Here is a 56,715-nt window from a genome sequence, read left to right on the forward strand (position 1 = left end):
ACCGATGGTCAGTACCACACGCTTCCAGCCAACCATGGTGCCCAGGCCCAAGGCCAGTGCGACGGCGAGGATCACCCAGAACGGGGCGTACTCGGTGGTGGCGGTCAGGTCTTTGCGCAGCTTATCCAGGTCGGCCTTGTCACGCGCTGAAAGGTTCGGCAATTTGCTGACTTTCTTCGCCGTGTCGTCCAGGCACAGCAGGTAGCGGCGTACTTCAATGCGATGGTCAGACGTCAGCGAGTGATAGTCCGAGACACCTTTCAAGGTGCCCAGCAGGGCCTCGATGGTCGGCTCGGTCTGCTGCGGGTTGCACTGGAACTTGCCCGGCAGATCATTCTTCACGCTTTTACCCAGGGCCAGGAACTCACCGAGGGTCTCGTGGTTACGCTGGTAGAACTGGTTCAGGTGCAGGGTCGCGTCGCGGGTACGTTCGATCTGGTAGGTCGTGCTGCCCAAGTCGAGTACGAACTGCGCCGGAACGATGCCGATCAGCACCAGCATGATCAGGCCGATGCCTTTCTGGCCGTCGTTGGAACCGTGCACGAAGCTCACGGCCATCGCGGAGATCACCAGTACCAGGCGGTTCCAGAACGGCGGGTGCTTCTTGTCGTCAAGCTTGCGGCGCTGGTCCGGGGTCTTGTGCATCTTCGACAGCGGGCGCCACCATTTCAGGGCGATCAGCACCAAGGCTGCCACCAGGAAACCGGCCATTGGCGAGAACACCAGGGAGGCACCGATATCAATCGCCTTCTGCCAGTTCACACCGTCAGCCAGGGGGATATCGTTGATCAGGGCGTTGGCCAGGCCAACACCGAGGATCGAGCCGATCAGGGTGTGGGAGCTGGAGGCCGGGATACCGAAGTACCAGGTGCCCAGGTTCCAGGTGATTGCCGCTGCCAATAGCGAGAAGACCATGGCCAGGCCGTGGCCGGTGTTCACATTGATCAGCAACTCCACCGGCAGCAAATGCACGATGGCGTAGGCGACACCCACACCGCCGAGCAACACGCCGAGGAAGTTGAACACCCCGGAGAAGAACACGGCCAGGTGCGGCGGCATGGCTTTGGTATAGATGACTGTGGCCACCGCGTTAGCGGTGTCATGAAAGCCATTGATGAACTCGAAGGCGAGGACAAAGGCCAGGGCGAGCAACAGGCTCACTAGAACCCAAGCATCCAGTCCGCTGAATAAATCGATCATGAAGGTTTTCTGACCCGGTCGTAAGGGGGCGCGATTATGCCAGAAAACCTCGGTAATCGATGCACTAGCTGCTCATCGGTCACAATCTTCACTGAAAAGATCACTGGGAAAGGGGCGCATCCCAGGGTTTTCGGGGGTTTGGCAAGTCTTTGATTTATAACGCGCAGGGCCAATCGGGCAGGGGATTGTCACTAAAACGTCATATCTGAAACATTTGTATGAAATTTCACTGGCTTGAGTGGGATGCAAGGTTGCCGGCCGATGGCGGTGTGCCATCAGCCAAGGCCAAACCTTGAGGTTCAAACCGGGTCGCTTAGGGCTCCTCGGTTTTGAGTTCCTGTTCGATCTTTTGGATTTCCTGGGCAAAGGCCTGGTCGAGCAAGCTGGCTCGCTTGCGCCATGGTTTGCGTTCAGGTTCAGGCTGGGCGGCGTAAGTGGTGACTTCTCCGCCGTAAACATCCTTGTAACGTTGCTCCTGGCGCTCAAGTTCCGCGCGCAGTTCATCTTTCGTCACATTGTTACCTAATTAAGTTGAGTGTCGTTACGTTGCAGCGTTATGCCTGAATGCCGCCCTCGGGCTGTTTAAAGTTGAACCGATGAAGCGTTCAAGTTTGAACTTGGCACGAGAGGCCAGGTGTTATTGCAATCATTCAAGGCAGATAGTTGCGACCGCTCATGCACTGCCTGTGCATGACTTGGCGAGCTCTGCTCCCGATACTGAAACCGGGCTGACCTCCGCACAGGGTGCATTATAGCGGCGCATTTGAATAACACTATCAGCATAAAGTTAAAAAGCGTCAACTTTGTGTGAGTCTTTTGTTACGCGCAGACGTCAGTATTTGCTGAAATTCTGGCGCCATAAAGGCTGCACAAACGCAGGCGATATTAAGCCATCGCTTAATGCCGCAAGAGGGGCCGTGGTGTGCTGAGGCAAATTGCGATTATCGGATGGGCGTCCGATAATCGCCCAATGTTGTGGGTGATGCCTTGTGCATCCCGGCCCACGCAGCCTGTAATAGCGAGCACAGCTCCCTTGCGGTCCACAATAAGAGAAAGGAACCCGACATGAACGATCAATTGCGCAACTCCTTCGCGTCGGTGGCGCCGCCGATCGTTGCCTCCGCGGCCAAGCGCATCCAGGCGTTTACCGGTGATCCGGACTTCATGACCTCCCTGGCCCGTGGCCTCGCCGTGGTGCAGGCGTTCCAGGAGCGCAAGCGTCACCTCACCATCGCCCAGATCAGCCACCGCACTGAAATTCCCCGCGCCGCCGTGCGCCGTTGCCTGCACACCCTGATCAAGTTGGGCTACGCCACCACCGATGGGCGCACCTATTCGCTGTTACCCAAAGTATTGACCCTGGGCCATGCCTACTTGTCGTCCACGCCGCTGGCCGTGTCGGCCCAACCCTACCTGGACCGCATGAGCGAGCAACTGCACGAGGCCTGCAACATGGCCACCCTCGAAGGTGATGACATCCTCTACATCGCACGTTCGGCCACCACCCAACGCCTGATTTCCGTGGACCTGTCGGTGGGCGGGCGTTTACCCGCGTACTGCACCTCCATGGGCCGCATCCTGCTGGCAGCGCTGGACGACGCCTCGCTGCAGGACTACCTCGACCACGCCGACTTGCAGGTCAAGACCAGTCGCACTCTGAGCACTCCCGAGGCGTTGCTTGAGTGCCTGCAGAAAGTCCGCCAGCAAGGCTGGTGCATCGTCGACCAGGAGTTGGAACAGGGCCTGCGTTCTATCGCCGTGCCGGTGTATGACGCTTCGGGCCAGGTGCTGGCGGCGCTCAACGTCAGTACCCATGCCGGGCGGGTCAGCCGCGCCGAGTTGGAGCAGCGGTTTTTGCCAAGCATGCTCAGCGCCAGCCGCGAGTTGAGTGCGCAGTTATTCACTTAAGCTGTTCGGTGACCGCACAGATCCCGGCCTGGTCAATTGACGCTGTTTCCCCTGGCTTATTAATGTGCGGCAGCGCTATCAGCACTGCGCACAATAATAATGGCGACCCCAGGTCGTCCGCCCGCCATCGGTGTGGAAATAACAATAATGAATCAGCCATCTGTCGGTACTACCCTGGACGTACAGTCCTTTATCAATGCCCAGCCACTGTCGCGTTATCAGTGGCGCGTGGTGATCCTGTGTTTTCTGATCGTCTTCCTCGATGGCCTCGACACCGCCGCCATGGGCTTTATCGCGCCAGCGTTGTCCCAGGACTGGGGCATCGACCGCGCCAGCCTCGGCCCGGTGATGAGCGCCGCGTTGATCGGCATGGTCTTCGGCGCACTGGGCTCCGGCCCGCTGGCCGATCGCTTCGGTCGCAAGGTCGTGCTGGTGGGCGCGGTGCTGCTGTTCGGCGCCTTCAGCCTGGCATCGGCCTACAGCACCAACGTTGATCAACTGCTGGTGCTGCGCTTTCTCACCGGGCTGGGCCTGGGCGCGGGGATGCCGAATGCAACGACGTTGCTGTCCGAATACACCCCCGAACGTCACAAGTCGCTGCTGGTGACCAGTATGTTCTGCGGCTTCAACCTGGGCATGGCTGGCGGTGGGTTTATCTCGGCCAAGCTGATCCCGGCCTTCGGCTGGCATGCCTTGTTGATGATCGGCGGCATCCTGCCATTGATCCTGGCAGTGGTCTTGGTGGTGTGGCTGCCGGAGTCGGCGCGCTACCTGGTGGTGCGCAATCGCGGCACCGACAAAGTGCGCCAGACCCTGTCGCCCATCGAGCCTCGCATCGTCGCCCAAGCCAGCGCGTTCAGCGTGCCCGAACAAAAAACCGTCAAGGCGCGCAACGTGTTCGCGGTGATTTTCTCTGGCACCTACAGCGCCGGCACCTTGTTGCTGTGGCTCACCTACTTCATGGGCCTGGTGATTGTTTACCTGCTCACCAGTTGGCTGCCCACCCTGATGCGCGATAGCGGCGCCAGCATGGAACAGGCGGCCTTTATCGGCGCTTTGTTCCAGTTTGGCGGTGTATTGAGTGCCGTGGGGGTTGGTTGGGCGATGGACCGGTTCAATCCCCACAAAGTCATCGGCACGTTCTACCTGCTGGCTGGGGTGTTTGCCTACGCGGTGGGCCAGAGCCTGGGCAATATCACGGTACTGGCGACCTTGGTGCTGATCGCGGGCATGTGCGTCAACGGTGCGCAGTCGGCAATGCCGTCGCTGGCGGCGCGTTTTTACCCGACTCAGGGGCGTGCCACGGGTGTGTCGTGGATGCTGGGTATCGGCCGCTTTGGCGCAATCCTGGGTGCCTGGATGGGCGCCACGTTGCTGGGGTTGGGCTGGAATTTCGAGCAAGTGCTGACGGCGTTGGTGATTCCGGCCGCGCTGGCCACGGCTGCCGTGGTGATTAAGGGCATGGTCAGCCACGCTGATGCCACTTGAGGCTCGCCACGATTAAAAATGTGGGAGCGGGCTTGCTCGCGAAGGCGCAGTGTCAGTCGGTGCATTCATTGACTGACACACTGCTTTCGCGAGCAAGTCGAATCGTCGCACCGCCGCTCCCACATGAATAGTGCTCGACTTAACAATAGCTGGACAACAATCCGTTCGATAACCGAACACTGCGTCGATTATCGGATTGTCTGCCCCAGGGCCGCGTCTTAACCTTCAGCCACCCGACGCTCTCTCAGCGTCTTTTCCGATCCGTATGGCGGCGGCCCATGGCCAAACCGCGGGAGAAACCTGATGCGTGATGTCTTTATCTGTGACGCTATTCGTACCCCCATTGGCCGTTTCGGTGGTGGCCTCTCCACCGTGCGCGCTGATGATCTGGCGGCACTGCCGCTCAAGGCCCTGATTGAACGCAACCCTTCGGTGGACTGGGCCGCAGTGGACGAGGTGTTCTTCGGTTGCGCCAACCAGGCCGGCGAAGACAACCGCAACGTTGCCCGCATGGCATTGCTGCTGGCGGGTCTGCCGGAGAGTATTCCCGGCGTGACCCTCAACCGTCTGTGCGCTTCCGGGATGGACGCGATTGGTACGGCCTTCCGCGCCATTGCCAGCGGCGAGATGGAGCTGGCGATTGCCGGTGGCGTCGAGTCGATGTCCCGCGCGCCATTTGTGATGGGCAAGGCCGACGCCGCGTTCTCGCGCAATATGAAGCTGGAAGACACCACCATCGGCTGGCGTTTTATCAACCCGCTGATGAAGGCCCAATACGGCGTGGATGCGATGCCGCAGACCGCCGACAACGTCGCCGACGACTACAAGGTATCCCGCGCCGACCAGGACGCCTTTGCGCTGCGCAGCCAGCAACGCACCGCTGCCGCCCAGGCCGCCGGTTTCTTCGCCGAGGAAATCGTGCCGGTGCGGGTCGCCCACAAAAAAGGCGAGACCGTGGTCGAGCACGATGAACACCCACGGGCCGACACCACGCTGGAAGCCCTGACCAAACTCAAGCCGGTCAACGGCCCGGACAAAACCGTCACCGCCGGCAATGCCTCGGGCGTGAATGACGGTGCGGCGGCGCTGATCCTGGCCTCCGCCGAGGCGGTCAAAAAACATGGCCTCACCGCCCGCGCCCGCGTCCTGGGTATGGCCAGCGCCGGTGTTGCACCGCGTGTGATGGGCATCGGCCCGGTGCCGGCGGTGCGCAAACTGGTGGAGCGCCTGGGTCTGGCGGTGACTGACTTCGACGTGATCGAACTCAATGAAGCCTTCGCCAGCCAAGGCCTGGCCGTGCTGCGTGAACTGGGGATTGCCGACGACGCGCCCCAGGTCAACCCGAACGGCGGCGCCATTGCCCTTGGCCATCCCTTGGGCATGAGCGGTGCGCGGCTGGTACTGACGGCCCTGCATCAACTCGAAAAAACCGGCGGCAGCAAAGGCCTGGCGACCATGTGCGTGGGCGTTGGCCAAGGTTTGGCCCTGGCGATTGAACGCATCTAATAAGAGAGGACTGCACCATGAGTGACAAGCCTGGATACCGGCGCCCGCAAGCGGGCACTCAACCTGATTACCTGCACCCGGCCTACCAGTCGACGAACCTGCGTTCGCCGTCCCAGCCGTTGGTGTTCCTGCCCCATTCCTTGTCGGAAATCACCGGCCCGACTATCGGCGCCGAGCGGGTTAACGAGAAGGACAATGACCTCACGGCCCAGCATGAAGGCGAGCCCCAGGGCGAACGCATTATCGTGCATGGCCGCGTCCTCGACGAAAACGGCCTGCCGGTGCCGGGCATTCTGGTGGAGATCTGGCAGGCCAACGCCGCCGGTCGCTACAACCACAAGCGCGACCTGCACGACGCACCGCTGGACCCGAATTTCACCGGCACCGGCCGTACCGTCACCGATGCCGAGGGCTGGTACCAGTTCCAGACCATCAAGCCCGGCGCCTACCCATGGGGCAACCACCACAATGCGTGGCGCCCGGCGCATATCCACTTTTCGCTGTTCGGCCCCAGTGTGCTGACGCGGCTGGTGACGCAGATGTACTTCCCCGGTGACCCGCTGTTGCAGTACGACCCGATCTACAACTGCGTGCCCGATACGAGCGCCAAAGAACGTTTGATCGCCAGCTTCGACCTGGAAAAAACCATTCCTTCCTATGCCCTCGGCTACCGCTGGGACATCGTCCTGCGCGGCCGCGACGCCACGCCGATGGAGAAATGAGATGAGCCTTAACGCGACCACGTCCCACACCGTCGGGCCGTATTACCACATTGGCCTGACCTGGCTGAACCGCGAAGACCTGACCACCGCCGCCACCCTCGGCGAGCGCGTGGCCATCAGCGGGCAAGTGGTGGATGGCAGCGGTGATGTCGTCAACGACGCTATGCTGGAAGTCTGGCAGGCTAACGCCGCCGGCAAATATGACCACCCCGAAGATGATCAGGACAAAGCCCTGGACCCAAGCTTCGAAGGCTTCGGCCGGGTGCCGGTGGATGGGGAAGGGCGGTTTCGCTTTACCACTATCAAACCGGGTGCGGTTCCGGGCTTGAAGGGCACGACCCAGGCGCCGCACCTGGTGGTGCTGGTGTTTGCACGGGGCTTGGTGAAACACCTGCTGACGCGGATTTATTTCGATGGCGAGGCGCTGAATGGGGATGATCCGTTGTTGGCGTGTGTGCCGGCGGAGCGTCGTAGCACGTTGATTGCCAAGCCGGATGCGCAGGGTGTGCATCAGTGGAATGTGGTTTTGCAGGGGACAGATAGAGAAACCGTGTTCTTTGACTACTGAGTTGGCTTGAGATTATTCGCGAGCAAGCCCGCTCCCACAGTTGACTGCATTTCAAAGTTGGAACTCGGTCAAATGTGGGAGCGGGCTTGCTCGCGAAGAGGCCGCTCCAGACCCCACACATCCAAAGGTCGTGTTGCGGAACGAGCTTGTTGCAAAGTATGTCTAGGCTATAACCGTTCCCACTGAGTAAAAAACCATGACAACAACAACCAGTCATTACACCGGAGAAGAACGCAGCAAACGGATTTTTGCGATTGTCGGTGCATCCTCCGGCAACCTCGTCGAATGGTTCGACTTCTACGTCTACGCCTTCTGCGCCATCTACTTTGCCCCGGCGTTTTTCCCGTCGGACAACCCCACCGTTCAACTGGTTAATACCGCCGGTGTATTCGCCGCCGGGTTCCTGATGCGCCCCATTGGTGGCTGGCTGTTCGGCCGCGTGGCCGACAAGCACGGGCGTAAAAACTCGATGATGATCTCGGTGCTGATGATGTGCGCCGGCTCCCTGGTCATCGCGTTTTTGCCCACCTACAACGACATCGGCGTGTGGGCGCCGATTCTGCTGCTGATCGCGCGGCTGTTCCAGGGCCTGTCGGTGGGTGGCGAGTACGGCACCACTGCCACCTACATGAGTGAGGTGGCCCTCAAGGGCCAGCGCGGGTTCTTCGCCTCGTTCCAGTATGTGACGCTGATCGGCGGGCAGCTGCTGGCAGTGCTGGTGGTAGTGATCCTGCAACAGGTCCTCAGCGAAGAAGAGCTGCGTGCCTGGGGCTGGCGCATCCCGTTTGTGATCGGCGCCATTGCGGCGGTGATCTCGCTGTTGCTGCGTCGTACCCTGAAAGAAACCACCAGCAAGGAAATGCGTGAAGACAAGGACGCCGGCAGCATTGCCGCGCTGTTCCGTGACCACAAGGCGGCGTTTATCACGGTGCTGGGCTACACCGCCGGCGGCTCGCTGATTTTCTACACCTTCACCACCTACATGCAGAAGTATCTGGTGAACACCGTGGGTATGCACGCCAAGACCTCCAGCTACATCATGACCGGCGCGCTGTTCCTGTACATGTGCATGCAGCCGGTGTTTGGCATGCTGGCGGACAAGATCGGCCGTCGTAACTCGATGCTGTGGTTTGCCGGCCTGGGCACGCTGTTCACGGTGCCGATCCTGCTCACCCTGAAAACCGTCAGCAGCCCGTTCCTGGCCTTTGTGCTGATCACCCTGGCGTTGGCGATTGTGAGTTTCTACACCTCCATCAGCGGCCTGGTGAAAGCCGAAATGTTCCCGCCCCAGGTGCGTGCCTTAGGTGTGGGCCTGGCGTATGCGGTGGCTAACGCGATCTTTGGCGGCTCGGCGGAATTCGTCGCGCTGAGCCTTAAATCCATTGGTATGGAAAACAGTTTCTACTGGTACGTCACGGCGATGATGGCGATCGCTTTCCTGTTCAGCTTGCGCCTGCCCAAACAAGCGGCGTACTTGCACCACGATCTGTAAGGGACGGTTATGACGCTGCGCACGAGCAACCAATTGTTCGACGCTTACTTCACCGCGGGCAGCATGGCCGAGGTGTTCTGCGACCAAGGGCGCCTGCAGGGCATGCTGGATTTCGAAGCGGGACTGGCCCGTGCCGAGGCCCAGGTGGGGTTGATCCCGCAAGCCGCCGTAGCGCCGATTGCCCAGGCCTGCCTGGCTTCGCTGTACGACGTGGATGCCCTCGGCGCGGCGATTGCCACGGCGGGGAATTCGGCGATTCCATTGGTCAAAGCCCTGGGCAAGTTGATCGCCAGCGAAGATGCCGGGGCTGAACGTTACGTGCATTTGGGCGCGACCAGCCAGGATGTGATGGACACCGGTTTGGTGCTGCAAGTGCGGCGCGCGGTGGAGTTGATCGAGACGGACCTGGCGCGCCTGGGTGACATCCTCGCCGCTCAGGCTCAGCGGTATGCCGCTGTGCCGTTGGCCGGGCGCACCTGGTTGCAACATGCGACGCCGGTCACCTTGGGGATGAAGATCGCCGGTTGGCTCGGGGCAGTGACCCGCAGCCGTCAGCGGCTTGCGGAGCTGAAGCCACGCTTGCTGGTGCTGCAATTCGGCGGCGCCTCCGGCACCTTGGCCGCGCTGGGTGAACAGGCGATGCCAGTAGCCGAAGCGTTGGCGGCGGAGTTGCAACTGGCCTTGCCCGAACAACCCTGGCACACCCAACGAGATCGCCTGGTGGAGTTCGCCAGCGTCCTCGGTTTGATCGCCGGCAGCCTCGGCAAGCTGGGGCGCGATATCAGCTTGTTGATGCAGACCGAAGCGGCCGAGGTTTTCGAACCGTCGGCACCGGGCAAGGGCGGTTCGTCCACCATGCCCCATAAACGCAACCCGGTGGGCGCCGCCGTGCTGATCAGCGCGGCGACCCGTGTGCCCGGCCTGGTGGCGACGATGTTCAGCGCCATGCCCCAGGAACACGAGCGCAGCCTGGGCTTGTGGCATGCCGAGTGGGAAACCCTGCCCGAGATTTGCCGACTGGTGTCCGGCGCGCTGCAACAGGCCTTGCTGGTGAGCGAAGGGTTGGAAGTGGACGCCGAACGCATGGGCCAGAACCTCGACCTGACCCAAGGCCTGGTGCTGGCCGAAGCCGTGAGCATCGTGCTGGCCCAGCGCCTGGGCCGTGAAACGGCGCATCACTTGCTGGAACACTGCTGCAAACGCGCCGTCGCCGAGGGTCGGCACCTGCGTGCGGTATTGGCGGACGAGCCGCAAGTCACCGCCGAGCTGTCCGCCACCGAACTTGATCGCCTGCTCGACCCGGCCCATTACCTGGGCCAGGCCCAAACCTGGGTCATCCGCGCTGTAGCCGAACACTTTGCTTAAGGAGTCCCCCGTGGCCTTTGTACAACTTGCCGATGGCGAACTGCATTACCAACTGGACGGGCCGGTCGACGCACCGGTGCTGGTGCTGTCCAACTCGCTAGGCACCGACCTGCATATGTGGGACATCCAGATCCCGGCCTTCACCGAGCATTTTCGCGTGCTGCGCTTTGATACCCGTGGCCATGGCAAATCCCTGGTCACCAAGGGCCCGTATAGCATCGAGCAACTGGGCCGTGACGTGATCGCGCTGCTGGACGCGCTGGATATCCCGCGTGCGCATTTTTGCGGGTTGTCCATGGGCGGCTTGATCGGCCAATGGCTGGGCATCAACGCAGGCACGCGCCTGCATCGCCTGGTGGTGTGCAACACCGCTGCCAAGATCGGCACGCCAGACATCTGGAACCCGCGTATCGAGATGGTCCTGCGCGACGGCAAGGCAGCGATGGTCGCGCTGCGCGATGCGTCGATTGCGCGCTGGTTTACTGCCGATTTCGCGGCGGCCAACCCGCATCAGGCCCGGCAGATTACCGACATGCTCGCGGCCACCTCGCCCGAAGGCTACGCCGCCAACTGCGCCGCCGTGCGCGATGCCGATTTTCGAGCGCAACTGGCCCTGATCAAAGTGCCGACCCTGGCCATTGCCGGTACCGAAGACGCGGTCACGCCGCCAGAAGGCAGCCACTTCATCCAGAACCATGTACAAGGTGCCGAATACGCTGAGTTCTATGCCGCGCACCTGTCCAATGTGCAGGCCGGTGCAGCGTTCAGCGACTGCGTTATCGAATTTTTGCTGGCCCGCTGAGGAGCTATTTGTGGACGAGAAACAACGTTATGCCGAAGGCCTGCAAGTGCGCCGCGAAGTGCTGGGCGACGCCCACGTCGATCGCAGCCTCAATGCCCTGACCGAGTTCAACAGCGAGTTCCAGGAAATGATCACCCGCCACGCCTGGGGTGACATCTGGACCCGCCCGGGCCTGCCTCGGCACACCCGCAGCCTGATCACCATTGCCATGTTGATTGGCATGAACCGCACGGATGAGCTGAAGCTGCACCTGCGCGCCGCCGCCAGCAATGGGGTGACCCGCGCCGAGATCAAAGAGGTGCTGATGCAGAGCGCGATCTACTGCGGGATTCCGGCGGCGAATGCGACGTTTCACTTGGCCGAATCGGTGTGGGATGAGCTGGGCGTCGAGTCAAGGGTTTAGACCCTTGACCCATCGATGGCGGATTGCCTTTCAACACACTGACGAGGTGGTTCATCAGTGGGCTATCGTTTTTAACGAAGTTACTCTAAGTAAGACTCCCTTAATGGAACGTCCATTTCTTTGCGCAGTGCGTTCTCATTAAAGGGGTCCGGGTTGGTATTGACCGGCGGTGTTGCCGGGTCGTCGTCAAAGTCAAAGGGGGCAGCGCTCGTCGGTAAACCGACTGCTTGGAGCTCGACGTTGGGCTCCATGCCTTTTTTTCCAGAAAAAACCGTACCTGTTTTAAAGTTGTAAGCGTGTGCCAGCTCATGGAATAGGTACGTCAGGGGCAGGGCGTTTTCACTGAAGTAATGGGGGTTGTAAACCAGGGTGCCTATGGGCATGGGGTCACCCCGCGTGTTCGCTACGATAGTTCCAAGTTTTGGATCGTTAGCGATGTCTGGATTTTCCCCATTTTCGAGTTGTTGATTAAAATAGGCGCTGTTGGGCATGTAGAAACTATTATTTTCGGATTCCCCCTCAATCACTTTGATGGGTGAGTCACTACGCTTCGCCAATGCGTCCAGTTCGGCCAACATTTTTTGGCCGGTTGGAGAGCTTCTCAGCATTTCCAAATCGTCGTTGAATCGTTGTTTGAAATCGGCTGAACCTTCTACAGAGAATGCGAAAGAGCCCGCAGTAGTGGGGGTGGTCCAATTGCGCTCTGTGGTAGCGGTTCTTAATATCGCGTCGGTTTTTTTAGCAAAAATCCTATTCTCTTCACCCGTCGCCATAATTCTGTTTTGGCCACTACCGGAATAGAAGGTCGTACGGCCATTTCCTTGCAGAACATTATTGCCTGCGCCACTGTTGATGACCGTCCGACTAGACCCAGCACGTATATAGTCATTATCGTTGCCGCCATCCAGATAAGCATCGCCGGCTCCTGGCCCCAAGTATCCATAGACGCGGTCTCTACCATTGTTGCCGTAGACCACGCACTTCCCGGGGCCTGCATAGATCACATCGTTATCATCATTACCTTCGGCGTAACCAAGACCGCTGCCGAGCCTGATGAAATCGTTTCCCTTGCCGCCAAACACTCGGACAATGCCACTACCCAGCGCGTTAATGACATCATCATCGTCGCCGCCTTCGACGGTCACGTCCCAATCAACAGCGGGGTCAATGGTAACGTCGTCATTGCCTCCCCTGGTTTTTATAACGAGAACTTGGCCCGGTTCGAGTGTCAAGTTGTAGGGCTTACCATTGACTGTCAAATTGCCGTTTGCAGTGTTTTTTATATGGACGGTGTCTGCTGTATTGCTCGTTGTAATAATCAGCTGGTCGATAAGCTGCTGTGCTTGCCCCTCGCTGTCATCCTCGTCATAGCTGACGGAGCAGGCTCGAGTGACCTCGATAGTGTCGTCTTTGAAGATCGGGTGATATTCGATCTGCCTAATTTGTTTTGGTTGCTGGTCGGTAGTGAACCTAGATTTTCCAGCCAGCTCGAGGGGGATCGGATCTTCGCCATTATTGATTAAGGACTTGTTGAAACTTTTCAACCCAAGTAGTGACATGTTGGTAAAGCGACTTCCATCTATTTCCAGGGGGGGCTCAGGTTGTTTCTGAGCAGGTAGGGCGGAGGAATGATGGAGGGCGTGTGTTGATAGGGGTGGGGTTTTGGACAGGCTCATGACTCATCTCCTTTCAGCGAGCGTTAGCATCTAAATGCGTCAGGGCAACTGAGTGGCGAGAGGCTTGGATGCGTTCCGAAAAAAGACCCGTCTATCGATTGATGATTCACTCAGTGGGAATCGGCATCCCACACCCAGTTCCACACCCCCGGCAAGTGCACCGGCTCGCTCACATCCTTGACTGACCTGGCCAACGCCGCCCGCTCCAGCGCGTCACGGTCGGTGTAAAACGGCTGAGCCGCCGTCTTCATTCCCGTGACCTGCGCGCTATCGAGCAATATCTGCAAGTACTCCTGCATATGCCGCGCGGTATAGCGGTTGATGTCATGGAAGGTCACCACCACGGGAATCACCCCGTCCACCGTCGGTAACTCTCCCAAGGCAATGCGTTCACGTACCACTGATAGTTGGCGGTTCAGGTTGGCGCGGCGACGGGGGCTGCCGTTGAACCCCCAGATCTTGCCGTCGTTGGCGCTCAAATCGGTCAGCAGCACGTGCATGCCGTGGCGCTGGTAAGCGGCAAAGGTACGCCGGTCATAGTTCCAGAACGGTGGGCGTACCAGCCGCGGCGGGGCGCCGGTGATCGCAGCAATGTCGGCTGCGCCTTGGGTGAGGGTGCTTTCCAGCTCGGCGTTGTTCAGCCAGCGGTGGTTGGTATGAAAACCGGTGGCGGTATGAAAGGCCAGGATATGCCCGCCTGCGTACTCACGCTCCATGGTCTTGCGCCCCCGTGAGCTGCCGCCCGAGCGGGCAGCTTCGGTTTGCAGGAAGAACACGGCCTTGATCCCCGGCAGGATCGGGTTGCTCGCCAGGTCGGCCACCACCGAACGGCTCGGGTTGTTGTAGCCCGAGGCGCTGGGGCCGTCATCAAAAGTCAGCAGGAAGCGAATCGGCGCCTGGGTTTGCAGGCGCTGTTCGGTTTGCGGCGTCAGGGCGATGGGCGCGCCGATGCAACCGCCCAGGCTCAGGACCAGGGCAAGCAGCAGGGACGCAGGGGCGAAGGATTTCATGGTGTGGGCCGGGCTCGTCTGGAGGCCGCCGCTGATTCAGCTCAGCAGCGGCAGGCGCGCACCATACAGTAAGGTCGATGACGGTTTACAGCAGACTGATCGGGTAACTGACGATCAGCCGGTTTTCATCGAATTCATTGTTGCTGTAATCCCGGCGCATGCTGGAGTTGCGCAGGCGCACCGTGAGGTTTTTCGCCACACCGCCTTGCACCGTGTAGCCCACTTCGCTTTCGCGGCCCCATTCCTTGCCGTCGGTGATAGTGCCTGTGTGCACGTTGCTGCCGCTGATGTAGCGGTTCATCAAGGTCAGGCCCGGCACGCCGAGGGCGGCGAAGTTGTAGTCATGGCGCACTTGCCAGGATTTCTCCTGGGCGTTGTCGTAGCTGGAGTTATAGCTATCGTTGGCCAGGGTGCCGCCGCTGGTGCCATTGACGCGCATCCAGGCGTTGTTGCCGTTAAGTTTTTGCAGGCCGACGTAGAAGGTGTTGCCGCCGTACTTGGCCGAGAACAGGCCGGACCAAGTTTTGTTGTCCAGGCTGCCGGCGCGGGCGCTGCCGTCGTCCTTGCCGTAGAAGAACCCGAGGTTGGCGCCCAGGGTCCAGTCGCCCATGGGCTGGCTGTGGATCAGGTTGACGAACTGCTGGCGGTAGATGTCCTTGAGCTGGGCGTTCCACAGGCCGACCTGGGTGCGCTTGTCGTTGAACGTATATTCACCGCCCTGGAAGTTGAAGCGGTCGGAGGTGAACGCGGTTTTACCGACCATCGACATGTCGGTCATGCTGCTGTCGTCCCGCGGGCTGTTGGCGCGGAACTGGCCGCCGTAGAGGGTCAGGCCGTCGATCTCCTTGGAGGTGATCTGCCCGCCACGCAGGGTTTGCGGCAGCGAGCGGCCATCGTCCGCGCGCAGGATCGGCAGCACCGGCATCCATTCGCCGACCTTCAGTTCGGTCTTGGAAATCTTCGCCTTGAACGCCACGCCCAAGCGCCCGAACTCATCCGCCGGCCGGCCGTCGTGGTCCAGCGGCAACAGTTGGGTACCGCCGCTGCCGCGTCCGCCATCGAGTTTTACCGAATACATGCCCAGCACATCCACGCCAAAACCCACCGTGCCTTGGGTAAAGCCGGACTTGGTGTCGAAGATGAAACTTTGAGTCCACTCTTGTGCGCCGCCCTGGGTCTTGGTGGGGTTGGTGTAATTGCGGTTGAAGAAGAAGTTGCGCAGGTTGAGGTTGGCGCTGGCGTCTTCGACAAAGCCGTGTTCTTCGGCGACGACGGGCAGGGCGAGTGTGGCGACAGCGGTTGCCAGCAACAGCTGGCGCGGGTGCAAAGTGTTCATGGCGTTAGGACCTGTTGTTATTGGGGTTATGCAGGTGCGGCCATGGTGCTCGGCGGTGCGGGGGCGGTGAAAGTGGGGGGCGGCGGATTTTGGGCGATGATCGAACGAAATTGTTATTTGGCATGATAGGTAAGAAAGCAGCGATAACGGTAAAGTGATTATGTTTTGATAAACCGATCAACTGAAAACGCCGATAGAGAAAAGCTGGGTTTTTGACTGACAGCCATATCAGCTAATGCGTCGCCGATAGCCGGGGCAAATTTATATCCATGTCCTGAGCAAGCAGAAGCAAAATAGGCAGCCTTTAATATTTTTGATTGACCTATTAAAAACGACTCGTCGAGGCTCATTGTATAGAAGCAGCTTTTTGCTTTTATAGGTGAGTGATCAAGTTGTGGGAAAAGGGATTTAACGGTTTCGGATATTTCAGTTATGTATTTCTGCTGAATGGAGAAGTTTTTCCAGTCAGGAGATACCACGTCTTGCTGTCTGTTGTGAAAGCCGATTTTCACACCAGGCTCAGTACTACCAATTGAGGGGACACCATAGAGAATACCCCCATCATCACGCTCATAAAGAAAGACGGGAAAGTTTTTCTTTGAAAAATATTCTTCAGATTTTATTTTTTGATTGAACCAGTAAATAGGTACTTGCCGGGGTTGAATGTATTGTTTTAGCTCGGGCATAAACTTTTCAGCAATCCAAGGGCCTGTGGTTATAATTGCCGATTTTGCATAATGGATAAATCCACATTTAGTGGTTGCTTGAATGCCCAATTTATGGTTTTCGAGATTTATAACGCTGTCGCCGAACTGAATGGATGCTCCGCACTGGACTGCTTCATTCAGCATCCCAAGCCTGGAGTCATAAGCTGATATCACATACGCGCCAGGTTCATATAGAGCGTGCACCCCATCCTGAAGGTGGATGGCAGGTAAGTAAGTTCTAATGTTAGAAGATGAGAGGATTTTATGGTCTATGTTTCCCTGGATTGCGGCTTTAATGCTTCCGGCTACTACACTGCTCGAACGAGGTCCGATGAAAATTCCACCTGTACGAAATAGGATTTGCCTGCCAATCGATTGTTCCAATTCATTCCATAATAAGTCGGCATGTATAAGTGCTGGGAGATACTTCTCACCCTCCCAATAGGCACGTCGGAAAATCCTTGACGCTCCATGGGAGGACCCATAGTTATGAGTGGGACCAGCGGCTTCAATTCCTAATACACAGGCACTTTTTTGAGAGGCTCTCCATAATGCGGCCGCTCCCATCACGCCAAGGCCGATAACAAGTACGTCATGTAAGTCTTTCATTGTTGGCTTTTCCTATTGAAGAGGACGTCGTATGCAGTCAGTAAAACGGGGAGGGCTGCTGATATGAGTAGTAGTGTCAAGGTTGTGTTGGAAGGTTGTTTGCTGAGGGTAGTGAGCGAAATAATTATCAGGGTAATGGGTAGTGCGAATTGTAAAAGGCCGGTTAGAGAAAGTGGTATTTTTCCAGTGGCGTAAGAAAACATTATTAAAGGCGATACGGATACTATACCCGCTAGCCAAATGAGTCGTGTAGAAGGTGAAGTGAGTTGGTCGGGTTGCAATAATTTTAAGTCAAATAGCCAAATGGCTAACGTCAGGCAGATCGCCAAGCATAAGCTCTCTATCAGAGTTCCACTTTTTGCGTCTAGCGGGCTTGCTTTTTTTATGTAAGTGTAAGCGCCCCATGATGCGGTTATTAATAGGTAGGTAAAATGATTTAAGTGTTCGGTTGAAAGCATAAGGAGTGTGATGATGCTAAGTGAGATGCAGATGGAGATAGTCTCGATTTTTTTGACCTTTTCTCGGTAAATTGAAAACCCTAAAATAACTGAAATGAAGGGTGCTAAAAGATACCCGAGTCCACTTTCTAGAATGTGCCCGTTAATGGATGACCAAATAAAGGTGCACCAATTTATTACTAGGAAAAATGAAGCAGTGCAATGCAGGGTGAGTGATTTAGATTTTAATAGTAATTTGTGAAGGGGGTGCCGGCATATCAAAATAAAAAGAGTGATGATCGCTGTTGATAATATTATTCTGTAGGCTACTAACGTGGTCGGTGGCACCTCGCTGAGCGCCCTCCAGTAAAGCGAGGATGCACCAAGAAAAAACTGCGCTAATACAGACAGTATCACTGGCAGCGTATAGGGTTGAAAGTTTTTTCGAGCGTTCATGATTGTGGCGTCGGACAGTGGAAAAACTCAATGACCTCATATGACCAATAAATAGTTCCTTTGCTGTCAGTAGAAAATGCCGCCAAATCTTGCGCTTCCCAGTTTTTGAACTCCAATTGAAGCTCTGCAGTGAGTGCTTGCCATTGGGAGGAATAGTGGATGAGTGGGAATGTATGGCGCTCAATTAGTCTGTGTGATAGGGGTGGGGCGTTATTGTACTTTTGACTGTACCGGTCTAATACGTCGCGAATACCTACCATTGAATTAAGGCCGACGATCGCCACTCCTGTAGGCTCAAGGTACCTCGGGAGATCTTCAAGGAAACGTGTGATGACAGTTTCACCATAAAACATTGCACTGGCCGGTAATGTTGCCTCTTGATCTATACTGTCTAGTTGTAGGGTCAGCGTTTGCGAGGGGGTGCGCCAGCCAGGAGGGTTAAATATAATGGTCTGAAACTGCCTTTCTGGGACTGACTGGAATAGATCACTGCAAATAAATGAGATTTTGTGATTGTTGAAGTTTATTTTTTCGTTGACTTTGGCCTGTTCAGTTGATCTTTCAGAAACGTCGGTTGCTACAATGTCATTATTACCAAGCTTTCGCATTAATAATGCATGAACGCCGCTCCCTGTACCCATGTCCAAGAAACTTCTACTGAGTATTTTGGGGTTTAACCTTTGCACGAGGTGGTTGCCCAGTCTAATGCCTGCAAGGCTGACCTTGAAAACATCTGGCGTATGCGCCAACGTCAAAGTTTGACCAAGGCCAAAATATAATTTATATGTGTCTTGATGTGTTTGCAAAGGTTGTTGAGTTAAATGACAGCTAGCTACACCGTGATCAATGAGTCCTCGCATTTCTAAGCTCCTTCACCTAACTCACTTGAGCGTGCGCTGGCGTGCTTTAATCCTTCTGTGATTATTGTTCTGAGTTGCATATTGTTAAAGAAGTTTATCGCTCTAACTGTCGTTCCGCTCGGCGTCATGACTCTTTCACAAATCGTCATGGGCGGATCTAGACTCGATTCAATCAGCGCTGTAGCTCCACGCAGTGTTTGAATGGCCATCATTGATGCCTGCGCTTTGTCAAAACCTGAAGAAATACCATATTCAATAAGGGCTGCCGTAAAGTAGGAGATGTAGGCCGGGCCACCTCCAACTAAAGCTGTGGCTGCATCAATAAGTGATTCTTCTGTTGTGATGATTTTGCCAAGTTTTGTGAAGATGTGTTCGGCTAGGGTTCTGTTTTTTAGGGTGAGCTCAGGTTTGTGCGTGAGTATTGTTATGCTTTCGCCTAGTGCGCATGCGATATTGGGAATTGCTCGACAGATTTGCTGTGAGTTTAGTCGGGTTGACAGTACTGATGTGGGGATGCCGGCCATGACTGATACTATCAGTCCTTTGTAAGAGTTGAGTTGTGGGCTATGTTTTGATAGCAGTTCAAAAGATTGAGGTGGGATTGCCAGAATTATAGCTTCTGACTCTATTTTTTTTGGGGGGGTGTCTGATGAGTGTATTCCATTTTTTTTCATTTCTTCCCTGCGAGCAGGGTTGGAGTCAATGATAGTTATGGATGTATCTACGCATGCTCGCTTCAGTCCTGCGGCGATGGCTCCTCCCATGTGTCCAGCGCCGATAATTAATATTTCTATTGGTTCTGTCATGATTACTCCAACCTTCTGCTGTTTTAGACGTTTGTCATTAGCTTCGTGGTGGATTGGATTTAAATCAAATCTAGTGTTTCCTAAAAACACGTAGTCCGTTTCCGGCGCTTATTCTGACAGGCGTGTTCAGACGGTGGTTGTTAGCTAGAAAACCGAATCAAGTTCTTGAATAAGTTATATTTGTTCGGTTTTTTTTGGGGCCGGCCGCGAAACACCCGGGTATCTTCGGCTGCACCTGATCGTCGATAATTATGCGATCCATACGCACCTGAAAGTGAACGCGTTGCAAGAAAGAACAAACGTCTCTACATGCATTTCACGTCCGCATCCATCCGTAAAAAAAGAGCGGTATGAGTACATGCCCAGCATATCCACGCCAAAACCCACCGTGCTTTGGGTAAAGCCGGACTTGGCGTCGAGGATGAAACTCTGCGTCCACTCCTGTGCGCCGCCCTGGGTTTTGGTGGGGGTGGTGTAATTGCGGTTGAAGAAGAAGTTGCGCAGGTTGAGGTTGGCGCTGGCGTCTTCCAGCAAGCCGTGTTCCTCGGCGACGACGGGCAGGGCAAGGGTGGCGACAGCGGTTGCCAGCAACAGCTGGCGCGGGTGCAAAGTGCTCATGGCGTTAGGACCTGTTGTTATTGGGGTTATGCAGGTGCGGGCCATGGTGAGAGGGCGATGGGGGAGATTCAATTAGGGGGGGCACGGGTTTGGGCGGTGATCGAACGCTATTGCAGGTGGCGTAGCGAGGGGTATGTCAACTGTCAGAGTTGACAGTTGTACAGAGCAACTATGGGCGATTAACGTTGGCGTAACGTCGGCATTGGGGGACGGCAGTATTCAATTCATTGAACGAGGCAGCCAACATGAGCGATATACGTCGTCCCACCAGCACAAACCCTGTTGTAGGGCGATTTACCGGCACTTACACCGTCGATTCTCGAGACCCGGTAAATTTTGACCTCCGTGATGTGCTTTATCAGAGTTTCGAAACGCCGATCTTACTTTTCATGGAGGCTGGTAACCGTCAAACGGAAGTTTGGCTTATATTCTCCGGCGGCGTCAGCATTGAGAAATTTGGCTATTACCCGTTCACAAGTCAGATAGGTGGATTTTCAGCTCAGGCATATATCAACAACGAAGAATTTAGCGCCTTTGAGGATCCCACAGGTGGACTAACGGTCAGGTTTGTAGAGTCTGATGGTGACTATAAGCGGCTCGAAGGTGACGGAACCCTTAAGATGAAAGTCTACGATAGGAAAAAAAACCCGCACGATGTGGTTATGACCATTACTAGATTTGATGTAAGAACCAAGCCTATTGATGCAGTCCCCGTACTCTGATGGCAGGGGGACTTGCTCAAGATTTTTGCAGCATCAGTTGGGTCCAGGGAAAGGCTGGCAAGTAATGCTGAGCTGCAACAATCACCCCCACCATCACCACCAGGAACGCCGCTTGCAACGGGCTCCAGAACGCCCAGTGCAAACCGTTCAGCCACGGGTACCCTTGGCTGAATTTATGGCTGATGTGGCCGATGCGTTTTGTGTGCAGCAGGTTGATCGCCAGCGCGCCAGCATAGGTGACCATGCCCAGTACACCCAGCATCAGCCCGCAGGCCACCAGCATGAGCGCCTGGGGCACGCCGTGGCGGATCACCAGCCAATACTTGTTGGGGTTAATGCGTTTGGGGATCAGGTACTGGCTTAGCCACAGGTCGGGTACCCGGTAGGTCGAGCTTATGCTGGCCCAGAACTGGGTGATGCGAAACGCGATCCCGGCCGGGATAAACGCCGCGACCATAAAGATAAACGTCGAATGCAAATCCAGCCTGCCGGGTGGCGTGTGGATCATGCTCAGGCCGATCCCCAGGGCGAACACGGCCCATACGCGAATAAACACCTGGGTATAAATCGGTCGCGGGACAAATTTGCGCCAGAAGAACGCATCGGGATTTGGCAGCCGTTCAAGCAGGTGCGGGTAGCGCCAGGTCAGGACTTCGCCCAGGTGCTGGCAGGCGTTCCATTCGTTCTCGCCAAAGCCGTCGATGAGGCGTTTTTGTTGGCTGGCCGACATCGGCGTGAGCAACAGGCGGGCGGCCTGGGCATCGGCAGGCGGGTGGCGCATCTCTTGGGCTTTGTCTTGCAGGTTGGCGTAGAAGCTCTCTTGCTCGCAGCGCGAGACCAGTTCACGCCACATCCAGGCGGGCTCCGGGAACACACCCTTCTGGTCGTCCCAACCGAACGCCTGGCACACGCGCTCGAACAGCGCCACGCTCCAAGTGGTTTCGTGCAGCAGTTGCAGCACGATGCGTTGCCACTGTTGCTGCAAGTCGAACACCCGCAGCCAGGGTTGGTTGCTGTACTGCGTGAGTTGGGTGATGAACTCGCGTTCGGCCTTTTGTTCCAGCAGCTCCTGCAAGGTGCGGCGGTAGTCCTGCAACAGTTCGCCGGTCAGTGCATCGTGCTGCCACGGGGTCATGGTCACCTGTTGCCAGGGCGTCAGCCATTCCAGGTGCTGCACGGCCCAGCTCGCGATTGCGCAGCGCTCGCCCGGGTTGTCGAAGCAGTGGCGCAACAGGCCGCTTTGAAACGCTTCGGTGCAGCCTTGTTGTTGCGCCTGGGCCCAACGTTTGTCGAGGTTGTGGGCGACAAGCCCATTGAGCAGTGCCTGGGCCGGGTCGGCCTTGGGTGCTTCGAACGGCGCCGGCTGCAGGGTGCTGACGTCCATCAGCTCGGCCAGGTCGTTGAGGTTGCCGTAGGCCTGTTCGGCCACGGGGGCTTGAACGGTGGTGTCCTCTTCTTCCCAGTCCGCTCGCCAGCGTGAATAGGCCAGTGCCTCTTCATAGGCTTCGCGCAGGCGCTGGAAGCCTTCAGCGTCGTCGTCCGGACGGCAGCTTTTGAGCAGCTTGGCGTAGGTGCGCTTGATGGTGCGCTCGTCGGCTTCTTCCGGCAGTTGCAGTACGGTCCAACAGTCCATGTGGTTTTTCCCTTAGCGCCAGAACCCGTTGTCGAGTTGCTCAAGTTGGCGGGTCAATTCGCTGCGGGCGTCGCGGATGCGGCGTTCGTCCTGGGTGTCGAGCACCTGCTGGAACTGCCCGGCCCAGTGGCCAAGTTGCTCGCGCAGTTCGCCCAGGCTTTCCTGGTAGAGCCGCTCAAGGCGGGCAGTGAGCACGGTGTTGACCTGCTGGTCGCGGGGGTGAACCTTCAACTGGGCCAGGGCTTGCAGGCGTTGCTGGATCTCGTCCGGGCTGAGCACCCCGGGGTTGTTCTCGATCACCAGCGAGTGTTGCTCGCCAGTCAGCGGGATATTCACCTGGGCTTCCAACAGGCCGTTGTTGTCGTAGGTGAAGCGCACGTCCAGCGAGACCTCACCGGCCTTGCGCTTGGGCACGGCGATGTCCAGTTGGCCCAGCTCGATGTTGTCCTTCACCAGGCGGCTTTCGCCCTGATAGATCTTGAGCAGCACCTGGCTCTGGTTGTCGTGCAGGGTGACCACGCTCTTGACCCGGCTCACCGGCACGCTGCTGTTGCGTTCGATCAACGGCAGGTAGTGGCCGCTTTCGATATGGCCACCGTACTGGTTCGAGGTTTCGATGCCCAGGGTGTAGGGGCATACGTCGGTCAGCACGACTTCTTCCAGCGCCGCCGAACGGGCCTTGAGTGCGGCCTGGATCGCGGCACCGTGGGCCACCACCTGGTCCGGGTCGAGGCTGATGGACGGGAAGCGCCCGAATAAGCCCGCAGCGAGTTTGCGTACCAGTGGCATACGCGTGGTGCCGCCTACCAAGAGGATTTCATCCAGGTCGCCGACCCGAATTCGCGCATCCCGCAGGGCGCGTTCGATGGGTGCGCGCAGGCGTTCCAAGAGCGGGGTGTAGAGCTTGGCCAGTTCTTGTTGGGTGATGGTCTTGACCCATTGCTGGCCGTCTACCCGCAGGGCGAAGTCGGCGCTGTCGTCCTGTCCTAGGGCTTTGCGTACCCGTTCGGCTTCACGGCGCAGGGCTTGCAGCACACTGCTGGTGGGTGGGAAGCCTTGGGCGTTGCGCTGGCTGTCGACGAAGTGTTCCAGCAGTAGGGTGTCGAAGTCTTCGCCACCGAGGAAGTTGTCGCCAGCGCTGGCACGCACCTCCATGACGCCGTCGAACAGCTCGATGATCGACACGTCAAAGGTGCCGCCGCCGAGGTCGAACACCAGAAACGAGGTTTCTTTATCACGCTGGTGCAGGCCGTAGGCGAGGGCAGCGGCGGTGGGTTCGTTGATCAGTTTTTCAACGTTCAGCCCGGCCAGTTCGCCAGCGATGCGCGTGGCTTTGCGTTGGCCGTCGCTGAAATAGGCGGGCACGCTGATCACGGCTTCGGTGACGGTCTGGCCGTAGGTGCGTTCGATATCTTCCTTGAGGCTTTTGAGCACCAAGGCGGAGAGTTCTTCGGGCCGGAACGACTTATCGCCCAAGCGCACTTCGGTGGCACTGCCCATGTAGCGCTTGAATAGCGATGTTGTCAGGTGCGGGTGGGTGTGCAGGCGCTCCTTGGCGGCTTGGCCTACCAGGATGCGGCCTTGGTCATCCAGGCCGACCACGCTGGGTGTCAGTAAATGGCCAAGGGCATTGGGCACCAATTCGGCGGCATCACCGCGCCATACCGCTGCGAGACTGTTGGTGGTCCCCAGGTCGATTCCTACGATCATTACGACAAGCTCCCTCTGTGGTCTGTAAGAATCTGTGACCAATTTTATCCTGAAAGGTTGAGCGAAATGCAAGGTGACGGGTTTAAAGCGTGGCATGCCACAGATCCAATGTGGGAGGGGGCTTGCCCCCGATTGCGGTGGGTCAGTCAATCTATTTATCAATGATCCACCGTCATCGGGGCAAGCCCCCTCCCACATTGGATAGTGTTGTCAGATAAAGGGCATAAAAAAACCGCTTCCGGTGAGGGAAGCGGTTTTGTCTACAACGGCACTGCTTTTACAACAGCATCAGAACAACTTCAGCGCCGGTGCTTCTTCTTTCAACGGCTCGTTCTTCGCGGTCTGCTCGCTCCAGCCACCGCCGAGGGCCTTGTACAGGTTGACCTCGCTGGTGAGCTGCGCCAGGCGGTCGGTGATCAGCGATTGCTGGGCACTGAACAGTTGGCGCTGGGCGTCGAGGAAGGTCAGGTTGCTGTCCACGCCAATGCGGTAGCGACGCTCGGCCAGGCGGTAGTAATCCTGGTTGGCGGCGACGAAACCACGTTGGGCTTCCAGTTGCTGCTTGTAGGTCTCCCGCGCGGCGAGGCCGTCGGAGACTTCCTGGAAGCCGGTCTGGATGGCCTTCTCGTAGGTCGCCACGTTGATCTCTTTCTGGATCTTCGCGTAGTCCAGGCTGGCGCGCAGGCTGCCGGCGTTGAAGATCGGGATGTTGATCTGCGGGGCGAACGCCCAGGTACCCGAGCCGCCTTTGAACAGGCCGCCCAGGGTTGGGCTGGCGGTACCGGCACTGGCCGTCAGGCTGATGCTCGGGAAGAACGCCGCACGGGCCGCGCCGATATTGGCGTTGGCCGCCTTGAGGTTGTACTCGGCCTGCATGATGTCGGGACGACGTTGCAGCAGGTCCGATGGCAACCCGGCCGGCACGTCGCTGAGCAGGTTATCCGACAGCGGCTGGCTGGCGATATTCGCCGGCAGCCCGGAGCCCAGCAGCAGGGTCAGGCTGTTTTCGTCCTGGGCCACTTGGCGGGTATAGCGCGCCAGGGCGACCCGGGCGTTTTCCACTGAGGTGCGGGCCTGGCTGAGGTCGAGGGCCGAGGCCACGCCGACTTCGTTGCTGCGCGAGGTCAGCTTGAAGCTCTGCTCGTAGGCACCCAGGGTGTCCTGGGTGAGCTTGAGCAGCTCTTTGTCGGCCTGCCAGGTCAGGTAGGCGTTGGCCACGCTGGCCACCAGGCTGATCTGGGTGCTGCGCCGTGCTTCTTCAGTGGCGAAGTACTTTTGCAGCGCCTCTTCACTCAAGCTGCGCACGCGGCCGAACAGGTCCAACTCATACGAACTGATGCCAAGGCCAGCCGAGTATTGGCTGGCGATGGTCGATTCGCCGGTGCTCGACAGCTTGGCCGGGGTACGCGAACGGCTGCCGCTACCCGTGGCCGATACGGCCGGGAACAGGTCGGCACGCTGGATCTGGTACTGCGCCGCGTAGGCGTCGATGTTCAGGGCCGCGACACGCAGGTCGCGGTTGTTCACCAGCGCGGTCTGGATCAGCTGTTGCAGGGCAGGGTCGTGGAAAAACTGCTTCCAGCCCTGCTCGACGGCAGCCTGGCTCGGCGCCTGGTCCGACGAATACGCCGGCCCCTGCGGGAACTGTGCGGCCACCGGCGCCTCAGGGCGCTGATAGTCAGGTATCAGCGAGCAGCCACTGAGCACGAATGCCGTGACGGCTAAGGAAAGGAGCGACTTGCTCATAGGCCAGCCTCTTTATGGGTTTCAGTAGGTTCAGTCTTTTTGCGCTCGCCAGCAGCGGACACGGTCGCGAAGAACAGTGGCACCCAGAAGATCGCCAAGACAGTGGCCGTGATCATACCGCCAATTACGCCAGTACCAATTGCGTGTTGGCTGCCGGAGCCGGCGCCGGTGGAGATCGCCAGCGGCAGTACGCCGAGGACGAACGCCATGGAGGTCATGATGATCGGGCGCAGACGCATCCGTGAAGCCTCGATGGCCGACTCGACGATGCCCTTGCCTTGTTCATGCAGCTCTTTGGCGAACTCCACGATAAGAATGGCGTTTTTCGCCGCCAAGCCCACCGTCACCAACAGGCCTACCTGGAAGAACACGTCGTTGGACAAGCCGCGCAGGCTGGTGGCCATCAACGCACCCACCACGCCCAGCGGTACCACGAGCAGTACGGCAATCGGGATCGACCAGCTTTCGTACAGTGCCGCCAGGCAGAGGAACACCACCAACAGCGACAAGGCGTACAGCGCAGGTGCCTGGGAGCCCGACAGGCGTTCTTCGTACGACAGACCGGTCCAGGCATAGCCGACACCCGCCGGCAATTGCTTGGCGATGCGTTCGACTTCGGCCATGGCGTCACCGGTGCTGTAGCCCGGCGCCGGAGTACCGAGGATTTCCATCGCCGCTACACCGTTGTAGCGCGAGAGTTTCGGCGAACCGAAGATCCACTTGCCCGAGGAAATGGCCGACATGGGCACCATTTTCCCGGAGTCGCTGCGCACGAACCACTTGTCCAGGTCTTCCGGGGACATGCGGCCAGCGGCCTCGCCCTGTACGTACACCTTCTTCACCCGACCACGGTCGATGAAGTCGTTGACGTAGCTGCCACCCAAGGCAATCGCCAGGGTCTGGTTGATGCTGGACAGGGTGATGCCCTGGGCACTGGCCTTCTCGTCGTCGACGGTGAGCTCGTACTGCGGCTCATCGTTCACGCCGTTGGGGCGCACACCTGCCAGGATCTTGCTTTGCGCTGCCATGCCAAGGAACTGGTTGCGCGCTTCCATCAGCTTGTCGTGGCCGACGCCGCCCTGGTCTTGCAGGAACACGTCGAAACCGGTGGCGTTACCCAGCTCCAGAACCGAAGGTGGCACGATGGCAAAGACCATGGCGTCCTTGAAGGCCCCAAAGAAGTAACCCTGGGCACGCTTGGCCACTTCGAATACCGACATGCTCGAATCGCGTTCGTCCCATGGCTTGAGCATCACGAAGGCCAGGCCCGAACTTTGGCCACGGCCGGCGAAGTTGAAGCCGTTGACGGTAAACACCGACTTCACGGCCTTGCCTTCGCCAGGCTCGCCTTCTTTGTCGTGGAGCAGGAAGGCACGCATGTCGTCGATGACTTTTTGTGTACGTTCAGCCGACGAACCGACTGGGGTCTGGACCTGGGCAAAGATTACGCCCTGGTCTTCCTCAGGCAGGAATGCGCTTGGAATACGGGTGAACAGCCAGATCATGCCAACCACGACCAGCAGGTACACGAAGAAGGCAGGAAACTTGTGCTTGATCATGTTGCCCACGCCGCGCTCGTAGCTGACAACGCCACGGTCGAAGGTGCGGTTGAACCAGCCGAAGAAACCACGCTTGGGTTGGCCGTGCTTTTCCGGGTCGATCGGCTTGAGCATGGTGGCGCACAAGGCCGGGGTGAAGATCAGGGCAACCAGTACCGACAACGCCATGGCCGAAACGATGGTGATGGAGAACTGTTTGTAGATCACACCGGTGGAGCCGCCGAAGAACGCCATTGGCAGCAATACTGCCGACAGCACCAGGGCAATACCCACCAGGGCACCCTGGATCTGGCCCATGGACTTGACCGTCGCCTCTTTAGGCGACAGGTGTTCCTCGGCCATCACCCGCTCGACGTTTTCCACCACGACGATGGCGTCGTCCACCAGCAAGCCGATGGCCAGGATCATGCCGAACATGGTCAAGGTGTTGATGGTAAAACCGAACGCCGCCAGGATCCCGAAGGTCCCCAGCAATACCACCGGTACGGTCATGGTGGTGATGATGGTGGCGCGGAAGTTCTGCAGGAACAGGAACATCACCAGGAATACCAGCACGATCGCTTCGATCAGGGTGTGGACCACACCGGAGATCGACTCGGTCACCACTGGGGTGGTGTCATACGGCACCACCGCCTTCATGCCTGGCGGGAAAAACGGTTCCAGGGACGCCACGGTGGCGCGGATGGCCTTGGCGGTGTCCAGGGCGTTGGCGCCCGATGCCAGCTTGATCGCCATGCCCGAAGCCGGCTTGCCGTTGAACTGTGCACTGATGCTGTAGTTCTGGCCGCCCAGTTCGATGCGCGCGATGTCACGCAGGCGAACCTGCGAGCCGTCGGCGTTCACTTTCATGAGGATCTTGCCGAACTCTTCGGCGGTTTGCAGACGGGTCTTGCCGATGATGGTGGCGTTCAGTTGGGTGCCGGGCAGGGCAGGCAGGCCGCCCAATTGACCGGTCGCTACCTGGACGTTCTGGGCGGCGATGGCGGTGCTGACGTCTACCGGGGTCAACTGGTAGTTGTTCAGCTTGGCCGGGTCGAGCCAGATACGCATGGCGTACTGGGAACCGAACACCTGGAAGTCACCCACACCCGCAGTACGGGAGATCGGGTCCTGGATGTTGGAGACGATGTAGTTGGACAGGTCGTCCTTGGTCATGCTGCCGTCTTCCGACACCAGACCGATCACCATCAGGAAGTTCTTCACCGACTTGGTCACGCGGATACCCTGCTGCTGCACTTCTTGCGGCAGCAGTGGGGTCGCCAGGTTCAGCTTGTTCTGCACCTGAACCTGGGCGATGTCCGGGTTGGTACCCTGGTTGAACGTCGCGGTGATGGTCATGCTGCCGTCGGAGTTACTGTCCGAGGCGACATAACGCAGGTTGTCGATACCGTTGAGCTGTTGCTCGATCACCTGTACCACGGTGTCCTGCACGGTTTGTGCAGACGCGCCTGGGTAGGTCACCTGGATATCAATGGCGGTTGGCGCAATGGCCGGGTATTGGTTGATGGGCAACTTCAGGATCGACAATGCCCCGACCAGCATGATCACCAGGGCAATTACCCAGGCGAAAATGGGACGGTCGATAAAAAATTTCGACATGAATTACTCCCCTTTGCCCGTAGTGGCAGCAGGAGCAGCAACCGTTCCAGCAGGCTTGGCGTTATCGGCGTCCTTGACCTGGACTTCGATGCCCGGCTTGATGAATTGCAGGCCTTCGGTGATCACGCGGTCACCCGGGTTCAGGCCCTTTTCCACCAGCCAGTAGGCGCCGGACGTGCGGTTGGCCACCAGGGTGCGTTGCTCGACCTTGTTGTCCTTGTTCACCACCAGCGCGGTCGGGATGCCCTTGATATCACGGGTCACGCCTTGCTGCGGTGCCAGGATGGCCTTGCTGTTCACACCGGCTTGCAACTGGGCGTGGACGAACATGCCGGGCAGCAGGGTGTGGTCAGGGTTGGGGAACACGGCGCGCAGGGTCACGGAGCCGGTGGTCTGGTCAACCGAGACTTCGGAGAACTCCAGTTTGCCTTCCTGGCTGTAGTCGCTGCCATCTTCCAGGGTCAACTTGACCTTGGCGGCATTGGCGCCGGCTTTTTCCAGCTGGCCGCTTTCCAGGTCGCGGCGCAGTTTCAGCATTTCGGCCGAAGACTGCGTAACGTCGACGTAGATCGGGTCCAGTTGCTGGATCACGGCCATGGAGTCGGTCTGGCCATTGCTGACCAGCGCGCCTTCGGTCACCGAAGAACGACCGATACGCCCGGAGATCGGTGCGTACACCTTGGTGTAGCGCACGTTGATCTGGGCGGTTTGCACGTTGGCTTCGGCCGTCATGCGGTTGGCGACGGCGGTGTCGTATTCCTGACGGCTCACCGCTTGTTCATCGACCAACTGCTTGTAGCGGTCGGAGATGGACTTGGTCTGCGTCAGGCTGGCCTGTGCGCTTTTGAGGGTGGCGTCATACACCGACGGGTCGATCTGGTAGAGCTGTTGCCCTTCCTTCACGTCGCCGCCTTCCTTGAACAGGCGCTTGAGAATGATGCCGTTGACCTGAGGGCGCACTTCCGCGATGCGAAAGGCCGTGGTGCGGCCCGGCAACTCGGAGGTCAGGGTAAAGGCTTGGGGTTGAATGGTAACCACGCCGACCTGAGGGGTTTGAGCGGGCGGAGCCGCTTCTTCCTTTTTACATCCGCTGAGCAGCGATGCCAGGGCGACGGCAGTGACCAGAGCGGTAACAGCTGGCTTAAGTTGCATGAAGATCCTCGGGTCAGGCGCGCAGAGTGCGCACAAGCAGTGTGGAAGGTTTAAAAATAAACGGCATGTAGATAAGTAGCTTGCTACGCAATATACTTACGTTCATGGTTGTTTGTAAACTCTTGACAGGCTTCGCGAAATGTTGACAAAGCAACGCCCGAAGCCTCGATTCCATTACGTTCGGCACCCATGACGGTGCCGTCCCACAAAATATTCGGATGATCGTCTACCGCTGTTAATTCTGCGTTAACGATAGTCTCTAGTGTCCTGATTGAGGTTTTACTGCCATGGTTCGTCGCACCAAAGAGGAAGCTCAGGAAACGCGCAGCCAAATTCTTGATGCCGCCGAGCACGCTTTTTATGAGCGCGGCGTTGCGCGGACCACGCTGGCGGACATCGCCGCGTTGGCGGGCGTGACGCGAGGCGCCATTTACTGGCATTTCAGTAACAAATCCGATTTGCTCCAGGCCTTGCTCGACACGCTGCACGAGCCGCTGGACGACTTGGCCCGGGCCGGTGAAAGCGAGGATGAACTCGACCCATTGGGCTGTATGCGCAAACTGCTGATTCGTTTGTTTCATCAAGTGGCCCTGGACCCGAAAACCCGACGCATCAACGAGATCCTGTTTCATAAGTGCGAATTCACCGATGAAATGTGCGACATGCGCCGCCAACGCCAGACCCATACCCTGGAGTGCAACCTGCGCATCGGCCTGACCCTGCGTAACGCTGTGCATCGCGGGCAATTGCCGGAAAACCTCGACACCTCCCGTGGTGCGGTGTGCATTCATGCCTACATCAACGGGCTGGTGGGCCAGTGGCTGCTGATCCCCGACAGCTTCCAATTGCATCAGGACGCCGAACGCTGGGTAGATGCAGGGCTCGACATGCTGCGCCTGAGCCCTAGCCTGCGCAATTAAGACAAAATGCGTAATTGCATCAGGTTGTGTCAACAGTTAAGCCTAAGGATGGTCAATCGTCCTTCTGGCTTATTTGTGGGGTGACTTTATATACGGGCTCGCAGAGGGTTGATACGTAGCCGGCTAAGTATTTTGTAGGGATTTTGTTGCAGGGGTGTGAAGTAGTGTTTCCCTTCTGATTTGCACAAATCTAAATGTGGGAGGGGGCTTGCTCCCGATAGCGGTGTGTCAGTCAATGCATGTGCTGACTGAACCACTGCTATCGGGAGCAAGCCCCCTCCCACATTTGATTGTTGTCCTGCTTTAGATCGCCAGCGTCGGATAGTCGATGTAGCCAACCGGACCCTTGCTGTAGAACGTATCCGGACGCGGATCATTCAGCGGCGCATCGGCCTTCAAACGCGCCGGCAAATCCGGGTTGGCAATGAACGGCACACCAAAGGCCACTGCATCCGCCTTGCCGTCAGCCAGCCACGCATTGGCGCTGTCCTTGGTGAAACGCTCGTTGGCGATATACGCACCGCCGAAGGCTTTCTTCAACTGCGGGCCGAGGCTGTCAGCGCCTTCCTTCTCGCGCGAGCAGATAAACGCAATGCCACGCTTGCCCAACTCACTGGCCACGTAGGTAAAGGTTTCTGCCAGGTTGTCGTCGCCCATGTCATGGGAATCGGCACGCGGTGCCAGGTGCACACCCACACGGCCGGCGCCCCAGATTTCGATGGCCGCGTCGGTCACTTCCAGCAGCAGGCGGGCACGGTTTTCCAGGGAGCCGCCGTAGTTGTCGGTGCGCTGGTTGGTGCTGCTTTGCAGGAACTGGTCCAGCAGGTAGCCGTTGGCACCGTGGATCTCCACGCCGTCAAAGCCTGCGGCCTTGGCGTTTTCGGCACCGGTGCGGTAGGCGTCGACGATGTCGGCGATTTCCGCGGTTTCCAGGGCGCGCGGGGTCGGGTAGTCGGCCAGCGGGCGCACCAGGCTGACGTGGCCTTTAGGCTGGATCGCGCTCGGCGCCACCGGGGTTTCGCCGTTCAGGTACGACTCATGGGAGATACGGCCGACGTGCCACAGTTGCAGGAAGATCTTGCCGCCCGCGCCGTGAATCGCCTTGGTCACGTTGGCCCAGCCGCGCACCTGGTCGTTGGACCAGATACCCGGAGTGTCCGGGTAGCCCACGCCCAACGGCGTCACGGAGGTGGCTTCACTGAGGATCAGCCCGGCGGAAGCACGTTGCACGTAGTACTCGGCCATCAGCGCGTTGGGTACGCGGCCGGCGTCGGCGCGGCAGCGGGTCAGCGGCGCCATGATGATGCGGTTGGACAGTTCCAGGTCGCCCAGTTTGATCGGATCGAAAATAGTCGTCATGGGAAAACACCTTTCTCTTTGAAGTTGATCAGTTGGTCGCAGGGGCCAGGTCGGCATTGCCGCCCTGACGGAATGTAATCAGGGTCACCAGCAGCGCCAGAATCGCCAGGGCGCCAGCGGCCAACGGCACGCTGGTCAAGCCAAAACCGTGGGCAATCACCGTGCCGCCGACCCAGGCGCCGAGGGCGTTGCCGATGTTGAAGGCGCCGATGTTCAGGGTGGACACCAGGTTCGGCGCAGCCTTGCCGAAGGTCACCACGTTGATCTGCAGCGCAGGCACGGCGGCAAATGCAGCGGTGGCCCACAGGAATAGGGTGATTTCGGTGGGGATCAGCGCAACGCTGGTCCAACTGAGCGCGGTGGAAATCACCGCCATGCTGATAAATACGCCGATCAAGGTAGCGGCCAGGCGCTTGTCCGCCAGCTTGCCGCCGATGATATTGCCCAGGGTCAGGCCCAGGCCGATCAGCAGCAGAGTCCAGGTCACGCCGTTGGGCGACACGCCCGTCACATCGCCCAGCAGCGGTGCGACGTAGGTGAAGAGGGTGAACATCGACGCGGAGAACAGCGCGGTCATGGTCAACGACAACCAGATACCTGCACCCTTGAGTGCGGCCAGTTCGGCGCGCATGTCGAGTTTTTCTTCATCGCGCTTGGCCGGCAGGAAGCGGATCAAACCGATCAGCGCCACCACACCAATCACCGTCACCGCCCAGAAGGTCGAGCGCCAGCCCGCAGCTTGGCCTAGTGCGGTGCCCAATGGCACGCCAAGTACATTGGCCAGGGTCAAACCGGTGAGCATCAAGGCCACGGCCGACGCGCGCTTGTTGGCCGGCACCAGGTTGGCGGCGACCACGGAGCCGATCCCGAAGAACGCACCGTGGCACAGCGCAGTGACCACACGCGCAAACATCAGCACGTTGTAGTCGCTGGCCAGGGCACAAAGCAGGTTGCCGACAATAAAGATGCCCATCAACGCTACCAGGGCGGCCTTGCGTGGCAGCTTGGCGGTGGCCAGTGCCATGAAGGGCGCGCCGATGGCCACGCCCAGGGCGTAGCCGGTCACCAGCCAGCCCGCGCCGGGGATCGACACGCCGAGGTCCGCCGCCACATCGGGCAGCAAGCCCATGATGACGAACTCGGTGGTGCCGATGGCGAAGGCGCTGAGGGCCAGTATGAGTAGCGAGAGGGGCATTGGGGTTTCCTTTACAGCGGTTCGCTGATTTCAGAACTGAGTTCTTGAGTGAGCGCATCGAGGAACGCTTGGATCGTTGCCTCGTTGCGTTTGAAAAAGTGCCACTGCCCGGCCTTTTGGCTGCTGATCAAACCCGCCCGCTGCAAGGTGGCCAGGTGGGCCGACACGGTGGACTGGGACAAGCCGCAGCGCTGGTCGATCTGCCCGGCACAGATGCCGTATTCGTGGTTGTGCAGTTGCTCGGGGAATTGCACTTTCGGGTCTTTGAGCCAGTTGAGGATGTCTCGCCGTACTGGGTGCGCCAGGGCTTTTATTATTTCGTCGAGGTCGATGGACATGGCAGGTGCTCGGTTTTTTAAAGCGTTATATCGCGATGAAGCGAACCTTAAATCGTTATATCCCGATATACCAATATGGATTTGGTCTTAATCCAGATTAAATCGGTATATCGGGTTATAACGATACGTTGGCGGCAGTGCTAGACTGCGCGCCATGAATTATCTCGCACATCTGCACCTGGGCGGCCAACTTCCTGCGCAACTGCTGGGCAGCCTCTATGGCGATTTCGTCAAAGGCCGCCTGCAAGGCCAGTACAGCCCGCAAATCGAGGCGGCGATCCAACTGCATCGCGCCATCGACCGCTATACCGACAGCCACCTGTTGGTAGGGGAGGCGTTGTCGCGTTTCAGCCTCACCCGCAGGCGCTATGCCGGGATCGTCCTGGATGTGTTTTTTGACCATTGCCTGGCGCGGGATTGGGCGTTGTATGCCGACCAGCCCCTGGAGCGCTTCACCTCCCAGGTGTACCGCGTGCTGGCGGCCGAACCGCAGTTGCCGGGGCGACTGGCGCAGATTGCGCCGTGGATGGCAGCGGATGATTGGCTGGGTTCGTACCGTGAGTTTGCGGTGATGGAGCAGGTGCTGCGGGGGATTTCGCGGCGGTTGTCGCAGCCGCAGGAGTTGGGGTTTGCGATGCAGGAGTTGCGGGAGTTGTATGAGCCGTTGAGCCAGGATTTCCGTCGGTTCTACCCCGAACTGCAAGCCTTTGCACAAACCCAACTGGCTAGTGAGGTCTAAATGTGGGAGCGGGCTTGCTCGCGAAAGCAGTCCGTCAGCAACAAATGTACTGACTGATCCACTGCTTTCGCGAGCAAGCCCGCTCCCACATTTTTGAACGTGCCCCCTTCAGGCCGCGAAGGCTGGTCGCACCGGCATTTGTTCCGCCTCCGGCACCGGCCCAAACAACGCCTTCTGCACCGCCTGCTGCGCCTGATACGCCAGCGCCGCACGTTCCTGCCCGGCGCATGCAATCGGCTTGAGCACATGAATCTCCACATCGCCCTGGTCATTGGCAAACAGGCGCATCAGGTGCGAGAGCAAATCATCATCGCCAATAAACGGTGCCAGCGGGTCGACCTGGCCATCGCGCAGATAACGGATCGCCACCGGTTGCAGCGCCACATCCGCATCAATCGCACTGGCCAGCAAGCGCCCGTGGAAGGTGCGCAGGCTGCGCCCGTCGGTGGTGGTGCCTTCGGGGAACATCAGCAACGGATGCTGTTGTTCCAAGTGACGGGTCATCTGTTTGCGGATCAACTGGCTGTCGCCTGAACCACGGCGAATAAACAAACTGCCAGCCTTGGCCGCCAACCAGCCGGCCACCGGCCAGGTGCGCACTTCGGCCTTGGACAGGAACGACATGGGCGCCACCGCGCCCAGCAGCGGGATATCGGTCCACGACACGTGATTGCTCACCCATAGCATCGGTTGCGTCGGCAACTCGCCGTGCACCGTCACGCGAAAGGGCAGGGCATTGGTCAGCCGCGCCATGAAGAAACGCGACCAACGCTGGCGGCGCACCATCGAGTTGGCGATACCCAAGCGCTCGAACACCCCAAACACACTGGCCATGCTCAAGCCCAGCGCCACCACCACCAGCACCCGGACAATACGCCCGTACACCCGCAGGCGGCTCATTACATGGCCGCCTTGAAGTGGCGGGCATAACGCGGGCATAGCTCATCGCGCTTGAGCAGGATGAACACGTCGGCCACTTGGAAATCTTCATCCCAGCACGGCTCGCCGCAAATCTTCGCACCCAGGCGCATGTAGGCCTTGAGCAGGGGTGGCATTTCCGCGATGACGTTGGACGGCAGGTCCAGCGCCGGCAGTGGTTTTTTCGGTTCGGCGCGCAGGTGTTCGTTGCACAGGTAGCGTTCGCGCAGGCGCTGCATGATCGCGTGGGCCTGGATGCCACCGTCGTGCATCGGGATGCTTGCGCAGCCCATCAGGTAGCTGTAGCCGCCTTGGTTGAGCACTTCGGCCAATTCGCCCCACAACACCGCGATGGTGCCGCCATTGCGGTAGGCCGGGTCGACGCAGGTGCGGCCGATTTCCAGGATCGGGCCTTGCAGGTGGAGCAAGCCATGCAGGCTGAATTCTTCTTCACTGTAGAAACGGCCCAAGGTGCTGGCGGCTGCGTGGTCGAGTAAACGGGTGGTGGCCACCAAGCGACCGCTGTTCAAGTCCCGCACGCCGATGTGGCTGCAGTGAACATCATAGTCATCCATGTCCAGACCCAGTTCCGCGCCTTTCAGCTTGGCGTTGAACTCGCCGCTGAACACGTTGAACCGCAAGGCCTGGGCTTCCTGCAACGCCTGCGCGCCAACCAGGCGTTCGGCTTGCAGACGGCGTTCATTGCCGGTGTCGCTGATGCGGGCGATCTGAGTCATGGCGAGTCTCCGAGTGCCGGCCACGATTTCGGCCGGTCGACTTTGTTGTCCAAAGTCAGGCTATGGAGGCCCGGTGTCATCTCCATGAAGTTATGGTGACGCTTGGATGACAGCCCCTTTGTCGCAAATCTGTCATCCCCCTCGGCTAGGCTCGCGGGCTTGAATGCCCCCTTGAGTTTGCGTCCATGGTCAGAGGCTTGTTGTGTGTTGCCCTGCTGTTCGTCACCGTTAACGCCCACGCCGAAGCCTGGCCAGACAAGGAGTGGGCCAAGGGCACACAGATCACAGGCCCCGCTGTCGATGCCCTGAACACCTACGCGTTCCCCCCGCGCGATGACGAAACTCGCCAAGGCATCCGCACCGATGCACTGTTGGTGATTCGCGACGGCCAGATCATCTACGAACGCTACGCCGCACCCACCACCGCCAGCACCCCGCACCTGACCTGGTCCATCAGCAAAAGCCTGATGGCCACGGTGCTGGGCGTGGCCTATGGCGAGAACCGTTTCAAACTCACCGACCCCGCGGCTCGCTTCTACCCGCCGATGAAACAGCACCCCAACGTCACCCTGGCCGACCTGTTGCACTGGGCCTCGGGCCTCGACTGGCAGGAAGACTACGAGTACGCCCCGCTCAAATCCTCGGTGGTGGCGATGCTCTACACCCGTGGCCGCAGCGATATGGCCGAGTTCGCGGCGGATACCCCAGCCGCCAGCGCACCGGGCCAGGCCTTTCGCTACTCCAGCGGCGACAGCAATATTCTCTCCGCTGCGCTCAAAGGCATGCTCGGCCACAAGGCCTATATGAGTTACCCGTGGGACGCGCTGTTCAACCCCTTGGGCATTCGCAACGCGACTTGGGAAACCGATGGCGATGAAACCTTTGTTGCCTCGTCCTACGCCTACCTTACCGCCCGTGACCTGGCGCGGGTCGGCCTGCTGATGGCACGGGACGGACGCTGGCGGGAGCAGCAACTGCTGCCTAAGGCGTGGGTGGCGTTCAATCGCCAACCCTTCAATAACTACAAGGCGGGTCAGGACGAAGCGGTGCCGGGTGGGCACTGGTGGCTCAACACAGGCGAACCACGGCCTTGGCCCGACGCCCCGGCCGACACCTTTGCCGCCCTCGGCCACTGGGGCCAGGCGCTGTACGTGATACCCGAAAAACACCTGGTGATCGTGCGCTACGGTGATGACCGTGACGGCACTTACCGCCACAACGAATTGCTCAAGCGCGTGCTTGCGGCGGTGCAACCATGATCCGTCGTCGGCCGTTTACCAGCGTATTTGTGCTGCTGTTGCTCGTTCTTGCCGGCTGGGTGTGGCACGAGCGCGTCATCCTGCAAGCCTTTCCCGACATCATCGCGGCGTACACCGCGAAGGAATATTGCTCGTGCCGCTATGTGGCCAATAACCCTGCTGATTATTGCCGGGGCTATGTGAAGCAATACGTGCCCACCAGCGCATTCAGTGATAACCCCGAACGCAGTGAAGTGACGGCCAGTGGGTTGGGCCGCACCCACACTGCGCGATGGTTGGGAGATCGGCAGGGGTGCCGGTTAATGCCGTGACGTTCGATTGGGTACGTTCATTGATAGGTTGAAAAAAGCGGGCCTCTTGTGAGGCCCATTCTGGATTACCTGTACTCCACCAATATGGCCGCAACGATTCCCCAGGCTAGGGCTGTGAAAGACATTGCAATGATGGCTTTGAAATGACGTTTCAGGTGAGGCGGAAAATTCTCCAGATCGGTTGGGTCGAGTTGCCCACTAATGAGTGAAGCCCTCGGCCATACCACCATTCCGGCGATTTTTGACATCTCCAATAGGGACCAAATCAGGCCACGTTTGCCCAGGAATGGGCCCCATAAATAGATGAAACGACTGTTTTTTAAGGCTTCTTTTATGGCTTCGAGGTGGCGGTGGGTGAGGTATAGGCTGTATGCAATGCCTATGGCGGATAGCAAGCCTGGGGCCCCCAGAAAAGCTATCGCAACCCAAGGATGCCAAGTGTCGATACTGGTCATGGTTGGGTAACCTGATAAATTTTTTCTCCAATCTCTTCGCCAACCTTGCCACCGACAGTCGTACCCACCCATGCGCCAGCCCCTACTACGGCAGCGACACAGACAACACCTCCTATACCTACTGTAGCCACCCCAATTCCCAGGCAGACCGGACCACTGGCGACAGCACCGGCAGCCCACCCACCGAAACCACCCAGAAGGGTAGACATGCCGAATTTCCCCGCTTCAGTAAACTTAATCTTCTCGCACGCCTCCTCAGAACCATTCCTACAAACTTGCTCAATAGCCAGCACTGAAGAAACGCCGCCAAGGCCAATGGCAAGATAGCCCCCGGTTTTCATATACTTGGTAGCACGACTGACCGCCTCCACATGCGCGGAATACCCCGGAATCTGCCCCGGTCCACCTGCCTTGTCCCAGTGATGCACCAGACTTCGGCTTGAAATACCCAGCGCCGTCTTCAGCTTGGGATGATCGCCCAAGGTTGTCTGGCCACGCAGTCGAGTGGAGTTCAGCAGGTGTGCGTCCAACTGCGCGAGCAAGCGCTGACGTTCGGCGAAGAACTGCGGCGATTTCAGGTGACCATGCTGGCGGTAACTTTCTTGGTGCAAGCGCTCTATGGCTTGCAGGGTGTCGCGCAGGTTCGCCAGGTGCGTTTCCATCACTAACGTGCCGACACCCAGCCAAGTCGAGGTATGGCCGATGAAGCTGGCTATTTCGGCGCCGTGACGATGCACGAAGTCAGCTTCATCCGGGGTAAGGGAACCAAGAGCGTCGTCAACCTGTTGAGCGGCCTGCATCAGTTGCGACTCCTGATAAGTGCAGGAGGTGTTGTTCGGATCGCTGAGCACGAACATTGAGCCGGCTTTGGCGTTACGTGTATTGGGGTTGAGTGCTCGGAATTTGTGCATCACTGTCGGATCAGGTTCAGGGAAGAGCGTTTTCTCCAACGCTTCGCGGCTCATGCTTTTGGGGACGATATAGAAACCTGGCTCTTGGCCCGGCAAGCCTTCAAAAGAGGTGGGGGATATTTTGCTTGAAGGGGCGTAGGCGTTTTTAGGTGGTACTTCCCGGCCGTTTGTGGCCGTTGCCAAGGTTGGTTCTGTGGTTTTCCTGGCCGGTTGCGGTGCCGAGATTCGATTTTCGTAAGTGGCCCTATAAACTGAAGGAATCAGCCGGGCTTGACAGGGGCAACTGCTGAAACTGTCCAGCGTGCCAGCCATCCGCCTGCCATGGCTGTGCATATGTGAAATGCCGCCGAGAATCTGATAAGTCTTGCCATCTTTGCCGCAACTTACTCGGTCACCCTCGCAAGCATGAAGAAGGCCATATATGTTGAATCTGTTATCACCATCCAACACTTCTCCGCCGCAGGTGGTCTTGTCGCCCAGGCCAATGTAATAACCATCACTCATCGTTTAGTTCTCCATTCTTCTCAGTAGAGTCGTTAGGTTGTTGGGTAATAATTAACTGAGCGCTTTGAGTGCGATCAAAGTAGCGTTGCACTACGCGAACAACGCTGCACTTCGTCACTTGGCCGTTAATGGTTGGGAAGAAAGTCATCCGCCATGGGTACGCCTTCACGCTCAATCAGCAAGGCTGAACTTTGAGGCGTATTGATAATTTCATCGCCGTTGTCGAGAACGCTGCCCACCAGTGCAGTGTGGTTGAAGGCTTCGCCAGAAGCCGTCACGATTTGAGCCGTCGTTCCATCCGGATAGACCGCGTAATCACCTTTCTTGGCTGCTCGTATTTGCTGGCCGTCAGCAAGCTGGAACGTTAAATGTGATGTCGTAGTTTCAATCACACCTCCGTTTCGGGTTTGGCTGCCCTGTGCGGCTAATCGGTAAATAGCAATAAGTGGATGAAGTTTTTTATAGTCTTCCTGCTGTTTGATTATCGCCAGCGTTTCCTCGTTGAATGTGGCAAGTTGTTCTTCTGTAAAAGGCGATTTTTCATCAGTGTTGAGATGCTCGGGGGTTACTTGGTTGGTGTATAGAGTAGTGAATGCTAACTTCATCTTTTTCATCCTCGAAAGTTTGATTTTTATGGCTGTATACCTTCTGTTGCTTTGATAGCTGTTATGCGCGAGGCATTACAGTCAGATGCAATGGAACAGAGCAGGTAGTTAGCATTCCAAACTTTGGAGAGGCATTTGCTTGAGGTAAAGTCAGATGTTTCCGAGAATTTCGTCATAAGGATCTGACGTGACAATGCAGCCATGACCACTTGCTTCAAAGGCTTGGTCCTCGGCAGGGCTTGCCCTACTTCGATTTGCGTCGTCTGTTGCATTGCGCTTAAGGTTCGTCCAGGTTTTTCGCCCCACGAGTCTTCAATGTCAATCAAACCCCTGGTCTTCGCCCTGCTGGCCGCCGCTGCCGTGCCCGCCCATGCCGATTGGTACCTGGATAACGAATCCTCGCGCCTGTCGTTCGTCACCACCAAGAACACCGAGATCGCCGACGTGCATCGCTTTTTGGTGCTGCATGGCAAGGTCGACGGCAAAGGCGCGGCGCAGCTGGAAGTGGAGCTGGAGTCGGTCAACAGCGGCGTGCCCTTGCGCGATGAGCGCATGCGCAATCAGTTGTTCGAGATCAAGACGTTCCCCGAGGCGCTGATCAACGCGCAAATCAACCTGCAACCCATCAATGACCTGGCCCCTGGCGCGCAATTGGAATTGCGCTTGCCGCTGTCGGTGACCCTGCACGGCAAGACCCAGACCTACAGCGCCGAGCTGCTGGCCACGCGCCTGGATGACCGGCGCTTCCAGGTGGTCACCCTAGAGCCTGTGGTGTTGCACGCCGAGGACTTCGGCCTGGTACCGGGTGTTGCGGCGCTGCGCGAGGCGGCTGGGCTCAAGTCGATCAGTCTGTCGGTGCCGGTGGGTGCGGTGCTGATTTTTACGGCGCGTTGACCGTGGCCGGCGCAGTGTTTCCATGGCGCAGCGCCAACCGCTTCGAGTTGTTGATCGACGGCCCGGCTTTTTTCCCGCAGATGCTGGTGGACATTGCCCGCGCCGAGCGGCAAGTCGAGCTGGAGCTGTATCTTGTGGAAGCCGGCGCCTGCGCCGAGGCCATGGTGCAAGCGCTGGTGCTGGCCGCCGAACGGGGTGTGCAAGTGCGCTGCCTGTTTGATGACTACGGCAGCCTGGCGTTTACCCTCGGGCTGCGCAAACGCCTGCTTGATGCAGGTGTGGAGCTGCGTTTCTACAATCGCCTGAGTTGGCGGCGCTGGATGCGCAACCTGTACCGCGACCACCGCAAACTGTTACTGGTCGATCAAGACGTGGCCTTTGTAGGGGGCACCGGCGTGACTGACGAATTCTGGACACCGGGCAACGACACGGCTGACTGGCATGAAGTCATGGTGCAAATCAGCGGCCCCCTGGTGCTCGACTGGCAGGCCCTGTTCGACCGCCAATGGCATGCCAACGCTGCCCGCCGAGAGTGGAAGCCCGCCACCCGTTTCGGCCTGCCGCGCTTGCCCAGGATGCCCGCCACCGGGCCGGGCCTTGGCCGCGTCGCCTACGCCGACGCCCGCCAGCACCGGGACATTTTGCAATCGTTGATCCGTGCCTTGAACAGTGGCCAACAACGTATCTGGCTGGCGACCCCTTACTTTCTGCCGACCTGGGGCGTTCGCCGTGCGTTGCGCCGTGCGGCGGGAAGGGGCGTGGATGTGCGCTTGCTGCTCACCGGCCCACGTACCGATCACCCCTCGGTGCGTTACGCCGGGCACCGTTACTACCCGCGCCTGTTGCGTTCGGGGGTGCAGATTTTTGAATACCAGCCGTGTTTCCTGCACCTGAAAATGGTGCTGGTGGACGATTGGGTCAGTGTGGGGTCGTGCAACTTCGATCACTGGAATTTGCGTTTCAACCTGGACGCCAATCTTGAGGCGCTGGACCCGGAATTGACTCAGGCAGTGGCGGGCAGCTTTGAGCGCGACTTTGCCCAGAGCCTGGCAGTGAGCCTGGAGGCGTGGCAGTCGCGGCCGTTGTGGCGGCGGGTGAAGCAGCGGGTGTGGGGGTGGATTGATCGGTTGGTGGTTAACCTTTTGGACCGACGCGGATAATTGGGTCAACTCGATTCAAATGTGGGAGCGGGGGGGGGGGGGGGGGGGGGGGGGGGGGGGGGGGGGGGGGGGGGGGGGGGGGGGGGGGGGGGGGGGGGGGGGGGGGGGGGGGGGGGGGGGGGGGGGGGGGGGGGGGGGGGGGGGGGGGGGGGGGGGGGGGGGGGGGGGGGGGGGGGGGGGGGGGGGGGGGGGGGGGGGGGGGGGGGGGGGGGGGGGGGGGGGGGGGGGGGGGGGGGGGGGGGGGGGGGGGGGGGGGGGGGGGGGGGGGGGGGGGGGGGGGGGGGGGGGGGGGGGGGGGGGGGGGGNTGCTGTACATCCTGGGAATCCAACCCAATCTGCACATTGAACTCACCCGGTTCCGCCGCGAACTTGAGTTGGGTGTTATAGAACTTCAAGTCTTCCTCGGTGATGGTGAAGTGCAACGTGCGCTCTTCACCCGCCTTGAGCATGACTTTCTGGAAGTTCTTCAACTCTTTGATCGGGCGGATCATCGAGCCGGCCACGTCCTGGATATACAGCTGCACCACGGTTTCGCCATCGACCTTGCCGGTGTTGGCCACGGTCACGCTGGCGTCGAGCTTGCCGGTCTTGTTCAGGGTGGTGGACGACAGCGCCATGTCTGACAGGCTGAACGTGGTGTAGCTCAGGCCGTAACCAAACGGGAACAGCGGCCCGGTGGTGTCATCGAAGTACTGCGAGGTGTAGTTGCCCGGCTTGCCTGGGGTGAACGGGCGGCCGATGGTCAGGTGGTTGTAGTAGGTGGGAATCTGCCCCACCGAACGTGGGAAGGTGATCGGCAGCTTGCCCGACGGGTTGTAGTCACCAAACAGCACGTCGGCGATGGCGTTGCCGCCTTCGGTGCCGGCGAACCAGGTTTCCAGGATGGCGTCGGCCTGTTGGTTTTCTTCCAGAATCGACAGCGGGCGGCCGTTCATCAGCACCAGCACCAGCGGCTTGCCGGTGGCTTTCAACGCTTTGATCAGGTCACGCTGGCTCTGTGGGATGTTCAGGTCGGTGCGGCTGGAAGATTCGTGGGACATGCCACGGGACTCGCCCACGGCGGCCACGATCACATCGGCATCCTTGGCGGCCTTGACAGCCTCGTCGATCAGCACCTGGGGCGCACGGGTGTCATCCACCACTTCCGGGGCATCGAAGTTGAGGAAGTTGAGGTAGTCAACCACGGCCTTGTCGTTGGTGATGTTGGCGCCACGGGCGTAGATGATCTTGCCTTTCTCGCCGATCACCGCGTTCAAACCGTCCAACAGGGTGACGGACTGTTCCGGCTTACCGGCGGCGGCCCAACTGCCCATCATGTCGATCGGCGCCTTGGCCAGCGGGCCGACCAGGGCGATGGTTGCGGATTTTTTCAGCGGCAGGGTGTTGTTCTGGTTTTTCAGCAGCACCAGGCTGCGGCGCGCGATATCGCGAGCCTCGCTACGATGCAGGCGGCTTTCGGCGTAGGTATCGGCCGGGTCATCTTCGGCCTTGCCGATGCGCAGGTACGGGTCTTTGAACAGGCCCATGTCGTACTTGGCGCCGAGTACTTCGCGCACGGCGTTGTCGATGTCGCTTTGCTCGATCTCACCGGACTTGAGCAGCCCCGGCAATTCCTTGCCATACAGGGAGTCGTTCATGCTCATGTCGATACCGGCCTTGATCGCCAGTTTGGCGGCTTCACGCCCGTCCTTGGCCACGCCGTGCTTGATCAGCTCGAAGATCGCGCCGTGGTCGCTCACGGCCAGGCCCTTGAAGCCCCAGTCCTTGCGCAACAGGTCGTTCATCAGCCAGGTGTTGGCGGTGGCGGGCACGCCGTTGATGGAGTTGAGCGCCACCATCACGCCACCGGAGCCAGCCTTGATCGCCGCGTGGTAGGGCGGCAGGTAGTCCTGGTACATCTTGACCGGGCTCATATCGACCACGTTGTAGTCGCGCCCGCCTTCCACCGCGCCATACAGGGCGAAGTGCTTGACGCTGGCCATGATGCTGTCGGCATTGGCCGGGCTTACGCCTTGGAACGCCTTGACCATCACTTCGGCAATGCGCGAGACCAGGTAGGTGTCTTCGCCAAAACCTTCGGAGGTACGGCCCCAGCGTGGGTCGCGGGAGATATCGACCATCGGCGCAAAGGTGATGTCGAGGCTGTCGGCGGCGGCTTCCTGGGCGGCGATGCGCCCGGAACGTCCGATAGCGTCCATGTCCCAGCTGGACGCCAGGGCCAGGCTGATGGGGAAAATGGTGCGGTGGCCGTGGATCACGTCGTAGGCGAAGAACATCGGGATCTTCAAGCGGCTGCGCATGGCCGCGTCCTGCATCGGACGGTTTTCCGGGCGGGTGATGGAGTTGAAGGTGCCGCCAATGCGGCCGGCGGCGATTTCCTTGCGGATCAGCTCGCGGGGCATCTCGGGGCCGATGCTGATCAGGCGCAATTGGCCGATCTTTTCATCCAGGGTCATCTGCTTGAGCAGGTCGCTGACAAAGGCGTCCTTGTCTTTAAGCGCCGCAGGCTTTGTTTCTGCCCATACGGGGTGGCTGGCCAGAGTGGCAACAAGGCCGAGCAAACACAGCTTCTTCATGAATATCCTTTTTCGGCTCACTGCACAGCGCAAATGCGCCGTTCTGCCAAAATGTGGGGAACATATGTTGTTGTTCGAGTGTTATTGCAGAAAATGCACCACACTTCTGAACTCTTATTTGTGCTGGGCATCTTTTTAGCTGATTGATCTGATGCAATCCAGTCGCGGCAGCGGATTATGCCTTACCGTTGCCAAATTCCATCAAGGTTCGCCAGGAGAAACACCATGCAAGCAGCACAGGGTTACCGCTGGGGCGTGAAAGCCGCAGTTTTGTTACTGATTAGTACCGTACTCAGCGGTTGCGGCATCAACAACATCCCGACCCTGGACGAACAGGCCAAGGCAGCCTGGGGCCAGGTGCAGAACCAATACCAACGCCGTGCCGACCTGATCCCCAACCTGGTGGAAGTGGTCAAGGGCTACGCCGCCCATGAGCAAGACACCCTCACGGCGGTGATCGAAGCGCGGGCCAAGGCCACCTCGATCCAGGTGGACGCCAGCACCCTCGACAACCCGGAAAAACTCAAGCAGTTCCAGCAAGCCCAAGACGGCTTGAGCGGTGCACTCAGCCGCTTGATGGTGGTGTCCGAGCGTTACCCGGACCTGAAGGCCAACCAGAACTTCCTGGCCCTGCAATCCCAGCTGGAAGGCACCGAAAACCGCATCGCCGTGGCCCGCCGCGACTTTATCCAGGCAGTGCAGGCCTACAACACCGAGATCCGCACCTTCCCGGGCCGCCTGTGGCACAGCGTGATGTACAGCGACTTGCCGATCCGCGCCTCGTTTGAAGCCACCAGCGCCGACGCCGATAAAGCGCCGCAAGTGAAGTTCAAGTAACGCTGCATTGAGGTGTCGATGCGTTTATTAAGGATAGGCCTGGCGCTGTGGCTGCTGGCCTGCGTGGGCGTGGCCCAGGCAGCGCTGACCTTCCCGGCGTTGACCGGGCGGGTGGTGGACACCGCCCAGATGATCGACGAGGCCACGCGTGCGCGACTGACCCAGCAATTGCAGGCGCTGGAGCAAACCTCGGGCGACCAGATTGTGGTGGTCACCGTGCCCGACCTGCAGGGCGTGCCCATTGAGGACTTCGGTTATCAATTGGGCCGCCACTGGGGCATCGGCCAGAAGGGCAAGGACAACGGCGCGCTGTTGATCGTCGCCCGGGATGAGCGCAAATTGCGCATCGAAGTCGGCTACGGCCTGGAAGGCGTGCTCACCGATGCGCAGTCGTGGGTGATCATCAACCAGGTGATCGCCCCCAAGTTCAAGGCCGGCAATTACAGCCAGGGCATCAGCGATGGCGTGGCGGCGATGCAGCAGGTGGTGGGCGGTGAACCGCTGGCGGTGCCGGCCCATGTGGCGGATGCCAACTTTGCCAAGGATAATCCGGGGTTTTCCATCGGCCTGTTTATCCTGCTGATCGGCGTGTTGTGGCTGTGCAACCGTTTAGGCCTGCCGGTGGGTGCGATCCTGCTGGCGATCCTCAGCAGCAGCGGACGCGGCGGCGGTGGGGGAGGCGGTGGTGGTTTCCGCGGTGGCGGTGGCGGCTTCGGCGGCGGCGGCGCCTCGGGTGGCTGGTGATGATAATAATGAGAGAGCACGCATAACCATGGCATTACTGACTGAACACGAGCAGCGCCAAGTCGCCGAAGCCATTGCCCGCGTGGAGAAAACCACCGACGCGGAACTGGTGACCGTGCTGGCCGCCCGCGCCGATGACTACGCCTATATCCCGCTGTTGTGGGCCAGTTTGATCGCGCTGGTGGTGCCGGGCGTGGTGCATTACCTGTCGGGCTACCTGACCATGTACACCTTGCTGTTGGCGCAATGGGCGACGTTCATTGTGCTGTGCCTGGTGTTTCGTTTGCCCAAGGTCACCACACGCCTGATCCCGCGTTCGGTGCGCCACTGGCGCGCGTCCAACCTGGCGCGGCGCCAGTTCCTGGAGCAGAACTTGCACCACACCTTGGGCAGTACCGGCGTGCTGATTTTTGTCAGCGAGGCCGAGCGGTATGTGGAGATTCTGGTGGACGACGGGATTTCCAAGCGGTTGGACGACAGCAGTTGGGATGTAATCGTCAAGGCGTTTACCCAGCAGGTGAAACAGGGGCAGACGTTGGCGGGGTTTATCAGTTGCATTGAAGCTTGTGGCGAGTTGTTGAAGGTGCATGTGCCGGTGACCCAGACGCGCAATGAGCTGCCCAATCGCCTGGTTGTACTCGAATAAACGATCCAACACAGGGCCAAAATGTGGGAGGGGGCTTGCTGTGGTGAGCGGGCTTGCCCCGCGCTGGGCTGCGTAGCAGCCCCCTCCCACATTGGGTTTTGTGTTGGCAATACCATTACCGTTGATCAAATAACCCCGTGCCCTAAATCCCCATCCCCCCTAAAATGCCCGGCATTCCCAGCCCGAGGCGTTTTTGTTCATGTCTGTCACTGTTCAACCGGATCATCACGCCCAGTTCATCGAACTGCTCAGCGACAGCCTCGCGCAGAACGCCTTTATCAAGCTGGTGCTGGCCAAGTACGTCGGTGAAGAAGCCGAGTTGCAGCGGCTGATCATCAAGCCGGTCACGGTCAAGGAGCAGGCATGCCTGTCCTTCGTCTATCGCTACAAGACCCGCGACATCACCAAGAACTTCCCCCTGGCCGACGGTGTGGCGGCGATTGCCGAGCTGTTGCCCGCGCAGTTCAAGAACGCCCACCTGCTGTCGCTGACCGACGAAGCCCAGTTGGAATACAGCAAGAAGAACAAAAGCTCGCTGTTCAAAAGCAAGCCGCAGCAACTGCGTGAAGCGCCCTCGGCCGAGCATAACCGTGAGAAGAACCGCTTCCTCGACCTGGGCCGGCCGTTCCTCGCCGACCTGGGCGTGACCGACGCCAAGCAGGCGCTGATCCCGTCGATGTCACGCAAGTGGAAGCAGATCAACAAATTCATCGAAGTGTTCAGCCATGCGCTGACCTCATCGCCCCTCAAACTGGACCAACCGGTGCGCGTCGCCGATTTTGGTTCGGGCAAGGGCTACCTGACGTTCGCCATCCACGATTACCTGCGCAACACCCTCAAGGCTGAGGGCGAAGTGACCGGTGTTGAGCTGCGTGAAGACATGGTGACCCTGTGCAACACCGCCGCCGCCCGCTTGGAGCATCCAGGGCTGGTGTTCAAGTGTGGTGATGTGCGCAGCGTGGCACCCAGTGAGTTGGACGTGATGATCGCCCTGCATGCCTGCGACATCGCCACCGACTACGCGATCCACACCGGCATCCGCTCCGGTGCGTCGATCATCATGTGCTCGCCGTGCTGCCATAAGCAGATTCGCCTGCAAATCCAGAGCCCGGCGTTGCTCAAGCCGATGCTGCAATACGGTTTGCACCTGGGGCAGCAGGCGGAGATGGTGACTGACAGCTTGCGTGCGTTGTTCCTGGAAGCCTGTGGTTATGAGACCAAGGTGTTTGAGTTCATCTCGTTGGATCACACTAACAAGAACAAGATGATCCTGGCGGTCAAGCGTGCAGAGCCGGTGGACAATGCGCAGTTGCTGGAGAAGATCCAGGAACTGAAGGCGTTCTACTACATCACCGAGCACTGCCTGGAAACCCTGCTGCGGGCGGATGGTTACCTGGCCTGAGAACGCTGCAGATCCAATGTGGGAGCGGGCTTGCTCGCGAATGCGGAGTGTCAGTCAACAGATTAATCGACTGATCCACCGCATTCGCGAGCAAGCCCGCTCCCACATTTAGATTGTGTTCGACTTGGGAACCGGGGCTGGTTGTACGCTGGTCTTGCGTCCGAGCATCACCGTCACAATCACCCCACACGCAAACACCCACGTAATCGGCTCGATATGTTCGCCAAAGAACAGCGCCGAAAACGCGATCGTGAAAAATATCTGCAACAGCTGAATCTGACTGACCCGCGCAATGCCGCCCATGGCCAGCCCCGCATACCAGGCAAAGAAGCCCAGGAACTGCGAGAACAGCGACACATAGCCAAACGCCCACCAGGCACGTGTGGAAATCGCCCCCTGATGCTGCGCCGCCAGGTACCACACCGGGCCGATCAGCACCGGCGTGGACAGCACCAGCGCCCAGCAAATCACCTGCCAGCCGCCCATCTCCTTGGCCAATCGGCCGCCTTCGGCATAGCCCAGGCCGCCCACGGCAATTGCGCCGAGCATCAGCAAGTCACCCGCCTGGATACTGCCGGCGCCGGTGATCAATGCGTAGCTCAACACCAAGCCACTGCCCAGTGCCGCACAGGCCCAGAAGGCTTTGGACGGCCGCTCATGGGACAGCCACGCCGCATACAGCGCCACGCACAAGGGTTGCAGGCCATTGACCAGCGCGCCATGGGACGCCGGCAAGGTCTGCATGGCCCACGCCGACAGTACCGGGAAACCAAGGATCACCCCGGCAATCACCAGGCACAGCCCGCGCACCTGGCGCCAGGTCGGCCATTGCTCACGGCGCCACAACAACAGCGCTGCCGCCGGGACCGCCGCGAACAACGCACGGCCCAGGCCGTTGAGCAGCGGGTGGACTTCCTGCACCACGATGCGGGTGAAAGGCAGGGTCAAGCTGAAGATGATGACGCCCAGCAGGCCGAGGGCCATGCCGGTGTTTTCGCGCGAGCTCATGGAGGTGGACCGATATTCAGAGGGCTTCAAGGGAAACCCATCTAGCCACAACCCCCGCCGTTTAAGGGCCTACAGCTGGGTGCGGATTTATCCGTACAGTTGACTCAATGCGTCGTCGCCGATGGTCAACTGGAAATAAGCCAGGCAGGCGCCTTTACTCCTACGGGCTAGTGAACGAAATCCCACTCAAAAAGGAGAAGGTCATGGCTGGATGGTATGAGTTGAGTAAAAGCAGCAACGGGCAGTTCCGTTTTGTGCTGAAGGCGGTGAACGCTGAGATCATTTTGACCAGCGAGCTTTACACCACCCGCAGCGCAGCTGAAAACGGCATTGCGTCCGTGCAAACCAACAGCCCGCATGACGAGCGCTATGAGAAAAAAGTGGCCACTAATGGCCAGCCGTATTTCAACCTCAAGGCTGCCAATCACCAGGTGATCGGCAACAGCGAGCAGTATTCCTCGACAGCGGCGCGGGACAATGGCATTGCAAGCGTCAAGGCCAATGGTCCAACGAGCACGATCAAAGACAAGACGTGAGTCTGTCGCACCACCCGACGCCCCGGCTCGCAAGAACCGGGGCGTTTTTATTCAGGCGGCGTCCAACAGGGCCTTCAGTTGACTGCACGCTGTGTCGTCCAGGGCAAACACCGGCAGCCGTGGATCTCCTGCGTCCAACCCGGTCAGGCGCAGCCCGGCCTTGATCGTCGCTGGCAAGCCACCTTTGAGGATGAACTCCAGCAACGGCAGTTGCCGATAAAACAACGCGCGTGCCTCTGTCAGATCATTGGCCAATACCGCGTCATACAACGCCAGGTTCAATTGTGGGATCAGGTTCGGCGCCGCCGTGCACCAACCCTTGGCCCCTGCTGCGAAGGCTTCCAGCGCCAGCGGATTGCAACCGTTATAGAACGGCACGTCGCTCTGGCGATGCAACTGGTGCATGCGCTGAATATCCCCAGTGCTTTCCTTGACCATGGTCACGTTGGGCACCTGCTTGATGATGCGCAGGATCAAGTCCACCGACATGTCCGTACCGCTGGTGGCCGGGTTGTTGTAGAGCATGATCGGCACGCCGATGCTGTCGCCAATGGCGGCGTAGTGGGCGAGGATTTCCGCTTCGCTGAGCTTCCAGTAAGACGCCGGCAGCACCATCACCGCATCGGCGCCATTGGCCTCGGCGTAGCGGGCGCGGCGCACGGCTTTGGCGGTGGTGAGGTCGGACACGCTGACAATGGTTGGCACGCGCCGGGCGATTTTGGCCAGGCTGTAGGCGCTGACTTCGTCCCACTCGGCATCGCTTAAGTAGGCGCCCTCACCGGTGCTGCCCAAGGGCGCGATGGCGTGTACGCCGCTGGCAATCAAACGGTCGATGGAGCGGCCCAGGGCGTCGAGGTCGACGCGTTGGCCATCGCTGCTGAACGGGGTGATGGTGTAGCCGATGATGCCGTGAATGGTGGGGCTGGACATGGGAATTCTCCGTTCGAAAAAGGCTGATCAGTTCAGGCAATCGGCGTGTTTGCGCAGGTTCTGCCGGGCGTAGTAGTTGAACGCGGCGCCATGGCGCTTGGGCCGGGAGATCCAGTCATGGGCCTCGCGCCCCAGCTCCGGCAGGATCGGCTTGATCGTGCCGGCAGCCATCGCCAGCAACTGCAATTTGGCGGCGCGTTCGATCAACTGCGCAATCACGCAGGCTTCCTCGATGCTCGCGCCAGTACTCAACTGGCCGTGGTGGGAGAGCAGGATCGCGCGCTTGTCTCCCAAGGCCTCGGTGATGATTTCGCCTTCTTCATTGCCCACCGGCACGCCCGGCCAGGCTTGCAGGAACGCGCAGTCTTCGTACAGCGGGCACAGGTCCATGTGGGACACCTGCAGCGGCACTTCCAGCATCGACAGCGCGGCGATATGGGTTGGATGCGTATGGATGATGCAGTTCACATCCGGGCGCCCGCGGTACACCCAACTGTGAAAGCGGTTGGCCGGGTTGGGGATGCCATGACCTTCCAACACTTCCAGATCCTCGTTCACCAACAGCAGGTTGCTGGCGGTGATTTCGTCAAACCCCAGGCCCAATTGCTGGGTGTAGTAGGTGCCTTGCTCAGGCCCGCGCGCAGTGATTTGCCCGGCCAGGCCAGAGTCGTGGCCGTTCTCGAACAGGATGCGACACGTGAGCGCCAGCTTTTGCCGGTCGGTCCACGTATTATCCGCCAGGGTATTTTGCATCTGGATCAGGGCTTGCTTGACCAGTTGGTCTTTGGGGAGTGCTAATGTCTTGGCCATATCGGGTGCCCTCGGTGGCTGCAAATGACACTTAAGATGCTATATGACACTTTGTGTCATTGGCAAGCACAGCGTATCGCTTACTGCATGGATTAATCGCAGCGCATGTCTATCCGTTTGAAATTATTAAGAAAAAAACTTGGCGTGACCCTTGAGGCCCTGGCTGAAAAATCCGGGATGACCAAGAGTTACCTGTCCAAGGTCGAGCGCGGGCTCAACACGCCGTCGATCGCTGCTGCGTTGAAACTGGCCAAGGCGTTGAACGTGAAGGTCGAAGAGCTGTTCAGCGAAGACAGCGTGAGCCTCGACAGCTACAGCCTGGTGCGCAGCCACGAACGGCCAGACACCTCACCGGGTTACGCGGTGCTGGCCCACCAGGTCAGCGAACGCAGCCTGCTGCCGTTCATCATCTACCCGCCGGCGGAGTTCACCGACAAGACCTTCAAGGAACACGTGGGGGAGGAGTTTTTGTTTGTGCATGAAGGCCAGGTGGAAGTGGATTTCATGACCGAACGGGTGATTCTGGAGCGCGGAGATGCGCTGCATTTTAATGCGCAGAAGCCCCATCGGTTGAGATCGGTGGGGCCGGTGCAGGCGCAGTTGTTGGTGGTGGTGCACAGCGCCGAAGAGTGACTGCGCCGTTGACTTGAAATGCAGTCCTATGTGGGAGCTGGCTTGCCTGCGATAGCGGTATATCAGTAGCAAATGTGCTAGCTGACCCACCGCTATCGCAGGCAAGCCAGCTCCCACAGTTGATTTCCTTTGTTCTGGAGATCAGCGTTCGACAGGGACCGACAGTGCAGGGTTGCCCAGCGCATGGGTGCGTGCCGCGTAGAACCTCAGTACAACCCCCGTCCCATCAAACAACTGCGAATACCGCCGCTTTTGCTGGCGAATAAACCCGTCACTGCGCCCCGACACCGAGATCGCCAAGGTGGTCAATTTGGCCTGGCGAATGGCATCCACCAGATGTTTATCCTGCGTCCCCAGATCGTGACCAAAGATGCACAACGCACCCTCATGGTTGAGCAGTTGCTCATAGCAGAACGACAAATAATCCGAACTGCGGATGGTCTTGAGCTTCTCCTCCACCTTGCCTTCGCTGACGAACAGCGGCACGTCGTCCAGGGTCTTGATCGTGTTGTTGATGGCAAAACTGCTCAGCAACGTGCTGTCGGTGGACGGCAATTTGCGCGCGGTGCCATCGAGGTTACGCACCAGATGCAGGCCGCCGTGAAGGTAGAGGATGCGCGTGGCCTCGGTGCCGGTGTTGCGCAGGTCAAAGCTGGCGTCAGCGCTGCGGAACAGGTCATCGATACCGGGCGTGTGCAGGATCGCCCAATAGTTGAGCAAGTCGTAGTTGCTGGTAAAAACCGTGGAGTAGCTCGCCAGCTCGGCATTGATCGCAGCCAGCGTCGACGGCTGCACCAGGCGCCACGGGATGTGCACGCTGTGGATGGTGTTGATCAACGCTTCCTTGATCGCGTAATAGCGATTACGCGGCGCTGCCGAGCTGACCGCCAGGGCCTTGTTGACCCGGCTGGTGGTTTTCAACGCACCCAGGGCTTGCTCGAAACTGCGGGTTTGCAGGGCGTCGAACACGCTGAGTTCGGATTGGCTCAGGGGTTTTTCTTCGACGGTGCGGGCGTTTTCGAACAGCGAGTCGTAGGCAAAGTCTTCCCAAATCGTACGGCTGGCGCCGTTGCCGATCAGAATCCCGTTGAAGTCGATAGCGCTGCGCAACGCGCTCCAGTCTTCAAGGTGGGCGTCAATATCCTGGAAATCCTTCATTGCGGCGGGTCTACTCGAAATCGGCTGGATGGCGACTTTATCACGAGCGGGCGTTGATCCTGATCAAGATGGCGCAGGCACGTGAGGCAGATGCTGTAGGCATAACCGCTATCCGAGGATTCGCCATGAGCAGCACTTTCTTCATTCCCGCCGTCAACATCATGGGCACCGATTGCCTCGACGAAGCCATGGCCGCCATCCGCAACTACGGTTTTCGCAAGGCGCTGATCGTCACCGACGCAGGTCTGGCCAAGGCTGGGGTGGCCAGCATGATCGCCGAGAAACTGGCGATGCAAGACATCGACTCGGTGATCTACGACGGCGCCAAGCCCAACCCCAATGTGGAAAACGTCGAGAAAGGCCTGGCGCTGCTACAGGAAAGTGCCTGCGATTTCGTCGTGTCGCTGGGCGGCGGCTCGCCCCATGACTGCGCCAAAGGCATCGCCTTGTGCGCCACCAACGGCGGGCACATCGGCGACTACGAAGGCGTTGACCAATCAAGCAAGCCACAACTGCCGCTGGTGGCGATCAACACCACGGCCGGTACCGCCAGTGAGATGACCCGTTTCTGCATCATCACCGACGAAAGCCGCCACGTAAAAATGGCCATCGTCGACCGCAACGTCACGCCGCTGTTGTCGGTCAACGACCCCTCATTGATGGTCGGCATGCCCAAGGGCCTTACCGCCGCCACGGGCATGGACGCCCTGACCCACGCCATCGAAGCCTACGTATCCACCGCTGCCACGCCGATCACTGACGCCTGCGCGATCAAGGCCATCGAGCTGATCAGCGCCAATCTGCGCCTGGCTGTACGCGACGGTAGCGACAAGGACGCACGGGAAAACATGGCCTACGCCCAGTTCCTCGCCGGCATGGCCTTCAACAACGCATCGTTGGGTTTTGTACACGCCATGGCTCACCAACTGGGCGGTTTCTACGACTTGCCCCACGGCGTCTGCAACGCGGTGCTGCTACCCCACGTGCAAAGCTTCAACGCCAGCGTCAGCGCCAAACGCCTGAGTGACGTGGGCCGCGCACTGGGCGCCGACATCAAGGGCATCACCGACGAAGAGGGCGCCCAAGCCGCCATCGCCGCGATTCGCAGCCTGGCCCATGACGTTGAAATTCCGGCTGGGTTGCGTGAACTGGGTGCCAAGTTGCAGGACATTCCCTTGCTGGCGACCAATGCGTTGAAGGATGCGTGTGGGTTGACCAACCCGCGTCGTGCGGATCAAAGACAGATAGAAGAGATCTTTCGCAGCGCTTTCTGACGGGGCAGTTACACGCCGCAAGGGTTAAGCTACAGGCTGAATTGCATTCAACTTGTTGCTTGAAGCTTGCGGCGTGCCGCTGAGGTCCCCTTATGAGAGTTCTGTTATTCGGCGCCACCGGCATGGTCGGCCAGGGCGTGCTACGTGAGTGCCTGCTGGCCACTGACGTGCAGGAAGTGGTCGCCGTTGGCCGCACGCCGCTCACCCAGGAACACGGCAAGCTGCATCAGGTGCTGCACAGCGACATGCTGGATTTCCAACCGTTGGAAAACCTGCTGCAAGGCTTCGATGCCTGCTTCTTCTGCCTCGGTGTTTCCTCGGCGGGGATGAATGAGACCAAATACACCCACCTCACCTACGACCTCACCCTAGTCGCCGCCAGCACCCTGGCGCGGCTCAATCCGCAGATGACCTTTATCTATGTCTCCGGCGCCGGCACCGACAGCTCTGAAGCGGGCAAGTCGATGTGGGCGCGGGTCAAGGGCAAGACTGAAAACGCGTTGCTGCGCTTGCCGTTCAAGGCGGTGTACCTGTTTCGGCCGGGGGTCATCCAGCCGTTGCATGGCGTACGGTCGAAAACGCCGTTGTATCAATCGTTCTATACCGTGTTGGGGCCGTTGCTCTCGTTCCTTCGGCGGATCAAACCCAGCTGGGTGGTGAGCACCGAGACCGTGGGCCGGGCGATGTTGCAGGCGGCAAGCCAGGGTGCGCCGCAGCCGGTGGTGGAGCAGGCTGGAATCAACCGCTTGGCCAGTGAGCGTCACTGATGTTGCACAAGAGCCTGGTGCGTCGTCTGGACCTGATCACCCTGCAATTGTTCGTCGCGGTGTTTGAGGAAGGCACGCTGACCCGCGCCGCCAATCGCGAAGCCATCGCGGTATCGGCGGCCAGCAAGCGCCTGATGGAGTTGGAGCAGGTGCTGGGCGTAAGCCTGTTTGTGCGCCGGGCCAAGGGCATGGAGCTGACCGCCGCCGGTGAAACCCTGTTGCACCATGCGCGGCAGATGCTGTTCAACGTTGAGAAGATGGGCCTGGAGCTGGGCGAACACAGCCACGGCGTACGCGGCTATGTGCGCATGCTGGCCAATTTGTCGGCGATCATTCAGTTTCTTCCTGAAGACCTGCGGGACTTTTCCGAGCTGCATCCAGAAGTCAAAACCGACCTGGAAGAACGCCCCAGTAACGGTGTAGTGCAAGGTGTGCTGGATGGGGTGGCGGACCTGGGCATTTGTTCGTGTGACACCGACACCAAGGGCCTGCCCAGCGTGACCTATCGCCTCGACAAGCTGGTGGTGCTGATGCCTGCCGATCACCCGCTGGCTACCCGCAACAGTGTGGCCTTCGCCGAAACTCTGGACAGCGACTACGTGGGCCTGCACGCCGCCAGCTCCATCAATATGCGCACCCATGCCGCCGCGCGTGAGGCGGGCAAGATGCTACGCCTGCGCATTCATGTGCCGGGGTTTGATGCGATGTGCCGGATGGTCCAGGCCAATATGGGCATCGGTATCCTGCCGCAAAAGGCCTACGAGTTGTTTGGCCGGGCGTTGGGCTTGCATGCTGTGCCGCTGACGGACAGCTGGTCGGATCGGCGCTTGATTCTGGTGGTGCGCGATGAGGCACAGTTGTCGCCGGTGAGTCGGTTGTTGTTTGATTATTTGAGTGTCTACACGCCTTCTCTGGAGCGGCCTGAAAGCCTGGTCCTACAGAAAATGCCCTGAGCATTCGTATTTCGCGAACGCTCCTTGCCAACTAACGGTTGGATTT

Annotated in this window: 51 protein-coding genes and 3 pseudogenes (1 of these 54 only partly in view); 26 read left to right on the top strand and 28 right to left on the bottom strand. The window is 59.1% G+C overall.

Annotated elements, in window-relative coordinates; translation table 11 throughout:
* A protein-coding gene (locus ACLD1Y_RS18700) for an inorganic phosphate transporter (protein ID WP_429479324.1) crosses the window boundary here: on the bottom strand, positions 1 to 1,200 show its 5' portion. Its footprint begins 276 nt before the window's first position; the window shows 1,200 of its 1,476 coding nt (coding positions 1–1,200); the start codon lies at positions 1,198 to 1,200; its stop codon lies off the left edge, out of view.
* A gap of 313 nt (positions 1,201 to 1,513) precedes the next feature.
* Positions 1,514 to 1,714 (bottom strand): hypothetical protein, encoded by a 201-nt coding sequence (locus ACLD1Y_RS18705; protein ID WP_003189295.1) that lies wholly within the window; start codon positions 1,712 to 1,714, stop codon positions 1,514 to 1,516.
* A gap of 551 nt (positions 1,715 to 2,265) precedes the next feature.
* Here ACLD1Y_RS18705 and pcaR point away from each other — a divergent pair.
* The 9 genes from pcaR (at position 2,266) to pcaC (ending at position 11,454) form a co-directional block, all read left to right on the top strand.
* Positions 2,266 to 3,108: a pca regulon transcriptional regulator PcaR gene (gene pcaR / locus ACLD1Y_RS18710; protein WP_429479325.1), complete on the top strand. Its 843-nt coding sequence runs from the start codon at positions 2,266 to 2,268 to the stop codon at positions 3,106 to 3,108.
* A gap of 147 nt (positions 3,109 to 3,255) precedes the next feature.
* Entirely contained in the window at positions 3,256 to 4,596 is a 1,341-nt protein-coding gene (locus tag ACLD1Y_RS18715) for an MFS transporter (RefSeq protein ID WP_429479326.1), read from the top strand.
* Positions 4,597 to 4,896: 300 nt separating this feature from the next.
* A complete protein-coding gene (gene pcaF / locus ACLD1Y_RS18720; RefSeq protein ID WP_429479475.1) occupies positions 4,897 to 6,102 on the top strand; it encodes a 3-oxoadipyl-CoA thiolase in 1,206 nt (401 codons plus the stop codon).
* 17 nt (positions 6,103 to 6,119) lie between these two features.
* A complete protein-coding gene (gene pcaH / locus ACLD1Y_RS18725) occupies positions 6,120 to 6,824 on the top strand; it encodes a protocatechuate 3,4-dioxygenase subunit beta (protein WP_429479327.1) in 705 nt (234 codons plus the stop codon).
* Between the two features lies 1 nt (position 6,825).
* Positions 6,826 to 7,392, top strand: a complete 567-nt coding sequence (gene pcaG / locus ACLD1Y_RS18730; protein WP_429479328.1) for a protocatechuate 3,4-dioxygenase subunit alpha — start codon at positions 6,826 to 6,828, stop codon at positions 7,390 to 7,392.
* A 196-nt stretch (positions 7,393 to 7,588) separates the two neighbouring features.
* A complete protein-coding gene (locus tag ACLD1Y_RS18735) occupies positions 7,589 to 8,884 on the top strand; it encodes an MFS family transporter (protein WP_429479329.1) in 1,296 nt (431 codons plus the stop codon).
* A gap of 9 nt (positions 8,885 to 8,893) precedes the next feature.
* Entirely contained in the window at positions 8,894 to 10,249 is a 1,356-nt protein-coding gene (locus ACLD1Y_RS18740) for a 3-carboxy-cis,cis-muconate cycloisomerase (RefSeq protein ID WP_429479330.1), read from the top strand.
* A 10-nt stretch (positions 10,250 to 10,259) separates the two neighbouring features.
* Entirely contained in the window at positions 10,260 to 11,051 is a 792-nt protein-coding gene (gene pcaD / locus ACLD1Y_RS18745) for a 3-oxoadipate enol-lactonase (protein WP_429479331.1), read from the top strand.
* 10 nt (positions 11,052 to 11,061) lie between these two features.
* Positions 11,062 to 11,454, top strand: a complete 393-nt coding sequence (pcaC, locus tag ACLD1Y_RS18750; protein WP_429479332.1) for a 4-carboxymuconolactone decarboxylase — start codon at positions 11,062 to 11,064, stop codon at positions 11,452 to 11,454.
* Between the two features lie 80 nt (positions 11,455 to 11,534).
* Here pcaC and ACLD1Y_RS18755 read toward each other — a convergent pair whose 3' ends face one another.
* The 7 genes from ACLD1Y_RS18755 to proC all read right to left on the bottom strand — a co-directional run bounded on the left by ACLD1Y_RS18755 (position 11,535) and on the right by proC (position 19,441).
* On the bottom strand, positions 11,535 to 13,130 hold the full coding sequence (locus ACLD1Y_RS18755) for a M91 family zinc metallopeptidase (protein WP_429479333.1): 1,596 nt from the start codon (positions 13,128 to 13,130) through the stop codon (positions 11,535 to 11,537).
* A gap of 110 nt (positions 13,131 to 13,240) precedes the next feature.
* Positions 13,241 to 14,140: a polysaccharide deacetylase family protein gene (locus ACLD1Y_RS18760; protein ID WP_429479334.1), complete on the bottom strand. Its 900-nt coding sequence runs from the start codon at positions 14,138 to 14,140 to the stop codon at positions 13,241 to 13,243.
* An 85-nt stretch (positions 14,141 to 14,225) separates the two neighbouring features.
* A complete protein-coding gene (locus ACLD1Y_RS18765) occupies positions 14,226 to 15,476 on the bottom strand; it encodes an OprD family porin (protein WP_429479335.1) in 1,251 nt (416 codons plus the stop codon).
* Between the two features lie 158 nt (positions 15,477 to 15,634).
* Complete coding sequence (solA, locus tag ACLD1Y_RS18770; RefSeq protein WP_429479336.1) at positions 15,635 to 16,792, bottom strand: N-methyl-L-tryptophan oxidase; 1,158 nt, start codon at positions 16,790 to 16,792, stop codon at positions 15,635 to 15,637.
* Positions 16,789 to 17,685, bottom strand: a complete 897-nt coding sequence (locus ACLD1Y_RS18775; protein ID WP_429479337.1) for an EamA family transporter — start codon at positions 17,683 to 17,685, stop codon at positions 16,789 to 16,791. The genes solA and ACLD1Y_RS18775 overlap by 4 nt, the downstream gene beginning before the upstream one ends.
* Positions 17,682 to 18,545, bottom strand: a complete 864-nt coding sequence (locus tag ACLD1Y_RS18780; protein ID WP_429479338.1) for a methyltransferase — start codon at positions 18,543 to 18,545, stop codon at positions 17,682 to 17,684. The genes ACLD1Y_RS18775 and ACLD1Y_RS18780 overlap by 4 nt, the downstream gene beginning before the upstream one ends.
* A 2-nt stretch (positions 18,546 to 18,547) precedes the next feature.
* Complete coding sequence (proC, locus tag ACLD1Y_RS18785) at positions 18,548 to 19,441, bottom strand: pyrroline-5-carboxylate reductase (RefSeq protein ID WP_429479339.1); 894 nt, start codon at positions 19,439 to 19,441, stop codon at positions 18,548 to 18,550.
* Between the two features lie 115 nt (positions 19,442 to 19,556).
* Here proC and ACLD1Y_RS18790 point away from each other — a divergent pair.
* A pseudogene (locus ACLD1Y_RS18790) lies at positions 19,557 to 19,681 on the top strand (IS630 family transposase); the annotation flags it as partial.
* Positions 19,682 to 19,696: 15 nt separating this feature from the next.
* Here the strand turns inward: ACLD1Y_RS18790 and ACLD1Y_RS18795 are convergent.
* Positions 19,697 to 19,969: pseudogene (locus ACLD1Y_RS18795) on the bottom strand (OprD family outer membrane porin); the annotation flags it as partial.
* Positions 19,970 to 20,214: 245 nt separating this feature from the next.
* Here ACLD1Y_RS18795 and ACLD1Y_RS18800 point away from each other — a divergent pair.
* Positions 20,215 to 20,691, top strand: coding sequence for a hypothetical protein (locus ACLD1Y_RS18800; RefSeq protein WP_429479340.1), 477 nt, complete (start codon positions 20,215 to 20,217; stop codon positions 20,689 to 20,691).
* A 16-nt stretch (positions 20,692 to 20,707) separates the two neighbouring features.
* Here the strand turns inward: ACLD1Y_RS18800 and ACLD1Y_RS18805 are convergent, their stop codons facing one another.
* The 5 genes from ACLD1Y_RS18805 to ACLD1Y_RS18825 form a co-directional block, all read right to left on the bottom strand.
* Positions 20,708 to 22,324, bottom strand: coding sequence for a J domain-containing protein (locus tag ACLD1Y_RS18805; RefSeq protein ID WP_429479341.1), 1,617 nt, complete (start codon positions 22,322 to 22,324; stop codon positions 20,708 to 20,710).
* Positions 22,325 to 22,336: 12 nt separating this feature from the next.
* Positions 22,337 to 24,034, bottom strand: a complete 1,698-nt coding sequence (locus ACLD1Y_RS18810) for a molecular chaperone HscC (protein WP_429479342.1) — start codon at positions 24,032 to 24,034, stop codon at positions 22,337 to 22,339.
* Between the two features lie 288 nt (positions 24,035 to 24,322).
* Entirely contained in the window at positions 24,323 to 25,780 is a 1,458-nt protein-coding gene (gene adeC, locus ACLD1Y_RS18815) for an AdeC/AdeK/OprM family multidrug efflux complex outer membrane factor (protein WP_429479343.1), read from the bottom strand.
* Positions 25,777 to 28,938, bottom strand: coding sequence for an efflux RND transporter permease subunit (locus tag ACLD1Y_RS18820; protein ID WP_429479344.1), 3,162 nt, complete (start codon positions 28,936 to 28,938; stop codon positions 25,777 to 25,779). The genes adeC and ACLD1Y_RS18820 overlap by 4 nt, the downstream gene beginning before the upstream one ends.
* 3 nt (positions 28,939 to 28,941) lie before the next feature.
* A complete protein-coding gene (locus ACLD1Y_RS18825; protein WP_429479345.1) occupies positions 28,942 to 30,090 on the bottom strand; it encodes an efflux RND transporter periplasmic adaptor subunit in 1,149 nt (382 codons plus the stop codon).
* Positions 30,091 to 30,377: 287 nt separating this feature from the next.
* On the opposite strand from ACLD1Y_RS18825, the gene ACLD1Y_RS18830 reads away from it, so the two are divergent.
* A complete protein-coding gene (locus ACLD1Y_RS18830) occupies positions 30,378 to 31,010 on the top strand; it encodes a TetR family transcriptional regulator (protein WP_429479346.1) in 633 nt (210 codons plus the stop codon).
* Between the two features lie 303 nt (positions 31,011 to 31,313).
* On the opposite strand, the gene ACLD1Y_RS18835 is transcribed toward ACLD1Y_RS18830, so the two are convergent.
* Genes ACLD1Y_RS18835 through ACLD1Y_RS18845 form a run of 3 tightly spaced genes read right to left on the bottom strand, consistent with a single transcriptional unit; the run spans position 31,314 to position 33,902 of the window.
* Positions 31,314 to 32,369, bottom strand: a complete 1,056-nt coding sequence (locus ACLD1Y_RS18835; protein WP_429479347.1) for an alkene reductase — start codon at positions 32,367 to 32,369, stop codon at positions 31,314 to 31,316.
* A 28-nt stretch (positions 32,370 to 32,397) separates the two neighbouring features.
* Positions 32,398 to 33,564, bottom strand: coding sequence for an MFS transporter (locus tag ACLD1Y_RS18840; protein ID WP_429479348.1), 1,167 nt, complete (start codon positions 33,562 to 33,564; stop codon positions 32,398 to 32,400).
* An 11-nt stretch (positions 33,565 to 33,575) separates the two neighbouring features.
* Complete coding sequence (locus tag ACLD1Y_RS18845; protein WP_429479349.1) at positions 33,576 to 33,902, bottom strand: ArsR/SmtB family transcription factor; 327 nt, start codon at positions 33,900 to 33,902, stop codon at positions 33,576 to 33,578.
* 154 nt (positions 33,903 to 34,056) lie between these two features.
* On the opposite strand from ACLD1Y_RS18845, the gene ACLD1Y_RS18850 reads away from it, so the two are divergent.
* The gene (locus ACLD1Y_RS18850) at positions 34,057 to 34,641 is read left to right on the top strand and encodes an ACP phosphodiesterase (protein WP_429479350.1); all 585 of its coding nucleotides are present in this window, start codon (positions 34,057 to 34,059) and stop codon (positions 34,639 to 34,641) included.
* Positions 34,642 to 34,749: 108 nt separating this feature from the next.
* Here ACLD1Y_RS18850 and ACLD1Y_RS18855 read toward each other — a convergent pair whose 3' ends face one another.
* Entirely contained in the window at positions 34,750 to 35,541 is a 792-nt protein-coding gene (locus tag ACLD1Y_RS18855; RefSeq protein ID WP_429479351.1) for a lysophospholipid acyltransferase family protein, read from the bottom strand.
* Positions 35,541 to 36,296: an L-ornithine N(alpha)-acyltransferase gene (olsB, locus tag ACLD1Y_RS18860; protein WP_017736899.1), complete on the bottom strand. Its 756-nt coding sequence runs from the start codon at positions 36,294 to 36,296 to the stop codon at positions 35,541 to 35,543. The genes ACLD1Y_RS18855 and olsB overlap by 1 nt, the downstream gene beginning before the upstream one ends.
* A 185-nt stretch (positions 36,297 to 36,481) precedes the next feature.
* On the opposite strand from olsB, the gene ACLD1Y_RS18865 reads away from it, so the two are divergent.
* Complete coding sequence (locus ACLD1Y_RS18865) at positions 36,482 to 37,555, top strand: serine hydrolase domain-containing protein (RefSeq protein ID WP_429479352.1); 1,074 nt, start codon at positions 36,482 to 36,484, stop codon at positions 37,553 to 37,555.
* Positions 37,552 to 37,866 (top strand): amidase, encoded by a 315-nt coding sequence (locus tag ACLD1Y_RS18870; protein WP_429479353.1) that lies wholly within the window; start codon positions 37,552 to 37,554, stop codon positions 37,864 to 37,866. The genes ACLD1Y_RS18865 and ACLD1Y_RS18870 overlap by 4 nt, the downstream gene beginning before the upstream one ends.
* 65 nt (positions 37,867 to 37,931) lie before the next feature.
* On the opposite strand, the gene ACLD1Y_RS18875 is transcribed toward ACLD1Y_RS18870, so the two are convergent.
* From ACLD1Y_RS18875 to ACLD1Y_RS18885, 3 genes are all read right to left on the bottom strand, one after another.
* Positions 37,932 to 38,321, bottom strand: coding sequence for a hypothetical protein (locus tag ACLD1Y_RS18875; RefSeq protein ID WP_429479354.1), 390 nt, complete (start codon positions 38,319 to 38,321; stop codon positions 37,932 to 37,934).
* Entirely contained in the window at positions 38,318 to 39,736 is a 1,419-nt protein-coding gene (locus tag ACLD1Y_RS18880; protein WP_429479355.1) for a PAAR domain-containing protein, read from the bottom strand. Before ACLD1Y_RS18880 ends, ACLD1Y_RS18875 begins: the two co-directional genes overlap by 4 nt.
* Before the next feature lie 125 nt (positions 39,737 to 39,861).
* Positions 39,862 to 40,341, bottom strand: a complete 480-nt coding sequence (locus tag ACLD1Y_RS18885) for a hypothetical protein (protein WP_429479356.1) — start codon at positions 40,339 to 40,341, stop codon at positions 39,862 to 39,864.
* 315 nt (positions 40,342 to 40,656) lie between these two features.
* Here ACLD1Y_RS18885 and ACLD1Y_RS18890 point away from each other — a divergent pair, with 315 nt between their 5' ends.
* Positions 40,657 to 41,235, top strand: coding sequence for a YceI family protein (locus ACLD1Y_RS18890; protein ID WP_429479357.1), 579 nt, complete (start codon positions 40,657 to 40,659; stop codon positions 41,233 to 41,235).
* Between the two features lie 2 nt (positions 41,236 to 41,237).
* Positions 41,238 to 42,395, top strand: coding sequence for a phospholipase D-like domain-containing protein (locus ACLD1Y_RS18895; RefSeq protein ID WP_429479358.1), 1,158 nt, complete (start codon positions 41,238 to 41,240; stop codon positions 42,393 to 42,395).
* Positions 42,396 to 42,706: 311 nt separating this feature from the next.
* Here the strand turns inward: ACLD1Y_RS18895 and bglX are convergent.
* Positions 42,707 to 44,971, bottom strand: a pseudogene (gene bglX, locus ACLD1Y_RS18900) (beta-glucosidase BglX); the annotation flags it as partial.
* Between the two features lie 225 nt (positions 44,972 to 45,196).
* Between bglX and ACLD1Y_RS18905 the strand changes: the two are divergent.
* From ACLD1Y_RS18905 to ACLD1Y_RS18920, 4 genes are all read left to right on the top strand, one after another.
* A complete protein-coding gene (locus ACLD1Y_RS18905; protein WP_135288102.1) occupies positions 45,197 to 45,808 on the top strand; it encodes a LemA family protein in 612 nt (203 codons plus the stop codon).
* Between the two features lie 18 nt (positions 45,809 to 45,826).
* Complete coding sequence (locus tag ACLD1Y_RS18910; RefSeq protein WP_429479359.1) at positions 45,827 to 46,552, top strand: TPM domain-containing protein; 726 nt, start codon at positions 45,827 to 45,829, stop codon at positions 46,550 to 46,552.
* Between the two features lie 28 nt (positions 46,553 to 46,580).
* Positions 46,581 to 47,198 (top strand): TPM domain-containing protein, encoded by a 618-nt coding sequence (locus ACLD1Y_RS18915; protein ID WP_010212282.1) that lies wholly within the window; start codon positions 46,581 to 46,583, stop codon positions 47,196 to 47,198.
* A 199-nt stretch (positions 47,199 to 47,397) separates the two neighbouring features.
* On the top strand, positions 47,398 to 48,600 hold the full coding sequence (locus tag ACLD1Y_RS18920; RefSeq protein ID WP_429479360.1) for a class I SAM-dependent methyltransferase: 1,203 nt from the start codon (positions 47,398 to 47,400) through the stop codon (positions 48,598 to 48,600).
* 108 nt (positions 48,601 to 48,708) lie between these two features.
* Here ACLD1Y_RS18920 and ACLD1Y_RS18925 read toward each other — a convergent pair whose 3' ends face one another.
* Complete coding sequence (locus tag ACLD1Y_RS18925; protein WP_429479361.1) at positions 48,709 to 49,608, bottom strand: DMT family transporter; 900 nt, start codon at positions 49,606 to 49,608, stop codon at positions 48,709 to 48,711.
* Between the two features lie 203 nt (positions 49,609 to 49,811).
* Between ACLD1Y_RS18925 and ACLD1Y_RS18930 the strand changes: the two genes are divergently transcribed.
* Positions 49,812 to 50,144, top strand: a complete 333-nt coding sequence (locus ACLD1Y_RS18930) for a YegP family protein (RefSeq protein ID WP_429479362.1) — start codon at positions 49,812 to 49,814, stop codon at positions 50,142 to 50,144.
* Positions 50,145 to 50,195: 51 nt separating this feature from the next.
* Here ACLD1Y_RS18930 and ACLD1Y_RS18935 read toward each other — a convergent pair whose 3' ends face one another.
* Positions 50,196 to 51,074 (bottom strand): dihydrodipicolinate synthase family protein, encoded by an 879-nt coding sequence (locus ACLD1Y_RS18935; protein WP_429479363.1) that lies wholly within the window; start codon positions 51,072 to 51,074, stop codon positions 50,196 to 50,198.
* Between the two features lie 27 nt (positions 51,075 to 51,101).
* Positions 51,102 to 51,884 (bottom strand): aldolase, encoded by a 783-nt coding sequence (locus ACLD1Y_RS18940; RefSeq protein ID WP_429479364.1) that lies wholly within the window; start codon positions 51,882 to 51,884, stop codon positions 51,102 to 51,104.
* Positions 51,885 to 51,989: 105 nt separating this feature from the next.
* Here ACLD1Y_RS18940 and ACLD1Y_RS18945 point away from each other — a divergent pair, with 105 nt between their 5' ends.
* Complete coding sequence (locus ACLD1Y_RS18945; RefSeq protein ID WP_429479365.1) at positions 51,990 to 52,517, top strand: helix-turn-helix domain-containing protein; 528 nt, start codon at positions 51,990 to 51,992, stop codon at positions 52,515 to 52,517.
* Between the two features lie 141 nt (positions 52,518 to 52,658).
* Here ACLD1Y_RS18945 and ACLD1Y_RS18950 read toward each other — a convergent pair whose 3' ends face one another.
* A complete protein-coding gene (locus ACLD1Y_RS18950; protein WP_429479366.1) occupies positions 52,659 to 53,675 on the bottom strand; it encodes a DUF4917 family protein in 1,017 nt (338 codons plus the stop codon).
* Positions 53,676 to 53,800: 125 nt separating this feature from the next.
* On the opposite strand from ACLD1Y_RS18950, the gene yiaY reads away from it, so the two are divergent.
* From yiaY to ACLD1Y_RS18965, 3 genes are all read left to right on the top strand, one after another.
* Positions 53,801 to 54,949 carry an L-threonine dehydrogenase gene (yiaY, locus tag ACLD1Y_RS18955; protein ID WP_429479367.1) on the top strand — a complete coding sequence of 383 codons (1,149 nt, stop codon included), beginning with the start codon at positions 53,801 to 53,803 and terminating at the stop codon, positions 54,947 to 54,949.
* A gap of 92 nt (positions 54,950 to 55,041) precedes the next feature.
* Positions 55,042 to 55,716 (top strand): NAD(P)H-binding protein, encoded by a 675-nt coding sequence (locus tag ACLD1Y_RS18960; RefSeq protein ID WP_429479368.1) that lies wholly within the window; start codon positions 55,042 to 55,044, stop codon positions 55,714 to 55,716.
* Positions 55,716 to 56,669: a LysR family transcriptional regulator gene (locus ACLD1Y_RS18965; protein WP_429479369.1), complete on the top strand. Its 954-nt coding sequence runs from the start codon at positions 55,716 to 55,718 to the stop codon at positions 56,667 to 56,669. Before ACLD1Y_RS18960 ends, ACLD1Y_RS18965 begins: the two co-directional genes overlap by 1 nt.
* Positions 56,670 to 56,715 lie beyond the last annotated feature (46 nt).

Origin of the sequence: Pseudomonas sp. 18175 (assembly GCF_050432925.1) — a bacterium.
In the GTDB taxonomy this organism is placed as follows: domain Bacteria; phylum Pseudomonadota; class Gammaproteobacteria; order Pseudomonadales; family Pseudomonadaceae; genus Aquipseudomonas.

Bases quoted from the DNA above. Each gene is read 5' to 3' on its own strand.
- ACLD1Y_RS18765 (WP_429479335.1), bottom strand. From the start codon at position 15,476: ATGAACACTTTGCACCCGCGCCAGCTGTTGCTGGCAACCGCTGTCGCC.
- ACLD1Y_RS18880 (WP_429479355.1), bottom strand. From the start codon at position 39,736: ATGAGTGATGGTTATTACATTGGCCTGGGCGACAAGACCACCTGCGGC.
- pcaG (WP_429479328.1), top strand. From the start codon at position 6,826: ATGAGCCTTAACGCGACCACGTCCCACACCGTCGGGCCGTATTACCAC.
- ACLD1Y_RS18925 (WP_429479361.1), bottom strand. From the start codon at position 49,608: ATGAGCTCGCGCGAAAACACCGGCATGGCCCTCGGCCTGCTGGGCGTC.
- ACLD1Y_RS18760 (WP_429479334.1), bottom strand. From the start codon at position 14,140: ATGAAATCCTTCGCCCCTGCGTCCCTGCTGCTTGCCCTGGTCCTGAGC.
- ACLD1Y_RS18885 (WP_429479356.1), bottom strand. From the start codon at position 40,341: ATGAAGTTAGCATTCACTACTCTATACACCAACCAAGTAACCCCCGAG.
- pcaH (WP_429479327.1), top strand. From the start codon at position 6,120: ATGAGTGACAAGCCTGGATACCGGCGCCCGCAAGCGGGCACTCAACCT.
- ACLD1Y_RS18920 (WP_429479360.1), top strand. From the start codon at position 47,398: ATGTCTGTCACTGTTCAACCGGATCATCACGCCCAGTTCATCGAACTG.
- ACLD1Y_RS18820 (WP_429479344.1), bottom strand. From the start codon at position 28,938: ATGTCGAAATTTTTTATCGACCGTCCCATTTTCGCCTGGGTAATTGCC.
- ACLD1Y_RS18915 (WP_010212282.1), top strand. From the start codon at position 46,581: ATGGCATTACTGACTGAACACGAGCAGCGCCAAGTCGCCGAAGCCATT.
- ACLD1Y_RS18840 (WP_429479348.1), bottom strand. From the start codon at position 33,564: ATGCCCCTCTCGCTACTCATACTGGCCCTCAGCGCCTTCGCCATCGGC.
- ACLD1Y_RS18845 (WP_429479349.1), bottom strand. From the start codon at position 33,902: ATGTCCATCGACCTCGACGAAATAATAAAAGCCCTGGCGCACCCAGTA.
- ACLD1Y_RS18930 (WP_429479362.1), top strand. From the start codon at position 49,812: ATGGCTGGATGGTATGAGTTGAGTAAAAGCAGCAACGGGCAGTTCCGT.
- ACLD1Y_RS18910 (WP_429479359.1), top strand. From the start codon at position 45,827: ATGCGTTTATTAAGGATAGGCCTGGCGCTGTGGCTGCTGGCCTGCGTG.
- ACLD1Y_RS18755 (WP_429479333.1), bottom strand. From the start codon at position 13,130: ATGAGCCTGTCCAAAACCCCACCCCTATCAACACACGCCCTCCATCAT.
- ACLD1Y_RS18835 (WP_429479347.1), bottom strand. From the start codon at position 32,369: ATGACGACTATTTTCGATCCGATCAAACTGGGCGACCTGGAACTGTCC.
- yiaY (WP_429479367.1), top strand. From the start codon at position 53,801: ATGAGCAGCACTTTCTTCATTCCCGCCGTCAACATCATGGGCACCGAT.
- ACLD1Y_RS18935 (WP_429479363.1), bottom strand. From the start codon at position 51,074: ATGTCCAGCCCCACCATTCACGGCATCATCGGCTACACCATCACCCCG.
- ACLD1Y_RS18870 (WP_429479353.1), top strand. From the start codon at position 37,552: ATGATCCGTCGTCGGCCGTTTACCAGCGTATTTGTGCTGCTGTTGCTC.
- pcaR (WP_429479325.1), top strand. From the start codon at position 2,266: ATGAACGATCAATTGCGCAACTCCTTCGCGTCGGTGGCGCCGCCGATC.
- ACLD1Y_RS18865 (WP_429479352.1), top strand. From the start codon at position 36,482: ATGGTCAGAGGCTTGTTGTGTGTTGCCCTGCTGTTCGTCACCGTTAAC.
- ACLD1Y_RS18800 (WP_429479340.1), top strand. From the start codon at position 20,215: ATGAGCGATATACGTCGTCCCACCAGCACAAACCCTGTTGTAGGGCGA.
- solA (WP_429479336.1), bottom strand. From the start codon at position 16,792: ATGAAAGACTTACATGACGTACTTGTTATCGGCCTTGGCGTGATGGGA.
- adeC (WP_429479343.1), bottom strand. From the start codon at position 25,780: ATGAGCAAGTCGCTCCTTTCCTTAGCCGTCACGGCATTCGTGCTCAGT.
- ACLD1Y_RS18950 (WP_429479366.1), bottom strand. From the start codon at position 53,675: ATGAAGGATTTCCAGGATATTGACGCCCACCTTGAAGACTGGAGCGCG.
- ACLD1Y_RS18940 (WP_429479364.1), bottom strand. From the start codon at position 51,884: ATGGCCAAGACATTAGCACTCCCCAAAGACCAACTGGTCAAGCAAGCC.
- ACLD1Y_RS18780 (WP_429479338.1), bottom strand. From the start codon at position 18,545: ATGCGAGGACTCATTGATCACGGTGTAGCTAGCTGTCATTTAACTCAA.
- ACLD1Y_RS18805 (WP_429479341.1), bottom strand. From the start codon at position 22,324: ATGGACTGTTGGACCGTACTGCAACTGCCGGAAGAAGCCGACGAGCGC.
- ACLD1Y_RS18855 (WP_429479351.1), bottom strand. From the start codon at position 35,541: ATGAGCCGCCTGCGGGTGTACGGGCGTATTGTCCGGGTGCTGGTGGTG.
- ACLD1Y_RS18945 (WP_429479365.1), top strand. From the start codon at position 51,990: ATGTCTATCCGTTTGAAATTATTAAGAAAAAAACTTGGCGTGACCCTT.
- ACLD1Y_RS18825 (WP_429479345.1), bottom strand. From the start codon at position 30,090: ATGCAACTTAAGCCAGCTGTTACCGCTCTGGTCACTGCCGTCGCCCTG.
- ACLD1Y_RS18810 (WP_429479342.1), bottom strand. From the start codon at position 24,034: ATGATCGTAGGAATCGACCTGGGGACCACCAACAGTCTCGCAGCGGTA.
- ACLD1Y_RS18775 (WP_429479337.1), bottom strand. From the start codon at position 17,685: ATGAACGCTCGAAAAAACTTTCAACCCTATACGCTGCCAGTGATACTG.
- ACLD1Y_RS18715 (WP_429479326.1), top strand. From the start codon at position 3,256: ATGAATCAGCCATCTGTCGGTACTACCCTGGACGTACAGTCCTTTATC.
- ACLD1Y_RS18830 (WP_429479346.1), top strand. From the start codon at position 30,378: ATGGTTCGTCGCACCAAAGAGGAAGCTCAGGAAACGCGCAGCCAAATT.
- ACLD1Y_RS18965 (WP_429479369.1), top strand. From the start codon at position 55,716: ATGTTGCACAAGAGCCTGGTGCGTCGTCTGGACCTGATCACCCTGCAA.
- ACLD1Y_RS18850 (WP_429479350.1), top strand. From the start codon at position 34,057: ATGAATTATCTCGCACATCTGCACCTGGGCGGCCAACTTCCTGCGCAA.
- ACLD1Y_RS18960 (WP_429479368.1), top strand. From the start codon at position 55,042: ATGAGAGTTCTGTTATTCGGCGCCACCGGCATGGTCGGCCAGGGCGTG.
- ACLD1Y_RS18875 (WP_429479354.1), bottom strand. From the start codon at position 38,321: ATGACCAGTATCGACACTTGGCATCCTTGGGTTGCGATAGCTTTTCTG.
- ACLD1Y_RS18740 (WP_429479330.1), top strand. From the start codon at position 8,894: ATGACGCTGCGCACGAGCAACCAATTGTTCGACGCTTACTTCACCGCG.
- ACLD1Y_RS18735 (WP_429479329.1), top strand. From the start codon at position 7,589: ATGACAACAACAACCAGTCATTACACCGGAGAAGAACGCAGCAAACGG.
- ACLD1Y_RS18905 (WP_135288102.1), top strand. From the start codon at position 45,197: ATGCAAGCAGCACAGGGTTACCGCTGGGGCGTGAAAGCCGCAGTTTTG.
- ACLD1Y_RS18890 (WP_429479357.1), top strand. From the start codon at position 40,657: ATGTCAATCAAACCCCTGGTCTTCGCCCTGCTGGCCGCCGCTGCCGTG.
- olsB (WP_017736899.1), bottom strand. From the start codon at position 36,296: ATGACTCAGATCGCCCGCATCAGCGACACCGGCAATGAACGCCGTCTG.